The following is a 56,510-nucleotide window of genomic DNA, read 5'->3' on the forward strand; positions in this document are numbered from 1 at the left end:
ATGGATGCTTGGCCCCGTTGCCTGGAACGTCTGGAAGCCGAATTTCCAGCCGAGGACGTTCACACTTGGTTGAAACCGCTGCAAGCCGAACAGCGCCATGACAACAGCATGGTGCTGTACGCCCCGAACGCCTTCATCGTCGAGCAGGTGCGCGAGCGCTACCTGCCGCGCATCCGCGAACTGCTGACCTACTTCGCCGGCAGCGGCGAGGTGCTGCTGCAGGTCGGCTCGCGCCCGCGTGCGCCGGAACCGGCGGCCGCCCCGCCCAGCGAGACCGCGGCCGCACGCACGCCGGCGCCGCCGTTGCTGGAGCCGTTCGCCGGCAACCTCGATTCGCACTACACCTTCGCCAACTTCGTCGAAGGCCGCAGCAACCAGCTCGGCCTGGCCGCGGCGGTGCAGGCCGCGCAGAAGCCCGGCGACCGCGCACACAACCCGCTGCTGCTGTACGGCGGCACCGGCCTGGGCAAGACCCACCTGATGTTCGCCGCCGGCAACGCCATGCGCGAGCAGAATCCGAACGCGCGGGTGATGTACCTGCGCTCGGAACAGTTCTTCAGCGCGATGATCCGTGCGCTGCAGGACAAGACCATGGACCAGTTCAAGCGCCAGTTCCAGCAGGTGGACGCGCTGCTGATCGACGACATCCAGTTCTTCGCCGGCAAGGACCGCACCCAGGAAGAGTTCTTCCACACCTTCAACGCGCTGTTCGACGGCCGCCAGCAGATCATCCTGACCTGCGACCGCTACCCGCGCGAGGTCGAGGGCCTGGAGCCGCGGCTGAAGTCGCGCCTGGCCTGGGGCCTGTCGGTGGCGATCGATCCGCCCGATTTCGAGACCCGCGCGGCGATCGTGCTGGCCAAGGCGCGCGAGCGCGGCGCGGAGATCCCCGACGACGTGGCGTTCCTGATCGCCAAGAAGATGCGCTCGAACGTGCGCGACCTGGAAGGCGCCCTCAACACGCTGGCCGCGCGCGCCAACTTCACCGGCCGCGCGATCACCACCGAGTTCGCCCAGGAAACCCTGCGCGACCTGCTGCGCGCGCAGCAGCAGGCGATCGGCATCCCCAACATCCAGAAGACCGTGGCCGACTACTACGGCCTGCAGATCAAGGATCTGCTGTCCAAGCGGCGCACGCGCTCGCTGGCGCGGCCGCGGCAGGTGGCGATGGCGCTGACCAAGGAACTGACCGAACACAGCCTGCCGGAGATCGGCGACGCGTTCGCCGGGCGCGACCACACCACCGTGTTGCACGCCTGCCGGCAGATCAAGCACCTGATGGAAACCGACGGCAAGCTCCGCGAAGACTGGGACAAGCTGATCCGCAAGCTCAGCGAGTGAGCCCGGAGAGGACAGGGGCGGCACGCTGATCCACGCGCGCAGCGTGTACGTTCGGCGGCCACCTGGCGCCACGTGATAAATCGGTGCATGACTTCGCGACAAATCCGGGAGAAACTGTGGATAAAGCGCGACGCGGCGGCGACGGCAAAACTATCCACAGGTTTCCCCACCAGTTCCGGGACAGTAGTACACGGGATTGAGGGCGCTAAAAATCTTTTGTTTTCAGTGGTTTGAGCTACATTTGCACCGAATTTCGCTCTACCATCACCACCAAGCTTTTGATTTATTCCACATCTTTTAAAGCATAGGGGCACGGAACCACATGCGTTTCACACTGCAGCGCGAAGCCTTCCTCAAGCCATTGGCGCAAGTCGTCAATGTGGTCGAACGCCGCCAGACCTTGCCGGTTCTGGCCAACTTCCTGGTGCAGGTGCAGGGTGGCCAGCTGTCGCTGACCGGTACCGATCTGGAAGTGGAAATGGTCTCGCGCATTGCGGTCGACGATGCCCAGGACGGCGAAACCACGATCCCGGCGCGCAAGCTGTTCGAGATCGTGCGAGCCCTCCCCGACGGCAGCAAGGTCACCGTCTCGCAGTCCGGGGACAAGATCACCGTGCAGGCCGGGCGTAGCCGCTTCACCCTGGCCACGCTGCCCGCTAACGACTTCCCGTCGGTCGACGAAGTGGAAGCCACTGAGCGCGTGGTCGTGCCGGAAGCCGCGCTGAAGGAACTGATCGAGCGCACCGCGTTCGCGATGGCGCAGCAGGACGTGCGCTACTACCTCAACGGCCTGCTGTTCGACCTGCGCGACCAGACGCTGCGCTGCGTGGCCACCGATGGCCACCGCCTGGCGCTGTGCGAGACCGAGCTGGAGAACGCCGGCGGCGCCAAGCGCCAGATCATCGTGCCGCGCAAGGGCGTGACCGAGCTGCAGCGCCTGCTGGAAGGCGGCGAGCGCGAAGTCGAGCTGGAAGTCGGCCGCGCGCACGTGCGGGTCAAGCGCGACGATGTCACGTTCACGTCCAAGCTGATCGACGGCCGCTTCCCCGATTACGAAGCGGTGATCCCGATCGGTGCCGACCGCGAGGTCAAGCTGGATCGCGAGATCCTGCGCGCAGCACTGCAGCGTGCGGCGATCCTGTCCAACGAAAAGTACCGCGGCGTGCGCGTGGAAGTCTCGCCGGGCCAGCTGAAGATCAGCGCGCATAACCCGGAGCAGGAAGAAGCACAGGAAGAAGTGGAAGCGGACACCAAGGTCAGCGACCTGGCGATCGGCTTCAACGTGAACTACCTGCTCGACGCCCTGTCCGCGCTGCGCGAGGAGTTCGTGGTGATCCAGCTGCGCGACGCCAATTCCTCGGCGCTGGTCCGGGAGGCCAGCAGCGCTCGCTCGCGTCATGTGGTGATGCCGCTGCGTCTCTGACGGTTCCCGTTCGTGTTCCACGTGGAACACGTGCGAAAGCGACCCGGCCTTCGTGCCGGGTTTTCTTTTTGTTGGGCTCCAAGATCAGCGCTCCCGCACTGAGAGGGATCCGTTGCCACGGGAGGCCCGCGCAGCTGGCACCCTTGCATTACCCGGCCAAAACGCATCGGCCGTGACTGTGTCTGCAAAGAGACGGGCTCCGGCACCTCGGCGGGATCACCCCATTATCGAAGCGCCAGGGAACCGTGCGGCAAGACAACGTGCCTTTAATCGCCTGGCCGACCCTCTTACCCACGCCGCCAACCGTCCCGCGGGAGTCCGTCCTCCCAATAGGTTGCTGGCACGCAGCTCTGCCAGTTTCCCGAGCGCGGCCGTCCTGACAGCGCCCGTCAGCCGTTTTGGGTATGCTGCCGCCCTACCCCAAGCCCCGATCTGCGTGCGCCCGGTGCGAGCGCCTTCGCCTCTATCCCCGCATGCACGTTTCCCGCCTCGACTTCCATCACCTGCGCCGGTTCGCGGCGCTCGAGCTGGCGCCCGCGCCCGGACTGAACCTGATCACCGGCGACAACGGTGCCGGCAAGACCACGGTGCTCGAGGCGATGCACCTGATGGCGTATGGCCGCAGCTTTCGTGGGCGCGTGCGCGACGGGCTGGTCAGCCAGGGGCAGGACGCGCTGGACGTCTTCGTCGAATGGCAGGAGCAGTCGGCCGAAGCCGGCGCGACACGTCGACGCCGCGCTGGGCTGCGCCACAGCGGCCAGGAATGGCGTGGCCGCCTCGACGGCCAGGACGTCGCCCATCTCGGCACCTTGTGTGCGGCGCTGGCGGTGGTGACCTTCGAGCCGGGCAGCCACCTGCTGGTCAGCGGCGGCGGCGAGCCACGGCGTCGCTTCGTCGATTGGGGCTTGTTCCACGTGGAACCTGACTTCCTGTCCCTGTGGCGGCGCTACGCCCGCGCGCTCAAGCAGCGCAACGCCCTACTCAAGAGCGGCGGCAGCGGCGCGGCACTCGATGCCTGGGACCACGAACTCGCCGAGTCGGGCGAGCCGCTGACCTCGCGCCGCCAGGACTACCTGGACAGGCTGCTGCAGCGCCTGCTCGCCCTTGCCCCGGATCTCGCTCCGGCGCTGGGCATCGCGCATCTGCAGTTCGCGCCCGGCTGGCGCCGTCAGGAGGTCTCGCTGGCCGATGCACTGCTGCTCAACCGGGAGCGCGACCGGCAACTCGGCTATACCTCCGCCGGTCCGCACCGGGCGGACTGGAGCCTCAGCTTCGCCGAGATCCCTGGCCGTGACGCGCTCTCCCGTGGCCAGGCCAAGCTCACCGCCCTGGCCTGCCTGCTGGCGCAGGCCGAGGACTACGCCGAGCAGCGCGGCGAATGGCCGGTGATTGCCCTGGACGATCTGGGCTCGGAGTTGGACCGTCACCACCAGGCCCGGGTGCTGGAGCGCCTGCGTGCCGCGCCGGCACAGGTGTTCGTCACTGCTACCGAAACCCCGCAGGCGCTGGCCGACGCCGCCCTGCCGATCGCTCGGTTCCACGTGGAACATGGACAGATTCTGGCGGTTTCCTAGGCCGCCGCGGGTCCGGCGGCCCGGGCTGCTATAATTTCCGCCAATCCCCTATCCAGCGGCGCGAACCGGCCCCGGCCTGTCTTCGCCGCCTCGTGGAGCCTACGGCACCCGCATGACCGACGAACAGAACACCCCGCCCAGCAACGGCAACTACGACGCCAACAGCATCACCGCCCTGGAAGGCCTGGAGGCGGTCCGCAAGCGGCCCGGCATGTACATCGGCGACGTCCATGACGGCACCGGTCTGCATCACATGGTGTTCGAGGTCGTTGATAACTCCATCGACGAAGCCCTGGCCGGGCATGCCGACCACGTCGCCGTGACGATCCACGCCGATGGTTCGGTGTCGGTGTCGGACAACGGCCGCGGTATCCCGGTCGGCAAGCACGCGCAGATGAGCGCCAAGCTCGGCCGCGAGGTCTCCGCCGCCGAAGTGGTGATGACCGTCCTGCACGCCGGCGGCAAGTTCGACGACAACAGCTACAAGGTGTCCGGCGGCCTGCACGGCGTGGGCGTCAGCGTGGTCAACGCGCTGTCGGAGAAGCTGCTGCTGGACGTGTTCCAGGGCGGCTCGCACTACCAGCAGGAATTCAGCAACGGCGCGGCCGTCGCGCCGCTGGTTCGGCTCGGCGAGACCACCCAGCGCGGCACCACCGTGCGCTTCTGGCCGTCGGTGGTGGCCTTCCACAACAACGTGGAGTTCCACTACGACATCCTGGCCCGGCGCCTGCGCGAGCTGTCCTTCCTCAATTCCGGGGTCAAGATCGTGCTCGCCGACGAGCGCGGCGAGGGCCGCCGCGACGACTTCCACTACGAAGGCGGCATCCGCAGCTTCGTCGAGCACCTGGCGCAGCTGAAGACCCCGCTGCATCCGAACGTGATCTCGGTCACCGGCGAACACAACGGCATCACCGTGGACGTGGCGCTGCAGTGGACCGACTCCTACCAGGAGACGATGTACTGCTTCACCAACAACATCCCGCAGAAGGACGGCGGCACCCACCTGGCCGGCTTCCGCGGCGCGCTGACCCGCGTGCTCAACACCTACATCGAGCAGAACGGCATCGCCAAGCAGGCCAAGATCAACCTGACCGGCGACGACATGCGCGAAGGCATGATCGCGGTGCTGTCGGTGAAGGTGCCCGACCCGAGCTTCTCCAGCCAGACCAAGGAGAAGCTGGTCAGTTCCGACGTGCGTCCGGCGGTGGAGAACGCGTTCGGCGCGCGCCTGGAGGAGTTCCTGCAGGAGAACCCCAACGAGGCCAAGGCCATCGCCGGCAAGATCGTCGATGCCGCCCGCGCCCGCGAGGCCGCGCGCAAGGCAAGAGACCTGACCCGCCGCAAGGGCGCGCTGGACATCGCCGGCCTGCCCGGCAAGCTGGCCGACTGCCAGGAAAAGGATCCGGCGCTGTCGGAGCTGTTCATCGTCGAGGGCGACTCGGCAGGTGGCTCGGCCAAGCAGGGCCGCAACCGCAAGAACCAGGCAGTGCTGCCGCTGCGCGGCAAGATCCTCAACGTCGAGCGCGCGCGCTTCGACCGCATGCTGTCCTCCGACCAGGTCGGCACGCTGATCACCGCGCTGGGCACCGGCATCGGCCGCGACGAGTACAACCCGGACAAGCTGCGCTACCACCGCATCATCATCATGACCGACGCCGACGTCGACGGCGCGCACATCCGCACCCTGCTGCTGACCTTCTTCTACCGGCAGATGCCGGAGCTGATCGAGCGCGGCTACGTCTACATCGGCCTGCCGCCGCTGTACCGGCTCAAGCAGGGCAAGCAGGAGCTGTACCTGAAGGACGACAACGCGCTCAATGCCTACCTGGCCAGCAGCGCGGTCGAAGGCGCGGCGCTGGTACCGGCCAGCAACGAGCCGCCGATCACCGGTGCGGCGCTGGAGAAGCTGCTGCTGCTGTTCGCCAGCGCCAACGAGGCGGTGGCGCGCAATGCGCACCGCTACGACCCGGCGCTGCTGAGCGCGCTGATCGACCTGCCGCCGCTGGACGTGGCCCAGCTCGAGAGCGAGGGCGAGACGCATCCGAGCCTGGACGCCCTGCAGGCGGTGCTCAACCGCGGCAGCCTGGGCTCGGCGCGCTACAGCCTGCGTTTCCAGGCGTCCAACGCGCAGCGCCCCGCCACCCTGCTGGTGGAGCGCCGGCACATGGGCGAGGAGACCACCTACGTGGTGCCGATGGCGGTGTTCGAGAGCGGCGAGCTGCGGCCGCTGCGCGAGATCGCGCGGGAGTTGCATGGGCTGGTGCGCGAGGGTGCGCAGATCGTGCGTGGCAACAAGACCCAGGCCATCACCAGCTTCGCCCAGGCCTACGCCTGGCTGTTCGAGGAGGCCAAGAAGGGCCGCCAGATCCAGCGCTTCAAGGGCCTGGGCGAAATGAACGCCGAGCAGCTGTGGGAGACCACGGTGAACCCGGACACGCGCCGCCTGCTGCAGGTGCGCATCGAGGACGCGGTCGCCGCCGACCAGATCTTCAGCACGCTGATGGGCGACGTGGTCGAACCGCGCCGCGACTTCATCGAAGAAAACGCGCTGAAGGTCGCCAACCTCGACATCTGACCCTGGCGGTCCCCGCCCTGGCGTGCGCCGGGGCGGGCGTCCCGCTGCCTTCCGCCCGCTTCCGCACAGGATCGCGATGACCGCACCGCCGCTGCCCGCCACCCCGCTGCCGTTGCCTTCCGCGCCGGCGGCCCGCCCGCGCCGGCCGATCCTCGGTTTCTTCCTCGACGTGCTGCTGGCGGCGGTGGTGCTGCTGGCGGTGAGCGTGCTGTGCGGCCTGATCTGGGGCGTGATCCGCGGCTTCCAGCTGGCGATGGAACTGAAGGCGCAGGGCGTGCCTGCCGATCGCCTGGCCGCGCTGGTCGCCCAGCAGGTCGGCCAGCCGGGGGCGCTGGCGCAGTTGCTGATCGCCTTGGTCAGCACCCTGTCCGCGGCGCTGCTGCTGTACTTCCTGCGGCGTCCGGCCAGCGCCGCCGAGCGCCGCGCCTCGTGGCAGGCAGCGCGCACACCCTCGACCTGGGGCTGGGTGCTGCTGGTCGCGGTCGGGGTGTTCGTCGGCAGCGCGGCGATCTCCGCGCTGGCGGCGCAGATCGGCATCAAGCCGGTGCCGACCAACCTGCCGCTGATGCAGGACGCGATGGCGCAGATGCCGCTGTTCCTGTGCGTGTTCGCGATCGTGATCGCGCCGGCCTACGAGGAACTGCTGTTCCGCCGCGTGCTGTTCGGGCGGCTGTGGGATGCGGGCCGGCCGCGGCTGGGCATGCTGCTCAGCGGTGCCGCCTTCGCCCTGGTGCACGAGGTGCCCGGGACCACCGGCAACGGGCTGGCCGAGACCGCGCAGCTGTGGCTGGTCTATGGCGGCATGGGTGCCGCGTTCGCCTGGCTGTACAAACGCACCGGCACCCTGTGGGCGCCGATCGCCGCGCATGGGCTCAACAACGCCATTGCGGTCGCCGGACTCTACTGGTTTGGCGCAACCTGAAGGTTTGTTTGACGAAATGTTAAGACGCGGCCCTCCACACTGCGACGCGTGTTAGGAGGGGGGACCGTATGAAGCAAGTGGTACTTGGCGCATCGCTCGCGATGCTGCTGGCAGCGTGCGCGACGACGACATCGCCAACCGGGCGCACCCAGGTCGTGGGCGGCATCTCGCAACAACAACTCGACCAGATGGGCGCGCAGGCGTTCGCCGAAGCCAAGGCCAAGGAACAGCTGGACACCGATCCCAAGCGCAACGCCTACGTGCGCTGCGTGGTCAACACGCTGGTCGCGCAGCTGCCCGAGCAATGGCGCGGCACCGGCTGGGAAACCGCGCTGTTCAACGACAAGGAACCCAACGCGTTCGCCCTGCCCGGCGGCAAGGTCGGGGTCAACAGCGGCATCTTCAGCGTGGCCAAGAACCAGGACCAGCTCGCCGCCGTGCTCGGCCACGAGATCGGCCACGTCATCTCGCGTCATCACGAAGAACGCATCACCCGCCAGCTCGGTGCGCAGGCAGGGCTGAGCGTGATTGGGGCGTTGGCCGGTGCCCGCTACGGCCAGGGCGCGGCCGACACCGTCGGCCAGGTCGGCGGCATGACCGCGCAGACCCTGTTCCTGCTGCCCGGTTCGCGCCAGCAGGAAACCGAAGCGGACGTCGTCGGCCAGCGCCTGATGGCGCAGGCCGGATTCGATCCCGCGCAGGCGGTGGATCTGTGGAAGAACATGATGGCCGCCGGTGGCGAACGTCCGCCGCAATGGCTGTCCACCCACCCCGATCCCAGTGCCCGCATCGGCGAGCTGCAGCGCGACGTCGCCGCGCTGGAACCGGTGTATGCGCAGGCGCGCAGCGCCGGCAGGACGCCCAAGTGCGGCTGAGTCGTTCGTCGTCCCTGTGCCCGTCGCCGGCACTGTCACAGAAAACGCATCCAAAAACGTTTTCACGGCGTACAGGTTTCTGATAGGTTTGCTGGCTCGGCCGAGGAATGGCCGCTCCGTCTTCCGTGCCGCTCCGGGCGGTTTCCACCGAGGTGACCCATGAAATTCCGCATTCGCAAGCAAGCGTTGTTGTCCCTGGTGATCGCCGCCGCCCTCGGTGGCGCGGTGGTGACCGATGCCGCTGCGCAGAGCGATCGCACCGACCACCGCTCCTCGCGCAATGCGAAGAGCGAGAAGGCGGCGGTGCTGTTCCCCAATGCCGAGCGCAAGGAGCCGACCGGCAAGCCGTCGTCCAAGCTCGGCAGCAAGCTGCAGAAGCTGATCGACACCTACAACAAGGGCGAGGACTACGCGTCGGTGCGTGCCCAGGCCGATGAGATCCTGGCCAACAGCGGCGCCAACGAGTACGACAAGTCGGTCGCCGCGCAGCTGGCCGCGCAGGCCGCCTACAACCTCGACGACAGCAAGGCCGCGCAGGCCTATCTGAAGCAGGCGATCCAGTTCAACGGCCTGGACAACAACGGCCACTACCAGTCGATGCTGATGCTGGCGCAGCTGCAGCTGCAGGACGAGCAGACCGCCGAAGGCCTGGCCACCCTCGACAAGTTCCTCGCCGAAACCAAGTCGACCCGCCCGGAAGACCTGATCCTCAAGGGCCAGGCCCTGTACCAGGCGCAGCGCTACCAGGAAGCGATCCCGGCGCTGAAGCAGGCGATCGCCGCGTCGCCGGAGCCGAAGGACAGCTGGAACCAGCTGCTGATGGCGTCCTACGCCGAAGCCGGCCAGACCGGTGAAGCGGTCAAGGCCGCCGAGGCGCTGGCCGCCAAGTCGCCCAACGACAAGAAGGCCCAGCTCAACCTGGCCAGCATGTACATGCAGGCCGACCAGATGGACAAGGCCGCGGCGGTGATGGACAAGCTGCGTGCCGCCGGTCAGCTGACCGACGAGAAGGAATACAAGCAGCTGTACTCGATCTACGCCAACACCGACGGTCACGAAAAGGACGTCATCGCGGTCATCAACGAAGGCATGCAGAAGGGCATTCTGAAGCCGGACTACCAGACCTACCTGGCGCTGGCGCAGTCGTACTACTACACCGACCAGCTGCCGCAGGCGATCGAGAACTGGCAAAAGGCGGCGCCGCTGTCCAAGGACGGCGAAACCTATCTCAACCTGGCCAAGGTGCTGCATTCGGAAGGCCGCGTTGCCGAGGCCAAGCAGGCCGCGCAGCAGGCACTGGCCAAGGGCGTCAAAAAGCCGGAAGACGCCAAGAAGATCATCAACCTGAAGTAGCACGCAAAAAAAGCCCCCGATGACCAGTGCTGAAAGTAGTGCAGGTAACAGGGATTGGTATAAGCTTGGAGGTTCCTGCGGTGTCATCCCCGCGTGAACTTGGGTTCCGCTCCACAGCGGAATCCGCCCCCCTTTAATCGAGTCATTGGCGCATGACGGAACAACTGGTCATCCATCGGCAGTACGACAAAGATGACGCCTACGGCCTCAGCTGGCCGCGCATCATCGGTATTGCCTTCGTAATCGCGCTGCACCTTGCAGCGCTGATGTTGCTGCTGATTCCGGCCGTTGCGCCCAAGGCGGTGGCGGAGAAGGAACGCAACATCATGGTCACCCTGGTGGACGCACCGCCGCCGCCTCCCCCGCCGCCGCCGCCGCCGCCGAAGCCGCCGGAAACTCCGCCGCCGCCGGTGAAGAACCTCGCGCCGCCGAAGCCGACCCCGCTGCCGCCGCCGCCGGAAGCCCCGGTGATCGACGTGCCGGAGCCGCGCCCGAACGACGTGGCCACCCCGCCGTCGCCGCCTGCGCCGCCGGCCGCACCCTCCGACATCAGCGCTAGCGTCGATATTTCGTCGAAGAACATGAACCCGCCGAAGTACCCGCCGGCTGCATTCCGGTCGGGCGCGCAGGGCGAGGTGATCCTGATCATCGATGTCGATGCCAGTGGTAACGTCACGAACGTTGCCGTCGAGAAATCCAGCCGCAACCGCGACCTGGACCGCGCCGCCATGGAAGCAGCGCGCAAGTGGCGGTTCAATGCCGCTGTCGTCAATGGACAGAAGACCGCCGGCCGCGTCCGCGTCCCGGTCAACTTCGCGCTGAACTGATACAAAGGTTGCGCGGACCGGCGCACCGCCGGTCCGCAAACCCTGTCTACTCTTTGCACCACCCTCATCACCACCACACACAACAAAGGTAAGCGTCATGCTGCAGGAAATTTTCATCGCCGCTGCTGCGGGGGGCAACAACGCATCGAACGCCCTGTCGCAGATGGGCTTCGAGCACCTGATCACCGAAATGACCTCCAAGCCGGGTGACTTCGCCGTCTCCTGGGTGGTGCTCATCACCCTGATCATCATGTCCGCCTCGTCCTGGTACTGGACGATCATCAACATCTTCCGCGCCACCCGTCTGAAGAGCCAGGCCGACCGCGTCACCAGCCTGTTCTGGGATACCCCGAACGCCCAGGACGCCATCCGTGCGATGGAAGAGCAGCCGGCCTCCGAGCCGTTCTCGAAGATCGCCCTGGACGCTGCGCAGGCCGCCGCGCACCACCAGCGCGCCGAAGCCGGCACCGGCACCGGCCTGGGCGAGACCCTGAGCCGTTCGGAGTTCGTCGACCGCGCCCTGCGTCAGGCCGTGACCCGCGAAAGCACCAAGCTGCAGTCGGGCATGACCCTGCTGGCGACCGTCGGTGCGACCGCGCCGTTCGTCGGTCTGCTGGGTACGGTGTGGGGCATCTACGGTGCGCTGATCAAGATCGGTGCCACCGGCTCCGCCTCGATCGACGCCGTGGCCGGCCCGGTCGGTGAAGCGCTGATCATGACCGCGATCGGTCTGTTCGTCGCGATCCCGGCCGTGTTCGCCTTCAACTTCTTCAGCAAGGTCAACAGCTCGGTGATCGCCAAGTTCGACACCTTCGCTCACGACCTGCACGACTTCTTCGCCACCGGTTCGCGCGTTCGCTGATCCCGGCTAAGTCGTCCACGCAACGTTAACGGAGCCCGTTATGGCTTTCAGTAGTGGTAACAGCGGCGGCCCCATGGCCGACATCAACGTCACGCCCCTCGTGGACGTGATGCTGGTGCTGCTGATCATCTTCATCATCACGGCACCGCTGATGTCCCACAAGGTCAAGGTGGAACTGCCCCAAGCCAACTTGAAGCAGGATCCGGACAAGGACGACAAGCGTTCGAATCCGATCACCCTGGCGGTCAAGGAGGACGGGTCGCTGTACTGGAACGATGAGCCGATTTCCAAGGAAGCCCTGGAGTCGCGCTTCTCGACCGCCGCACAGCAGACCCCGCAGCCGCCGCTCAACCTGCGTGGCGACCGCACCACCAAGATGCGCACGATCAACGAGATCACCAAGATCGCGCAGAGTCAGGGCATGCTGGACGTCGGCTTCGTTGCGACCAAAGAGAAGGGGAACTGAGCCATGGCGTTCAGCTCAGGAGGCGGCCGTGGTCCCATGGCCGACATCAACGTCACGCCGCTGGTCGACGTGATGCTGGTGCTGTTGATCATCTTCATCGTGACCGCGCCGATCATGACCTATCCGATCGACGTGGATCTGCCGCAGCGGGTCATCAACCCGCCGCCGCAGTTGCGCGATCCGCCGCCGCCGATCGATCTGCGGATCGATGCGTCGAACCAGGTGTTCTGGAACAACAGCCCGGTGGCGGTGACTGCGCTCCCGCAGATGATGGAAAACGAAGTACAGCGCGATCCGACCAACCAGCCGGAACTGCGCATCGATGCCAATCCGGATTCCGAGTACGAAGTGATGGCCAAGGTGCTGGCCGCCGCCAAGAACTCGGACATGAAGAAGATCGGCTTCGTGCAGCAATAAGCTTCACCGCAATTCGCTTCACCGCTACACCTCAGTCATGACGCGACTGCAAACGCCACCGGCAACGGTGGCGTTTTTTTATGCGCGCACGCTGGCTGCCCTGCCCGTTCCGACAATGTCCGCCGTCGGCCTGGCGTGTGGCGTGACGTGCCGTCCAGCGTCGCTGGAGGCCCCGCGCGTTCGCTCCCCTCCCGACCTGAGCGACTGGACGCTCCGCCGTGCCAAACCGAAGCACGTCTGTCCGTCGCCCCCTCGCGCACCGCCGCGACACGGGTGTAGGCTGGTGACGCGACACCACACCCACAGGAGGCTGGCCATGGCGTTCAGTGCTGCAGGGAATCGGGGACCGCTGGCGGAGATCAATGTCACTCCGCTGGTCGATGTGATGCTGGTGCTGTTGATCATCTTCATCGTCACCGCGCCGATGCTGACGCGGACGATCACCATGGACCTGCCGCAGCGGACCCACGCGCCGCTACGCCTGTTGCCGCCCCCTGAGCCAATCCAGTTGCGCCTGGACGCCAGCGGCCAGTTGTTCTGGAACGCGGCGCCGCTGTCCTTTCGCGATCTGCAGCCGCGGCTGCAGCAGGCGATGGCGCAGGCCAGCGACAACCCGCCCGAGCTGCGTGTCGACGCCAGCCCGGATGCCGACTACGAGGCTATGGCCAAGGTGCTGGCCGCGGCCAAGAACGCCGACGTCCAGCGCATCGGCTTCGTGCAGTAACAGGCAGCCTGCGGCGCGACGCCACCGTTCCCGGTGGCGTCGCGCACGCCGGGAAGCCCCGAGGTCCCGCTTGCGGGAGACAGCGAACGCCCAGGTTGATCGGACTGCGCCGATCGCGAGGGCCTTGTTGCACGCGATCGCCGCGCCCGCGACGCGGGCAAGTTCCAGGGAGCCAGGCCGCGTTGTCGGCCTCGCTCAGCGTGCCCCGGCCAGCAGCGCCAGATAGGCCTTCACCGTGGCGTCGAGCCCGGCGTACAGCGCCTCGCCGATCAGGGCGTGGCCGATCGACACTTCCAGCACGTCCGGCACCGCCGCCAGGAACGCGCCGAGGTTGGCCTGGGCCAGATCGTGGCCGGCGTTGACGCCCAGCCCGGCGGCCTGTGCGCGACGTGCGGCGGCGGCGAACGGCGCGGCCGCGGCGCTGTCGCCCTGCTCCCACGCGGCGGCATAGGGACCGGTGTACAGCTCGATGCGGTCGGCGCCCAGTTCGGCCGCCACCGCCAGGTCGGGATTGTCGGCATCGACGAACAGGCTGACCCGGCAGCCCAGGGCCTTCAGTTCGGCGATCAGCGGGCGCAGGCGGTCGCTGTCGCGGCCGAAGTCGAAGCCATGGTCGGAGGTGAGCTGGCCGTCGCCGTCGGGCACCAGGGTGGCCTGCGCCGGGCGGGTCTGCGCGCACAGGGCGATCAGTCCCGGGTAGCCGGGACGCGGCGGCGCGAACGGGTTGCCCTCGATGTTGAATTCGACGCCGCGCTCGCGGGTCAGTTCGGCCAGCGCCAGCACGTCTTCGGCATGGATGTGGCGCCGGTCCGGGCGCGGGTGCACGGTGATGCCGTGCGCGCCGGCGTCCAGGCAGGCGCGCGCCGCCTCGAGCACGCTGGGCAGATCGCCGCCGCGCGAGTTGCGCAGCACCGCGATCTTGTTGACGTTGACGCTGAGCTTGGTCATCGCCGGTGCGCCGCTTAGGGCGCCGTGGCGTCGTCGCTGGCGGCGGCCGCGGCGCGGCGCGCCTCGGCCTGCTCGCGCAGGCGGCGCAATTCGGCCGGGTCGATCATCGGCATCGCGTCGCGCTGGCTGGCGTCGCCGATCTTGGCCACGTACCAGCCGCGCGCCCAGGCCAGCAGGAACGCCAGCGCGGCGAGCAGGCTCACCACCAGCAACCACATGTGCGGCGTCGTGAACGCCAGAACGAAAGCACCCAGTGCGAGCGGCAGAAAGAGCCAGTACATGACGATCTCCCCAAGGATGGCGCAGTGTAGCGCCGCCGGGCGTGCCGGTTCCACGTGGCACCGCGGCCGGCGCGCGGCGGTTCGGGCGCCGGGGTGCCTTGGCGCCCGCCGCTACAGCAGCGGCGAGGTCAGCCGCGCCACCGCCTCCGGCAGCCGGTAGCGCCACAGCGAGCGCTTGCGGTCGTCGCGCACGCGCACCGCGTCGGCCATCTCCCCTTCCAGCAGCTCGGCCAGCTGCCGGGTCAGCCCGCGGTCGCGGAACAGCGTGGCGACCTCGAAATTGAGCCGGAAACTGCGGTTGTCGAAGTTGGCGCTGCCGACCAGGCACAGGTCCTCGTCGGTGATCAGCGCCTTGGTGTGCAGCATGCGCGGGCCGTACTCGTAGATCCGCACGCCGGCCTGCAGCAGCTCGTCGAAGTACGAGCGCGCGGCCAAGGTCACCAGTCGCGAGTCGCTGCGCTTGGGCACCAGCAGGCGCACGTCCAGGCCACCCAGCGCCGCCGAGGTCAGCGCCATGCGCGCGGCCTCGCCCGGCACGAAATACGGCGTGACCAGCCACACCCGCCGCTGCGCCTCGTAGATCGATGCCACCTGCAGGCGATGGATGCTCTCCCACGACGAATCCGGCCCCGACACCAGCACCTGCGCCTGGATGCTGCCGGCGTCGCGGCTGGGCATGTCGTTGGGCCAGATCCGCGCCATGTCGAAGGTGTCGCGGCCCTGGCGGGTGGCGTACAGCCAGTCCTCCACGAACACCAGTTGCAGGCTGCGCACCACGTGGCCTTCGCAGCGCAGGTGCAGGTCGCGGTAGGCGTCGGCGCGCAGCGCCTCGTTCTCCTCGTCGGTGACGTTGATGCCGCCGGTGAAGGCGATGCGGCCGTCGATCACCACGATCTTGCGGTGGGTACGCAGGTTGACCCAGGGCCGCTTGAACTTGAACGGCCGCAGCAACTGGGTGGGATGGAACCAGGCCACCTCGGCGCCGGCCTCCAGCAGCGGCCGCAGGAAGCGCTTGCGCACCTGCGAGGAGCCGACCGCATCCAGCAGCAGCCGCACCCGCACGCCGGCGCGGGCGCGCTCGACCAGCGCGTCGCGGATGCGCGTGCCGGTGCGGTCGGGATTGAAGATGTAGTACTCCAGGTGCACGTGGTGCTGCGCGGCGCCGATGTCGCGCAGGATCGCCTCATAGGTCGCCGCGCCGTCGACCAGCCACTGCACCGCGGTGGCCGAGCTCGGCGCCAGCCCGGTGGTGGCCTGGGCGATCTTGGCCAGCTCGGTGCAGTCGGCATCCGGCGGACAGACGCTGCTGTAGTGCTCCATGCCCGAGCGCGAACGGCCGCGGCGCAGGCGCTGCCGCTTCACCTTCTGCGGGCCGAGCAGGTAGTAGATGACGAAGCCCAGGTAGGGCAAGGCGGCCAGCGACAGCACCCAGCTCAGCGTCGCCGCCGGCTCGCGCTTCTGCAGCACGATCCAGCCGCTCAGCCACAGGATGTACAGCAGGTAGGCGGCGGTCAGGTAGGCGCCGATATGCGGAATACCGGTCAGCCGGTCCCAGGTGTTCTGCAGAGTCGCGATCACGAGCATCGGCGGATTCTAGAGGGTGACGCGGAGCTTGCGGCGAAGGCGGTGCCGGCCCGGCACCGCGGCGACCGCCCGGATCGCGTGGGTTTGCTGTCTGGCGCGCTGGCAGCCATCCGCTCTGCGAACCTGCGCTGCACTACGGGTGCATGACAGCAGGCGTTCGCAGCAACCGAGTGACGCCAAGGCGACGGCGTTCGCGTGCGCCCGCGACGAGGGCCCGGTTCGGCGAATAGCAGCGTCATCGCCGAAGAGCGACAGGCCGCCGGCCCGCCGTGGAACGTCGATCTGCTGCGCCGCCGTGGGCAACGGGCGGAGGTGAGCCACGCTGACTGCGTGGCCTGAAAGATTCAGCGCCGCCGTCGGTGCAGTCGCATCCGCCGAGACGGTGGCCGCGTAGCCTATGCCGATGAGCACTGCCATCAAGGGCCGCGGAGCCGGCAGCCACCTGCCGGGCCGCTTCGAACGCACGGTCAGCGAGGCCGAGGACGACGGCTGGCACCCCGACGACAGCGAGGAATTCGCCGCCCCACGCCTGCGCACGCAGGTGAGCGAGGAGACCGCACGCAGCATCATCAGCCGCAACCAGTCGCCGGACGTGGGGTTCGCGCAATCGGTGAACCCGTACCGCGGCTGCGAGCACGGCTGCAGCTACTGCTTCGCCCGCCCCAGCCACGCCTATCTGAACCTGTCGCCGGGGCTGGATTTCGAGACGCGCCTGTTCGCCAAGACCAATGCCCCGGAGCTGCTGCGCCGCGAGCTGGCCAAGCCCGGTTACGTGCCCAGCCCGATCGCGCTGGGCATCAATACCGACGCCTATCAGCCGATCGAGCGCAAGCTGCAGCTGACCCGCCGCCTGATCGAGGTCTTCGCCGAGACCCGCCACCCGTTCTCGCTGATCACCAAGAACGCGCTGGTCGAGCGCGACCTGGATCTGCTGGCCCCGCTGGCCCGCGACAACCTGGTCAGCGTGCACTTCTCGGTGACCTCGCTGGATCCGCGGCTGTCGGCCAAGCTGGAGCCGCGCGCCTCGGCGCCGCACGCGCGGCTGCGGGCGATGCGTACGCTGCACGAGGCCGGCGTGCCGGTCGGGGTGATGGTGGCGCCGGTGATCCCATGGATCAACGACCACGCGCTGGAAGCAGTGCTGGAGGCGGCCCGCGAGTCCGGCGCCGAGTCCGCCGGCTACGTGCTGCTGCGCCTGCCGCACGAGGTGGCGCCGTTGTTCCGCGACTGGCTGCAGGCGCACCATCCCGACCGCGCCGCGCACGTGATGAGCACGGTGCAGCAGTTGCGCGGCGGCAAGGACTACGACAGCACCTTCGGCAAGCGGATGCGCGGCGAAGGGGTCTACGCCGACCTGCTGTCGCGGCGCTTCGCGCTGGCGCACAAGCGGCTGGGCTATGCCGAGTCCCCGCGCCGGCGCCTGGACTGCAGCCACTTCGTCAAACCACTGCCGCCGCGCCCGCCGTCGCCGCAGGGCGTGTTGTTTTGAGCGGGGATTCGGGATTGGGGATTCGGGATTAGCAAGAGCGGCGCGTCGCGGCGGCCCGACGTAGCCACTGCAATTCAGCCACCAAGAAAGCAGCTTTTACGAATCCCCAATCCCCACTCCCGAATCCCTGCTTTTGACGAATCCCCAATCCCCAATCCCTACTCCCGGCCGTACAACGCCTGCGCCGACTGAAACAGGATCCAGCTCGTCGCGATGAACTTGTCGCCGCGTTGCGGGCGGTTGCCGCGGTGGGTGTGGGTGAAGGCGGTCGGGGCGATCAGCAGGCTGCCGGCGCGCGGGACGATCTTGCGCTGCTGGAACAGGAACTCGGTCTCGCCCTCGTCGAAATCGTCGTTGAGGTACAGGGTCCACAGCAGGTGCCGGTGCAGGGTCTCGGCGCTCGGATCGCGCGGGTACAGTTCGCAGTGCCAGTACGGATAGCCGCCCTCGCCCGCTTCGTACCACTGCAGGTTGATCGCGCCCGGGCGCAGGCAGGTGCGCGCCAGGTTGGACAGCGCGGCGTCGTCGAGCAGGGCGAAGTCGTCGGCGCCGAGCCGGTGCGGCTGGCCGTCGGCGCCGGGCACCTGCAGCATCAGCGGCGAGATCAGGGTCTGCGGGTACTTGCGCAGGTAGCCGAGCAGCCCGCCGAACACGGCCTGCTGCAGCCGCTGTTCCACATCGCGCCATGGCTCCAGGCCGCTGATGCGCAGGTCGCGGCTGCGCTTGAGCTCGGGGAACACGCCGCTGCCGACCTCGCCGGGCCGCAACTGGGTGCTGCCGCGCAGGCGGCGCAGGATGGCGGCGCAGTCCTCGCGGGACATGGCGCCATCGAACACTTCGATGAAATCGGGATGCAGGTCGGACATCGCGCGACCTTACCAGCGATTTCGCAGGGTTGCAGCCGCAGCACGGCGGCTCCGTGCCACTGGCGCTCCGACGCGGTGGAACGCTCAGGCCAGCGGCGGTGGGTACGGATTGGCCTTGAGCAGGCGCGCCAGGTGCGCGGCGTTGCTGGCGGCGGTCTTGATGGTGTCGGCCAGCACCTTCGGCGTCTGTTTCAGGTCCTGGTAGTCGGTGCTGCCCATCGCTTCGCCGACCCAGTACGGCGGGCTGCCGGCGGCGACGCTGAAACCGAAGTCGGTCAGCCCCTGGTAGAGATCGGCGCTGACCTTGTGCGCGCCATCCTCATTGCCCACCACCGCGACCATGGCCACGCGGTTGAAGGTCGGATACACGCCGTCGTCGCCGATTTCGCCGAGGAACGCATCCATGCGCTCCAGCACGCGCTGCGCCAGGCTCGACGGATGGCCGACCCAGATCGGCGTGGCCAGCACGAAGATGTCTGTATCCAGCACGCGCTGACGCAGCTGCGGCCAGGCATCGCCGTCGCCTTCGTCGGCACGTACGCCGGGGCGCACGTCGAAGTCGGCCACACGCGCCGAATCGCCCTGCACGCCGTGCGCGGCCAGTGCCTGCAGGATCTGATCCAGCAGGCGTTGGGTGGACGAGGGCGCAGTGCCGCGCTTGAGCGAGCAGTTCAGGCCGAAGGCGCGCAGGGACATGGTCCGACTCCGTCAGTAAAACCCCACTGTGGATCGGGCGCGATGGGCACGACGTCGCGATGGCGTGCAAGGGTCGTGAGCGCTGCGGCACCGCAAACGCGCAGCGAGCGTGTCGAGATCAGGCATGTGTCGATAGCGATCCGCCGCCGCGCCCGCCCATCGCGCACCGAACTGGCGTACGGGCGTTGTCGGTGGCTAGGAGCGCCTGGATGACCCGGGCGTGCCGCGGATCGCGATGCCCAGCAGGGCCAGCCATACCGCCAGCGCCAGCAGGGTCGGCAGCTCGAAGCGGCTCGAGTTGTACAGGGTGAAGCTGCGGGCGGCGAAGAACAGCAGCGTCCACAGCGCCAGGTTGACCAGCACGATCCGCCGCCGCCAGCGGTGGCGGGTGAACAGCGCGATGACGGTGGGCATCAGCGCGACCGGTGCGGTGGCGAAGAAGAACAACACGACGAGGGTCTGGTTCATGGGTTCCTCCCGCCCGGGACGACCAGGTGCATGCGACGACCGCCGGCGGTCAACGCGCTCCGCGCAGGCCGCCGGGTGCCGCTACCCTACCCTAGTGTGGCCAGCCTGCCACCGCCGCCTTGCTGGCGGAGGAAAAAACGACGCATTGGCATGAACCCTGCGGCTTTGCGTCGTACCTGGTTGCCACGACGCGACTCGGCTTCCCCCGCCCAAGCTTCGCGGATCAGTACGAAAGATCGACGTACTGAACCCTTTTCGCACCAAATGCGCTGCATCCTTCGCTGCTGGCATAGTGCAGCACCACCGGTGTCCTGGTACTCGCTGCGGCGAGAATGGCGGAGTACTTTTCTTTCGCGATCGAGTCCGCCGCAAAATCGATGACCCATCTTCCGTCAGATGGGCATTCGTTGTTGGTCGGTTGGTTTTCCAGCCAGATGGATGCGTAATTGGATTCAACCACGAATCGGAGAATCTTCCCCTGCTGCGCGGTATCGGCAAGCGCGCCCCCGCAGACCAGCAACAGCGCCACGCCGAGCATGAGTTTCATTGCATTTCCCCTGAGTTAATCGTTGTTTCTCGATCCATTGCCAATTTGGCAACAGCTCGGGATGTCTTGCACACGAAATGCCGCTATCGGCATGCCGTGTCGACACGGCGACACCATGCCAATGCGGGCAGCATGAAAAATCCCCGTTTATGGTGCGGCGCCTGCAAAAACACCCCTGTGCAAGCGACCGGCCGCCGACGTACGCGCGCGACCACGCTGACTATACGGCATCGTCAGCGGCAGCCGCTATCGGCGGATCGCTGTCGGGCGATCCGCTCTTGGATCAAACTCACCGAGGATTCGCGTCGTGCTCCAGGTGATACCGCACCGCCTCGGCGACCTCGTTCTTTGAGCCGAGGAACACCGGCACGCGCTGGTGCAGCTGTTCCGGCTGCAGGCCGAGGATGCGTGCGCGGCCGGTGCTGGCGGCGCCGCCGGCCTGCTCCACCAGCATGCCCATGGGGTTGGCTTCGTACATCAGCCGCAGTTTGCCGGCCTTGCCCGGGTCTTTCTTGTCCCAGGGATAGATGAAGATGCCGCCGCGGGTGAGGATGCGGTGCACGTCGGCGACCATGCTGGCGATCCAGCGCATGTTGAAGTTCTTGCCGCGCACGCCCTCGCTGCCGGCTAGCAGGTCGGCCACGTACTGCTGCATCGGCGCTTCCCAGTGGCGCTGGTTGGACATGTTGATCGCGAACTCGGCGGTGTCCTCGGGGATGCGCATGTCGGCCTGGGTCAGCAGGAAGCTGCCCTCCTCGCGCTCCAGGGTGAAGGCGTGGGTGCCGTGGCCGAGGGTCAGCACCAGCATCGTGCTGGGGCCGTAGATGCAGTAGCCGGCGGCGACCTGCGCGGTGCCCGGCTGCAGGAAGTGCTCGTCGCCGGGCTTGTCGGTCCCCGGCGGCGCGCGCAGCACCGAGAAGATGGTGCCGACCGAGACGTTGACGTCGATGTTGGAGCTGCCGTCCAGCGGATCGAACAGCAGCAGGAAATCGCCGCTGGGATACTTGTCCGGCACCGGCTGGCAGTGGTCCATCTCTTCGGAGGCGCAGGCGGCGAGGTGGCCGCCCCAGGCGTTGGCTTCGAGCAGGATGTCGTTGCTGAGCACGTCCAGCTTCTTCTGCGCTTCGCCCTGCACGTTGCCGGTGCCGGCATCGCCGAGCACGCCGCCGAGGGCGCCCTTGCTGACCGCGATGGAGATGCGCTTGCAGGCGCGGGACACGATCGTGATGAGCTGGCGCAGTTCCGGGCCGATACGCCCGGCATGCTGTTCTTCGATCAGGAAGCGGGTCAGCGACGTTCGCGACATGGGCAGGACGGCCTTGCGTGAGAAGGGGGCCGCCATTGTCGCGGGTTGCGCCGCAGATTTCGATCAACGGTGTTCCGCGACCACGCTGGCGCGGGCCGACACGGCCGCCATGCAGGTACAAAAAAGCCGGAAGCGCAGGCGCTTCCGGCTTCGTGGCGGGACCGCCGGGCTCAGCCCTTGTGCACGGTCGCCACGGCCTGGGTCACGTAGTCCAGGTTCTTCTGGCTCAGCGCGGCCACGCAGATGCGGCCGGTGCCGACCGCGTAGATGCCGAACTCCTCGCGCAGCCGGTCGACCTGCGCCTTGCTCAGGCCCGAGTAGGAGAACATGCCGGCCTGCTGCTGGATGAAGCCGAACTCCGGCGCGCCGAGGGCGGCCAGCTTCTGCACCATGCCGGCACGCAGGGCGTGGATGCGCTCGCGCATCTCGGTCAGCTCCTGCTCCCACATCGCGCGCAGTTCCGGGCTGTTGAGCACCCCGGCGACCAGCGCGGCGCCGTGCGTGGACGGGCTGGAGTAGATGGTGCGGATGATGCGCTTGACCTGCGACTGCACCGCCTTGCTCTCGGCGGCATTGGCCGAGACCACCGACAGCGCGCCGACGCGCTCGCCGTACAGCGAGAACGACTTGGAGTAGGAACTGGCGACCACGTAGTTGTCGATGCCGACCTCGGCCAGCAGGCGCACCGCGTAGGCGTCGGCGTCGATGCCCTTGTCGAAGCCCTGGTAGGCGATGTCCACGAACGGAAACAGGTTGCGTTCCTTCAGCAGCTCGGCCACGGTGCGCCACTGCGCCTGGCTCAGGTCGGCGCCGGTCGGGTTGTGGCAGCACGCGTGCAGCAGCACCACGCTGCCAGGGGCGAGCTGGCGCAGGTCGGCGAGCATGCCGTCGAAATTCAGGCCGTGGCTGGCCGGATCGAAGTAGGTGTACTCGACCACGTCGAAGCCGGCGGCACCGAACACGGCGCGGTGGTTCTCCCAGCTCGGGTTGCTGATGGCGATGGTGGAGGTGGACAGCAGCTTCTTCAGCAGGTCCGCGCCCACGCGCAGCGCACCGCTGCCGCCGATGGTCTGCGAGGTGGCGACGCGGCCGGCGGCCAGCAGCGGCGACTCGGCGCCGAACAGCAGCTTCTGCGTGGCCAGGTCGTAGGCCGGCAGGCCGTCGATCGGCAGGTAGCCGCGCGGCCTGGCGTCCTGCGCCAGCTGCTGTTCGATCTGCTGCACCGCGCGCAGCAGCGGGATGCGGCCGTTTTCGTCGTAGTAGATGCCCACGCCCAGGTTGACCTTGGTCGGGCGGGAATCGGCGTTGTAGGCCTCGGTCAGGCCCAGGATCGGGTCGCCTGGGACCTGTTCCACGTTTGCAAAGAAGGACACGGCGGTACTCGTTCGGTGGCGGAGGTGGGGGCCGGAAGGACCGGAGCCGGCGCGGTCAAACACCTCATCCTAACAAACGCTGCCGCGCTTGGCCGGGTGCGGCCGGGCGGCAGTTGGGCGATGATGGGCCATGTCATCTTCCCTGCCCTCCGCCCTGCTCTGCGGGGCCTGCGCCCTGGCGCTGTCGCCCCTGGTCCACGCCGCTCCCGACGAGGATCCGGCCACCACCTTGCCAGTGCTCCAGGTCCAGGCCGCCCGCGTCGGCGGCGTGGCCGATTTCGACCTGCCGGCGTCGCTGACCACCACCGGCCTGGGCGACAGCGACCGCCTCGGCGTGCAGGCCTCCGAGGCCCTGGCCGGGATACCCGGCCTGCTCGCGCGCGACCGCCAGAACTACGCGCAGGACACCCAGCTGTCGATCCGCGGCTTCGGCGCGCGCTCGGCGTTCGGCGTGCGCGGCGTGCGCCTGCTGCTGGACGGCATCCCGGCGACGATGCCGGATGGCCAGGGCCAGCTGTCCAACTTCAACCTGTTCGGCAGCGAGCGCGTCGAGGTGCTGCGCGGGCCGTTCTCGGCGCTGTACGGCAACTCCTCCGGCGGCGTGGTGCAGCTGTGGAGCGCCGACGGCCAGCCGGACGATCCGTGGCGGCTGCGCAGCGCGATCGGCAGCCACGGCACCGCCGCCCTCAGCGCGCAGGCGCTCGGCCAGCAGGGCGACGTCCACTACAACCTGGCGGCCACCCATTTCAGCACCGACGGCTACCGCGACCACAGCCACGCCCAGCGCACCACCTTCAACGCCAAGATCGGCATCGACCTGGCGCCCGGGCGGCGCCTGGACCTGCTGCTCAACGCGCTGGAGGCACCCGACGCGCAGGATCCGCTGGGCCTGAGCCGGGCCCAGGTCGCCGCCGACCCGCGCCAGGCCACCGCCGCCGCCGACCAGTTCGACACCCGCAAGTCCACCCGCCAGGTGCAGGCGGGCGCGATCTTCACCGAGCAGGTGGACCAGCAGACCTGGCGGCTGATGGGCTACGCCGGGCGCCGCGACGTCACGCAGTACCTCTCGGTGCCGGTGGGCGCGCAGAGCAACCCGCTCAATGCCGGCGGCGTGATCGACCTGGACGGCGACTACGGCGGCCTCGACGCGCGCTGGGCGTGGCAGGGCGAACTGGGCGGCCGCCCGTTCCAGTTCACTGTCGGCGCCAATGCCGACCGCCAGCAACAGCACCGCACCGGCTACGAGAACTTCGTCGGCAGCACGCTCGGGGTAAAGGGCCGGCTGCGCCGCGACCAGCAGGACCGGGTGGAGAACGTGGACCAGTTCGCCCAGGCCTGGTGGCAGTTCGCCGAGCGCTGGTCGCTGCTGGCCGGGCTGCGCCACAGCCAGGTCCGGTTCCGCTCGAACGATGCCTACATCGTCGGCCGCAATCCCGACGACAGCGGCCGCACCGACTATGCGGCGACCACGCCGGTGGCCGGACTGGTGTTCCGCGTCACCGACGACCTGCGGCTCTACGCCTCGGCCGGGCGCGGGTTCGAGACCCCGACCTTCAACGAGCTGGGCTACCGACGCGACGGCGGCGCCGGCCTGGCGCTGGACCTGGCCGCCGCGCGCAGCCAGAACCTGGAACTGGGCGCGAAGTGGCGCAACGCCGCCGGTGCCAGTTGGGACGCGGCGCTGTTCCGCGCCACCACCGAGGACGAGCTGGCGGTGGCCAGCAACATCAACGGCCGCAGCACCTACCGCAACATCGGCCGCACCCGCCGCCAGGGCGCCGAGACCAGCCTGACCCTGCCGCTGGGCGCCAGCGCGCAACTGCAGGTGGCCTACACCTGGCTGCAGGCGACGGTGCGCCAGGCCTACCTGACCTGCGCCAGCAGCGGCTGCGCGACGCCGACCGCCGTGGTGGCCGCCGGCACGCGCCTGCCCGGCGTGCCGCAGCAGCAACTGTTCGCGCGCTGGCAGTGGCAGCCGCGCGCCTGGCAATTCGCGGTGGAGGGCGTGGCCGCCGGCGACACCGTGGTCAACGACCTGGCCAGCGAGGCCGCGCCCGGCTACGCCCTGCTCAACCTGGAAGCGGCGCGGCGCTGGCCGACCGCGCACGGCACCCTGCGCACCTTCGCGCGCATCGACAACGCGTTCGATCGCCGCTACATCGGCTCGGTCATCGTCAACGACGGCAACGGCCGTTACTACGAGCCGGGTCCCGACCGCAGCTACACGGTCGGCTTGCAGTGGGACTTGCCGCACTAGCCGCGAACGCCTGCCGGTCTGGCTAGGCTTTCGCTCGCGGCTGCGCACCTGCTTGGTTCCGGCGACCACTCGGCGACAGCCTGCCGCAGCTGTACGCCGACGACGGTCGATGCGTCCATCAGCATCTGCACTTGTCGAACTACGGCAAGTTCGAGGCGCAGATGCAGCGCGAGGCGGACGCGATAGCGGCACTGCGGGAGAAGGCGCCTGGCGGCCTCGCGTGAATGATCGGAGGCGGTGCCCCTCCTGCCTTGAGCGAACGCCAGGTGCCGCGTGTCTACACGCTGCGCCGCGCACGCAAGTCGTCTACCAAACGCACTGCACCTGTCTACGCGAACCGGCGGCGGACGCTGGCGGCGTTCTTCGCGGCGGCGCTAGCGTAATGCCACCCCCGCAGACCGCCACGCCCCTCCAGGAGACGCACCATGAGCACTTCCGACGACAGCCGCGACAACGCCGGCACCAAGAGCAAACCCGCGTTGGCCGAAGGCGTCAGCGCCACGCCGTACCAAGGCACCTTCACGGTGGTCAATTGCACCGGCCAGACGATCAACAACGTCAGCGTCAAGCACACCTGCGGCAACTACATGGATCCGGCCGCTTCGGCGTCGCTGCCGGCGGGCGGTACGATCGCCTCCGTGCCGCTGCGGGCGCAGACCGGCTCCAGCGACTACTGGAACCTGTCGTTCCAGATGAGCGACGGCAGCTCGCGTAGCCGCAACAGCAAGCAATGCAACTACGTGCAGAGCGATGCGCCGGGGACCTGCATCATCGCGCTGTACGCCAGCAGCTTCAGTGTGCTGACGCCGGTCAGCTCACCGTGCATGAACAACAGCTACGACTGAGCGATGCATGCCCCGCCGCTGCTGTCGCGACGCCGGCAGCGGCAGGGCATCGCCCGCGGTGGCGAGCGTGCGCCTCGCCACGCAGCTTGCGGGCGCGGCGACATCGCGACCGCCGTCTGGGTCAACTGCGCATGATCGATACGCCGCCGTCGACCAGCATCGCGCTGCCGGTGACGAACGCCGCCTCGTCCGAGGCCAGGAACAGTGCGGCCCGCGCCAGTTCGTCCGGCTGCGCCAGGCGTTTGAGCGCATGCAGCTGCGCGACCTGCGCCAGCGCTTCCGGCGTGCCGTTCATCGCCTCCGCCATCGGCGTGTGCGTGCCGCCGGGCAGCAAGGCGTTGACCCGGATCGCCTGCGGTCCGAACTCCGCTGCCAGCGCCTGGGTCAGGCCGATCAGGCCGGCCTTGCTGGCGGCATAGGAGGCGGTGCACGGGAAGCCGACGGTGTGGCCGACGAAGGTCGAGGTGAAGATCAGCGATCCGCCGCCGCGTGCCAGCATCGCCGGAATCTGATGCTTGGCGCCGAAGAATGCGCCGCTGAGATTGATATCGAGCGCGTCGCGCCAGGCCTGCGCCTGCAGCTGCGTGGTCGGCACCAAGGTGCCCAGGGTGCCGGCATTGTTGAAGCCGATGTCCAGTCCGCCGAAGCGTGTGTTCGCCAGCGCCACCAACGCCTGCGCGTATGCCTCCTCGCGGACGTCGCCGGCCAGCCACGCGGCCTGGCCGCCGGCGTCCTCGATCTCCGCGGTGAGCGTCTGCAGCAGCGCACCGCGGCGCGCGCCCAGCACGACGCAGGCGCCTTCGCGCGCGAACAGATGCGCGGCGGCGTGGCCGATGCCGGAACTGGCGCCGGTGATGAGCGCGATCTTGCCGTGCAAGCGTTGCATGTGAAGCTCCATGGTGGCGAAGGAGCCTGAAGCATCGCCGGCAGCACCGCGCGCTGCTCGCCGTGTTCGGACGCGGCAGTCGCGGGCCGATGTGTACCGCCTGAAAGACACGTTGGATGTGAGAGCGACGGTCAACCGTGACGCGGCGTTCTGCGGGGGCTGTCGCGGCTCGGCAAGAAACGCGGTTGTCCTGTAGGAGCGCCTTTTAGCCGCGACTGGCATGCCCGATCAGGTCACGTCGCGGCTGAAGCCGCTCCTACGAGACATGTGGCGTCGACGACCGCGCGACGCAGCCGGAGACAGCGAAACGCGATCTCAGTGCGTCCCCAACTGCAGCCGTCGGTACAGCGTGCTGCGGCTGATGCCGAGCCGGCGTGCGGCCTGCGAGACGTTGCCGTCGCAGGCGTCCAGCGCCTGGCGCATGGCCTGCAACGCCAGGCTATCGAGGTCGGCGGACGGCAGCGGCGGCGGTGCGACGTGGGCACCGCCCTGCTTCGCCGCGTGCACGCCAGGCAGGTAGGCCGGCAAGGCGTCGGTATCGACCAACGCATCCGCTTCGCTCAACGCCACCAGGGTGCGCAGGCACGCCACCAACTGGCGCAGATTGCCCGGCCACGCGTAGGCGCCCAGCGTCGCCAGGGCCGCCTCGGTCAGGCGCCTGCCCTGCCCCAGCCGCGCCCACAACTCGGCGACGAGCGCGCGTCGGTCCGGATGCGCACGCAGCGCGGGAATCTGCACGCAGTGGTGGGCGATGCGGTAGTACAGATCGGGTCGGAAGCGCTGCTCGGCCATCGCCGTGTCCAGGTCGCGGTGGGTGGCGCAGACCAGGGCGAAATCCAGCTTCACCGGCTTGCCGCCGCCCAGCGGCAACAGTTCGCGTTCCTGCAGCACGCGCAGCAGCCGCGGCTGCAGGGCCAGCGGCATGTCGCCGATCTCGTCCAGGAACAGCACGCCACCATCGGCCTGGCGCAACAGCCCCGGATTGCCGTGCTTGCGCGCGCCGGTGAAGGCGCCGTCCTCGTAGCCGAACAGTTCCGCTTCGATCAGCCCCTCGGGCAGCGCCGCGCAATTGACCGCCACGAACGGGCGCCCGGCGCGGGCGCTGCGCCGGTGCAGCTCGCGCGCGAACACTTCCTTGCCGGTGCCGGTCTCGCCCTGCACCAGCACCGGCAAGTGCGCGTCGAGCACGCGCCGCGCGCGCTCCAGCGCCAGCTCCTGCGCGGAGTCGAACAGCGGCGCGTCGGACGCCGCCGCCGCCGAAGGCCGCGATGACGCGGTCACGGTGATCGGCGCCTGCTGCGGGCGCCGCCGCGGACGATCGTCGGCCGGGCTGTCGATGCGTCCGTGCAGCGCCCGCCCCTGCAGGTCGAACACGCTGCCCTGCTGGCGCAGCCGCGACAGCGGCTCCTCGAACAGCGCTTCGTAGGGCGCGCGGCCGAGCTCGTGGCGCTCCAGCCCGAACAGCCGCAACCCGGCCTGGTTGGCGGCCACCAGGCGGCCGTTGCGGAACGCCAGCAGCGCTTCGCGCGCCGTGCCGAGCAGCGCCGGGTCGTGGTGCACGCGCAGCAGTTCGCAGCCGGGAATGCCGTCGTCGAAATAGCGGTGTTCGATGTTGGCCACCGCCATCCGCGCCAGTGCCAGCGCATGCATGTGCTGCACGCTGGCGTCGCCGGAGATGTCGAGCACGCCGGCCAGGGTGCCGTACGGATCGAAGATCGGCACCGCGGCGCAGCTGAGGATCTGGTGCGGGGCGAAATAGTGCTCACCGCCACGCACTTCCACCGAGCGACTCTCGACGATGGCGGTGCCGATCGCATTGGTGCCGACCTGGGTTTCGCTCCAGCACGCGCCGGGCATCAGCGCCACCCTGCCCGCCTTGTCGAGGAAGCGCGGGCTGCCTTCGGCGTCGAGGATCCAGCCGGCCTCGTCGGTGAGCAGCACGATGCTGCCGGTGGCCGCGGCGTCGCCGGCCAGGCCTTCCAGTTCGGCGCGGGCCAGCCGCCACAGGCGCTCGTGCGCCTCGCGCAGGGCGCGCAGGCGCGAGGCTTCCAGCGGTTCGATCGCCGGTTTCGCGTCCGCAGCCAGGCCCAGGCGCTGGCAGCGCTGCCACGACTGCAGGATGGTGTCGGGCACCTGCCCGACCGGAGCGCCGCCGCGTTCGAAGAAGGCCCGGCGGGCCTGGCCGAGTTGGTGTTGCGAGGGATGCTGCGCCATGTCCGGCTCCGCTGTCGCAGATTGCGACACCTGGTGATACGGGTGTTCCGATAAACAGCACATCCGCCGGCGCGGCGCAATCGACAGACGTGACGCGACGCAGCAAAACCGCACGGGGTGCCTCGGTATGTCGCGGTGCGACCGCGTGACGCGGCGCAGCACGCAAAACCTGGCATCGGACTTGCGCACATGCCGCTACCGGACGGCCCTGCCCGTCCTTTCCGACCGCCGAAGGAGAACACCATGAACGCCGTCAGCACCGCCAAGCCGCATGCCACCGATCCGCAGTCCATCTTCAAGTCGCGCTACGGCAACTTCATCGGCGGCAAGTGGGTGGAGCCGAAGAGCGGGCAGTACTTCGACAACAGCACGCCGATCACCGGCAAGGTGTTCACCGCGGTGGCGCGCTCCAACGCCGAGGACATCGAGGCGGCGCTGGACGCCGCGCACGCCGCCAAGGACGCCTGGGGCAAGAGCTCCAGCACCGAGCGCAGCAACGTGCTGCTGAAGATCGCCGACCGCATCGAGCAGAACCTGGAGCTGCTGGCCTATGCCGAGACCTGGGACAACGGCAAGCCGGTGCGCGAAACCCTCAATGCCGACGTGCCGTTGTGCGTGGACCACTTCCGCTACTTCGCCGGCGCGGTGCGCGCGCAGGAAGGCGGCATCTCCGAGATCGATCACGACACCATCGCCTACCACTTCCACGAACCGCTCGGCGTAGTCGGGCAGATCATCCCGTGGAACTTCCCGCTGCTGATGGCGTGCTGGAAGCTGGCGCCGGCGCTGGCCGCGGGCAATTGCGTGGTGATGAAGCCGGCCGAGCAGACCCCGGCCTCGATCCTGGTGCTGATGGAGGTGATCGGCGACCTGCTGCCGCCGGGCGTGCTCAACGTGGTCAACGGGTTCGGCCTGGAAGCGGGCAAGCCGCTGGCCAGCAACCCGCGCATTGCCAAGATCGCTTTCACCGGCGAGACCACCACCGGCCGGCTGATCATGCAGTACGCCAGCCAGAACCTGATCCCGGTGACGCTGGAGCTGGGCGGCAAGTCGCCCAACATCTTCTTCGCCGACGTGATGGCCGAGGACGACGACTTCCTCGACAAGGCGGTGGAAGGCTTCGTGCTGTTCGCCTTCAACCAGGGCGAGGTGTGCACCTGTCCGTCGCGCGCGCTGATCCAGGAATCGATCTACGAGCGCTTCATGGAGAAGGTGCTCAAGCGGGTGGCGGCGATCAAGCAGGGCAATCCGCTCGATCCCAACACCATGGTCGGCGCGCAGGCCTCCAGCGAGCAGTTGGAGAAGATCCTGTCCTACATCGATATCGGCAAGCAGGAAGGTGCCGAGGTGCTGATTGGCGGCGAACGCAACGCGCTGGACGGCGAACTGGCCGGCGGCTTCTACGTCAAGCCGACGGTGTTCAAGGGCCACAACAAGATGCGCGTGTTCCAGGAGGAGATCTTCGGCCCGGTGGTGTCGGTGACCACCTTCAAGGACGAAGCGGACGCGCTGGCGATCGCCAACGACACGCTGTACGGACTCGGCGCCGGCGTGTGGAGCCGCGATGCCGCGCGGCTGTACCGCATGGGCCGCGCGATCCAGGCCGGCCGGGTGTGGACCAACTGCTACCACGCCTATCCGGCGCATGCCGCGTTCGGCGGCTACAAGCAGTCGGGCATCGGCCGCGAGAACCACAAGATGATGCTCGACCACTACCAGCAGACCAAGAACCTGCTGGTCAGCTACTCGCCGAAGGCGCTGGGCTTCTTCTGAACCGCCGGGCAGGGCGGCGGCACGCTGCCGGCGTGCGTCGCCCGCTCGCGAACTGATCTGGATCAAGGCACTCCGTCGCCGGTCGCGCGATGGTGACAGGACCCGTTTTTCTCAGGAGCGTTGCGATGGACAAGACGATGAAAGCCGCCGTGGTGCGTGAGTTCGGCAAGCCATTGGTGATCGAGGAAGTGACGGTGCCGCGGCCGCAGGCCGGCGACATCCTGGTCAAGATCGAAGCCTGCGGCGTGTGCCATACCGACCTGCATGCGGCCGAGGGCGACTGGCCGGTGAAGCCGAACCCGCCGTTCATCCCCGGCCACGAGGGCGTGGGCCATGTGGTGGCGGTCGGCGCCGGCGTGGACCACGTCAGGGAAGGCGACCGTGTCGGCATTCCGTGGCTGTACTCGGCCTGCGGCCATTGCGAGCATTGCCTGGGCGGCTGGGAAACCCTGTGCGAGGCGCAGCAGAACACCGGCTACTCGGTCAACGGCGGCTTCGCCGAATATGCGCTGGCCAATGCCAACTACGTCGGCCACCTGCCGAAGAACATCGGCTTCGTCGAGGTCGCGCCGATCCTGTGCGCCGGCGTCACCGTGTACAAGGGCCTGAAGGTCACCGACACCCGGCCCGGCAACTGGGTGGTGATCTCCGGCATCGGCGGTCTCGGCCACATGGCGGTGCAGTACGCCAAGGCGATGGGCCTGAACGTGGCCGCGGTGGACGTGGACGACGCCAAGCTGGCGCTGGCCACGCGCCTGGGCGCGACGGTGACGGTGAATGCGCGCACCACCGATCCGGTGGCGTACCTGAAAAAGGAAATCGGTGGCGCGCATGGTGCGCTGGTCACCGCGGTCTCGCCGAAGGCGTTCGAGCAGGCGATCGGCATGGTCCGCCGCGGCGGTACCGTCTCGCTCAACGGCTTGCCGCCTGGCCAGTTCCCGCTGGACATCTTCGGCATGGTGCTCAACGGCGTGACGGTACGCGGCTCGATCGTCGGCACCCGCCTGGACCTGCAGGAATCGCTGGAATTCGCCGAGCAGGGCAAGGTCGCCGCGACCGTGGCCACCGACACCCTGGACAACGTCAACGACGTGTTCGCGCGCATGCATGCCGGCAAGATCGAAGGCCGCATCGTGCTGGACATGGCCGCCTGATGGACGCGCCCGCGCCCGATGCCGCGCCGCCGCTGCAGGTGCTGGCCACGCTGCCGGCCCTGCAGTTGATCGCGAAGCTGCGGGCGCGGCACGGCGCGCTGCTGTTCCACCAGTCCGGCGGCTGCTGCGACGGGTCCTCGCCGATGTGCTATCCGCAGGACGACTTCATCGTCGGCGACCGCGACGTGCTGCTTGGCGAAATCGGCGAGGCGCCGTTCTACATCAGCCCGTCGCAGTTCGCCTACTGGAAGCACACCCAGCTGATCATCGACGTCGTACCCGGCCGTGGCGGCATGTTCTCGCTGGAGAACGGCGAGGGCGTGCGCTTCCTGGTGCGCTCGCGGCTGTTCAGCGACAGCGAGTACGCCGCGCTGGAGGCGGCGGGGAAGGTGTAGTGGACTGTAGGAGCGGCTTCAGCCGCGATGGGCGTTCACGGGAACGCCTGTCGCGGCTGAAGCCGCTCCTACATACATGGTCAGGCATTGGGGATGCCCTGCGCCGCAAGGCCGCATTGACGACGGTGTTGGCGGCTACGACGCCTTCGGCGCCTTCGCCGGCACGAACGGCGACACCGGGTCGCTGGCGGGAAAGGTTTCTTCCAGGGCTTCGTCCTGGTTGGCGTCGGCATGCCGTCCGTGCGCCGTGTCGGGCGTCGAATGCGCCGGCGTGTCCTGCGGGGCAGGGCGGTTCTCGCCGGTGCGCGGTTCGTGTTCGACGATGGTCTCGGGTCGGTCGCCGGCGCCGCGGTCTTCGCGGTCCTGCGTCTGACGCTTGCCGCGCTGTTCGCCGGGGACGGGCGCGGCCTGGCGCAGCGGATCGGTGGGCGTGGACATGTCCGGTTCCTCCAGGGAATGGCGGAGGTCCAGTTCACCGCCGGCGCGGTGAAGCCATTGCGAATCGCGCATCCTCCACGGATCGGTCACGGGTCGCTAACGGCTACAGCGCTACTGCTGCGCGTCCCCCCGCCGCCGTTGCCGCCCGGAGCCCTGCCATGCGCCCCAGCGACCGCCCCGACCCGCTGCTGTTCAACGCCCATCTGGATCCCTTGCCGAGCGTTCCGCCGCCGCGCCGCCGTGGTGCGGCACTGCGCCCGCACGACGCACCGGACTACCGCCGCTACAGCCTGGCCGACTACCGCCAGCGCCGCGCCCGCCACCGCACGCCGTGGCGCGACCTGTGCCCGGCCTACGCCTTCGCCCTGCAGACCCATGCCCGCGGCTGGCCGCGCGGGCCCGGCGCCGAGACAGAGGACGAACTGGCCGCGCACTGGGATCTGATGCGCGGCGACTCGCGGCTGGACTGGACCCAGGCGCGGCAGGTGATCGAGGATGCCTGGCAGGCGCTGGATCACCTGCCGGCGCAGGCCGCCGGCGTGGAGGCGCACTGATGCCGCGCCCGATCTGGACCGGCACGCTGTCCTTCGGCCTGCTCAACGTGCCGGTGTCGCTGATGTCCGGCGAACGCCGGATCGACCTGCACTTCCGCATGCTCGATGCGCGCGACAAGCGCCCGATCCGCTTCGAGCGGGTCAATGCCGACACCGGCGAGGAAGTGCCGTGGAAGGACATCGTCAAGGCCTACGAGTACAGCAAGGGCAATTACGTGGTGGTCGAGCAGCAGGACATCGCCTCGGCCGCACCGGAAAGCCACGAGACGGTGGAAGTGGAGGCCTTCGTCGACGCCGCCGAGATCGACCTGCGCTACTTCGAGAAACCCTATGTGCTGGTGCCGGGCAAGAAGGCCGAGAAGGGCTACGTGCTGCTGCGCGAGACCCTGCGCAATACCGGCAAGGTCGGCATCGCGCGGGTGGTGATCCGCACCCGCGAGTATCTGTCGGCGGTGATGCCGCTGCAGGATGCGCTGGTGCTGATCCTGCTGCGCTACCCGCAGGAACTGGTCGACCTGGACGACTACACGTTGCCCAGCGGCAAGGCCGCCGACTACCGGATCAGCGCCAAGGAAACCGAGATGGCGGCGCAGCTGATCGACTCGATGTCCGGGCGCTGGGACCCCGACTCCTACCACGACGAATTCCGCGAGCGGCTGCACGCGGTGATCCAGAAACGGATCAAGGCGCAGGAGGGCACCACCCAGGTCGACGAGGACGCCGAGGCGCCGCAGCGCGAGGACGCCACCACCAACGTGGTCGACTTCATGTCGCTGCTGCAGAAGAGCCTGGACGCCAAGAAGCGCACGCCGGCCAGGCAGGAGGAGCGCGTGCCGGTACGCAAGACCGCGAAGAAGGCGGCCAAGCCGGCCAAGGCCGCGGCCGGCAAGGCGAAGAAAGCCACACGCGCCAAACCGGCGGCGGCCAAGGCCAAGCCGGCCGCACGCAAGGCGCCGGCGCGGCGCAAGGCGGGCTAGGGCAGGCGGGGTGCGGCGGCGCGAGGGCGTGCCGCCGCACCCGAGGACGCCGCACCATGACCGGCAGATGCGCCGCTGGCGGTGCAGTGCGGGCGGTTGACCGGTGTCCAGCTCATGCCGCCTGGCCTCGGTGGTGCGCCTGCCCAGTCAACGCGAACGACCGCGGTTGCGAGGGTGTCTTGCTCGGTCGTCTTTGCCGTCCACGTCCTCGCTTCCTCGCGACAGGCATGTGCGAGGAAGCGCAGCGTGCGTGCGGATGGCCGACCCGTCCTACGGCGAGACCATCCCCTCGCGCGTCACCTGCGCCAACGACTCGCGCGAAATCGCCGCGATCGACTTGGCGCCGGTCAGGGTCATCGCCACCTGCATCTCCTTCTCGATCAGGGTCAGCAGATGCTCCACGCCGGCCTGGCCGGCGGCGGCCAGCGCGTAGACGAAGGCGCGGCCGAGCAGCACGGTGTCGGCGCCCAGCGCCAGCATGCGCACCACGTCCAGGCCGTTGCGCACGCCGGAGTCGGCCAGGATCTTCAGCTCGCCCTTCACCGCATCGGCGATCGCCGGCAACGCCCGCGCGCTGGACAGCACGCCGTCGAGCTGGCGCCCGCCATGGTTGGAAACGACGATGCCGTCGGCGCCGAACCGCACCGCATCGCGCGCATCATCCGGATCGAGGATGCCCTTGATCACCATCGGCCCGGTCCAGAACTCGCGGATCCACTCCAGGTCCTTCCACGAAATCGACGGATCGAAGTTGGCGCCGAGCCAGCCGATGTAGTCGGCCAGTCCGGTGGGATGGCCGCGGTAGGTGGAGATGTTGCCCAGGTCGTGCGGGCGCCCGCGCAGGCCCACGTCCCAGGCCCAGCGCGGATGGGTGACGGCCTGCAGCATGCGCCGCAGCGGCGCGTTGGGGCCGCTCATGCCCGAATGCGCGTCGCGGTAGCGCGCGCCCGGCACCGGCATGTCCACGGTGAACACCAGGGTGGTGACGCCCGCGGCCTTGGCCCGCTCCAGCGCGTTGCGCATGAAGCCGCGGTCCTTGAGCACGTACAGCTGGAACCACATCGGCCGGTCGATCGCCGGCGCCACTTCCTCGATCGGGCACACCGACACCGTGGACAGGGTGAACGGCACGCCCTTGGCCGCCGCCGCCCTGGCCGCCTGCACCTCGCCGCGGCGCGCGTACATGCCGGTCAGGCCCACCGGCCCCAGTGCCACCGGCAAGGCCAGGCGTTCGCCGAACAGCTCGGTGTGCAGGTCCAGCGCCGACATGTCGCGCAGCACGCGCTGGCGCAGGGCGATGTCGCTCAGGTCGGACACGTTGCGGCGCAGGGTGTGCTCGGCATAGGCGCCGCCGTCGATGTAGTGGAACAGGAACGGCGGCAGCTGGCGCTGCGCGGCGGCACGGTAGTCGGTGGAGGCGGAAATGATCATGGGGGCAGGGCGGTCAGGGAGAGGAGGGGAGGCGCGAGGCACGGGCGCGGCGCGCATCGTCCTCGTCGAGGGTGCGCAGCGCGCTGTGCACGAATTCCAGGTGGGCGTGCGCGGCGGCGCGGGCGCGTTCGGGGTCGCCGGCCAGGATCGCGTCGCGCAGGGCGCGGTGCTGGGCGAGCAGGGCGGAGAAGATGCGCGGCGATTCGAACAGCTGTTGCCGGCTCTGCGAGATGTTGGCCTGCAGCAGGTCGAACAGGCCGCGCATCACCTGCAGCAGCACCCGGTTGTGGGTGGCCTCGGCGATGGCCAGGTGGAAATCGGCATCGGCGTGCGCCTGCGCCGCCGCATCGGCCTGCGCATGGGTCTGCAGCAGCGCCTCGTAGGCCGCCTCGATGCGGGCGCGATCGTCGTCGGTGGCGCGCAGCGCCGCATGCCAGGCGGTGGCGCCTTCCAGCGCATGGCGCGCTTCCAGCACGTCGAAGCGGTACTCCGGGTCGGCGTGCAGCAACGGCAGGAACGGCTGCAGCGGCGCCACCACCTGGTCTTCCGGGGTCGGTGGCCGTTGCACGTAGGTGCCGCCGCCCACCCGGGCCCGCAGCAGCCCCTGGCTGGCGAGCTGGGCGATGGCCTCGCGCAGCACCGGGCGCGAGACGCCCAGCTCCGCGGCCAGGGCGCGCTCGGCGGGCAGGCGCGCGTCGACCGCCAGGCCGCGTTGCGCGATCAGCGTGCGCAGCTGCGCGGCGACCCGGTCGCTGAGGCGGGCAGGGGACTCGCCGGCAGTGGTAGCGGCAGCTTTAAGACTATTGGTCATACCAATAAACTGGCGGGGCGCGAATGGTGTGGCCATTAGGCGCCTGGTAGCACGCCACGTCAATGGTTACAGCGATGCACGCCACCAGAATTGGTAATACCAATCAGATCATGCCGTAACGTGCCATCGCCGCAGCCAGTACCACCAGCACCGCCAACAGGCCCAGTTCCACCCCGATCAACCGCTGCAGCGTGCGCACCTGTGCCGCGTTCGGCGACCAGGTCGGCTGCAGCCGCGCCTGCCGGCGCCAGCGCAGCAGGCGCAGCGTCGGCACCAGCGAGATCAGGCCGATCGTCGCGAAGGCGCCGAGCTTGGCCCAGAACCAGGGGTTGTGCAGGTAGTAGTCCGCGCCCTTGAGTCCGTAGCGCACGCGCAGGGCACCGACCACCAGGATCAGCAGCGCGGCCAGCCCGTAGCCGGCGTCGGCGCGGACCAGCCGCGCCAGTTGGCGTTGGTCCGGCGGCGCACGCAGCAGGGCCCATTCCGCCACCAGCGTGGCGATCAGCAGCAGCATCGCCAGGTGGTGCAGGCTGGCCAGGATCAGGTCGCGCAGCGCCATCGCGGCGGCCTCACCACACCCACGGCAGCAGCCGCCAGCTGTGCGCGGCGTAGTCGGGATACTCCTCGGGGAAGGCCTGGGTCAGCATCGCTTCCTCGACCCGGATGCGGCGCAGGAACGCCCAGGTCACCGGCAGCACGATCGCCAGCAGCGACAGCACGTTGCCCATGCCCAGCGCCAGCCCGTAGAACGCCAGCAACGCGCCGGTGTAGGAGGGATGCCGCAGATAGCGGTACGGCCCGTGGCGGACCAGGCGGTGGCCTTCCTGGATGGTCACGTCGACGGTGAACCAGCGCGCCAGCACCCGGATCGACCACACGCGCAGCGCCAGCCCGCTGGCCAGCAACGCACAGGCCGTCCAGCGCAGCGGTTCGCGCAGGTGCGGCGCATAGCGCCACACGCCGAGCAGCGACAGCAGCACGCCCAGCGCCACCGCGGCGTACAGCACGCGCCACAGCAGGCGCAGCGTGCCCTGGTCGCGCGCACCGCCATCGGCGCCGCGACGGCGGCGGCTGAGCAGCATCTCGTACGCGCCCCAGCCCAGGCCGAGCAGCATGAACAGCAGATCCGGATGGCGCAGGGTCAGGAGCATGACGGTGTTCCTCGTGGCGGCGTGCACCACGCATTGCGTGGCAGGGTGGATGAACCGGGCCCGTCCTGCGTGCCGATCGTCCGGCACCCGGCAGGGCATGGACGCAGTGTGGCGCCATCGGGGTGGCGCGGCAGTGGCCGCTGGTCATGCCGTCCGCCTGCCGGAAGTCACTTTCTGCGCCTGCCCCATTGCCGCGGCGTCGGCACGCGGTCAGCATCCGTGCCATGCAACGATTCCTGCACGACCTGATCGAACCCAAGCGCCTGGCCGGGCTGCTGACCGTGGCCACCGTGCTGTGGTCGTTCCAGTTCGCGCCGCATGCGTTGGCCGTCTGGCGCTGGATCGCGGCGACGCTGTTCCTGCTGCCGCTGCTCGGCGCGCACTATCTGCCCGGTCGCTGGCGCGATGCCGCGCTGTGGGTCGAGGCAGCCGCGGCGATGGCCCTGGTCTGGCTGGAGCCGCATGTCGGCACGGCGCCGGTGCTGCTGGTGGTGGTGGTCGCACAGGTGGCGCTGCAGTGGCCGCCGCGGCCCGTGCTGGTGCTGGCGCTGCTGGCCAACCTGGGCACCTTCCTGTCGCTGTCCGCCGCCGGGATCAGGCATCCGCTGCTGACCACGCTGATCTACGCCGGCTTCCACGCCTTCGCCGGCCTCAGCGCGCACTACGCGCGCACTGCCGAGCTGTCGCGCGAGGCGCTGGCGCGGGTCAATGCCGACCTGCTGGCCACCCGCGCGCTGCTCGCCGACAGTACCCGCGATGCCGAGCGCCTGCGCCTGGCGCGCGAACTGCACGACGTGGCCGGGCACAAGCTCACCGCCATGCGCATCCAGTTGCGCCTGCTGCTGGCCGATCCGGCGCTGGCGCAACGCGCGGAGGTGGCGACGGTGGAGCGACTGTCCGGCGAACTGCTGGCCGACATCCGCGCAGTGGTGCAGTCGCTGCGCGACGACCGCGGCGTGGACCTGGAGACCGCGCTGTGTGCCCTGGCCGCACCGTTCCCGCGGCCGCAACTGCAGTTGCAGATCGACCCGGCGCTGCGCATCACCGATCCGCATCTGGCCGAGACCCTGCTGCGGCTGGTGCAGGAAGCACTGACCAACGCCGCCCGGCATGCCGACGCGGCACATGTGCGGGTGCGCCTGGGCCAGGATCGGCAGCAGCTGTGCCTGGACATCGAGGACGACGGCCACCGCGCCGAGCGCATCCGCGAGGGCAACGGCATTGCCGGCATGCGCGAGCGCCTGGCCGCGCTGCACGGGCGCCTGGAACTGGGCCGCACGCCGCTCGGCGGCATGCAACTGAGCGCGAGGCTGCCGCTGTGAGCGCGCTGCGGATCGCCCTGGCCGACGACCAGGTGCTGGTGCGTGCGGGCCTGCGCGCGCTGCTGCAGACCCAGGGCATCGTCGTCGCCTGCGAGGCCGACGACGGCCAGGCATTGCTCGACGTGGTGGCGGCCACGCCGGTGGACGTGGTGCTCAGCGACATTCGCATGCCCGGCATGGACGGCATCCAGGCGCTGCAGCAGTTGCGCGCGCGCGGCGACCGCACGCCGGTGCTGCTGCTCACCACCTTCGACGAATCCGATTTGCTGCTGCGCGCCACCGCGGCCGGCGCGCAGGGCTTCCTGCTCAAGGATGCCGCGCCCGAGGACCTGCGCGAGGCGATCGCGCGCGTGGCCGCCGGCGAGACCCTGCTGCAGCCGGTCAGCACCGACCCGGTGCGCGCGCGCTACCGCTACCGCGACGAGGACGCCCCGCGCGACACCTTCAACGAACGCGAAGTGGCGATCCTGCGCCTGCTTGCCGGCGGCTACTCCAACAAGGAGATCGCGCGCAGCCTGTTCCTGGCCGAGGGCACGGTGAAGAACTACGTCTCCACCATCCTCGACAAGCTCGGCACCCGCGACCGCACCCGCGCCGTGCTCAAGGCGATCACCTTGCGCATCATCTGAGCGCGCACAAGCGGCAGCGCCGCGGCGGCCACCGGCAGCGCGTCGGGACTGAAGTCCCTCCCACACCATCGATCCGACACGGCGGCGGATTGCTGAATGCCGTAGGAGCGGCTTCAGGGCACCTCCAACAACGACGAAGGCTACTTTTAGGAGCGGCTTGAGCCGCGACGGGTGTTACCGGGAATGCCCATCGCGGCTGAAGCCGCTCCTACAATCGAGACAAGACATCATGCAGAGCCGCCCAATAACGCGTTATTCGAGGTGCCCTTCAGCCGCGACAACCGACGCCGTGATGCAAGGGGTGCCCATGAGTCCGGTTCCCATAGCGCCAGCACAACATCCACCGCCACGCCGCCGCCCCATGTGGGAGTGGCTTCAGCCGCGACGCGACACCACCCGAACACGCGCGCCCACCCACACCGAACTCCATACCCCGCCGTGTGCTGCCGCCGGGACTTCTGCATGCCCGCCGCAGACATTAAGATGCCGCGGGCATTGTGCCGACGAGGAATTCACGTTGATCATCCATCCGAAAGTCCGCGGTTTCATCTGCACCACCACGCATCCGCTCGGCTGCGAGCGCAACGTGCTCGAGCAGATCGCCGCCACGCGCGCGCGCGGCGTGCGCCACGATGGGCCAAAGAACGTGCTGGTGATCGGCGCGTCCAGCGGCTACGGCCTGGCCTCGCGCATCACCGCCGCATTCGGCTTCGGCGCCGCCACCCTCGGCGTGTTCTTCGAAAAGCCCGGCAGCGAGAAGAAGGCCGGCACCGCCGGCTGGTACAACGCCGCCGCCTTCGACAAGCAGGCCAAGGCCGACGGCCTGTACAGCAAGTCGATCAACGGCGACGCCTTCTCCGACCAGGCGCGCGAGAAGGTGATCGAGCTGATCCAGCAGGACATGGGCGGCCAGGTCGACCTGGTGGTGTATTCGCTGGCTTCGCCGGTGCGCAAGCTGCCGAGCACCGGCGAAGTGAAGCGCTCGGCGCTCAAGCCGATCGGCCAGACCTACACCGCCACCGCCATCGACACCAACAAGGACGCCATCATCGAGGCCTCGATCGAGCCGGCCACCGAGCAGGAGATCGAGGACACCGTCACCGTGATGGGCGGCCAGGACTGGGAACTGTGGATCGATGCGCTGGATGCCGCCGGCGTGCTCGCCCCGGGCGCGCGCACCGTCGCCTTCAGCTACATCGGCACCGAGATCACCTGGCCGATCTACTGGCACGGCGCGCTGGGCAAGGCCAAGGTCGACCTCGACCAGACCGCGCAGCGCCTGCACGCGCGCCTGCAGCTGCAGGGCGGCACGGCCAACGTAGCGGTGCTGAAATCGGTGGTGACCCAGGCCAGCGCGGCGATCCCGGTGATGCCGCTGTACATCTCCATGGTCTACAAGATCATGAAGGAAAAGGGCCTGCACGAAGGCACCATCGAGCAGGCCGACCGCCTGTTCCGCGAACGCCTGTACCGCGAAGACGGCCAGCCGGCCGCCACCGACGACGAGAACCGCCTGCGCCTGGACGACTGGGAACTGCGCGACGACGTGCAGGACGCCTGCAAGGCGCTGTGGCCGCAGGTGACCACCGAGAACCTGTTCCAGCTCACCGACTACGCCGGCTACAAGCACGAGTTCCTCAAGCTGTTCGGCTTCGAGCGCAAGGACGTGGACTACGACGCCGAGGTCGATCCGGACGTCAAGTTCGATTGCGTGGAGCTCTGAGGAGCCGGGATTGGGGAGTGGGGATTCGGGAGTCGTGTTGATCCTGAATCCCGAAAAGAACATGCGGCCGGCAGCGATGTCGGCCGTTTTCTTTTGCACCGCGCATCGCCAACCTGCGATTGCGTGTCGCGGCTGAAGCCGCTCCTACGAGAGCACGCGCTGCACCCGTAGGAGCGGCTTCAGCCGCGACAAGCGAAGCCGTGGTGCCGGAATAACCAGCACACCCCCAAGACTAAAACCCCGCCACACCGCAACGCCAATCCGCACGCAAACCCCGCAGCGCCAGCGCCTTCACGATTCCCCACTCTCCACTCCCGGCCTCACCGCCTCACATCGAACCGCGTCGCCCCCACGCACGCCTGCACCTCGGCCTCGCTCAGCGCCAGCACGTCGCCCGGCAGCGTGTGCTTGAGGCAGCCGGCGGCCAGGCCGAAGCGGATCGTGGCGGTGTCGTCCCAACCCTGGCTCAAGCCGTGCAGCACCCCGGCGGCGAAGGCGTCGCCGCCGCCGATGCGGTCGACGATGCCGCTCAGCTCCTCGGCCGGCGCCTGCGCGACGCCGCCGTCGCGGCGCAGCAGCATCGCCCCCAGGCTGTGCCGGTCGACGCTGTGCGCCACGCGCTGGGTGCAGGCCATCGCCTGCAGCTGCGGGAATGCGGCGAAGGCGTCGCGCGCGCCGGCGTCCACCCGCGCCTGCACGCTGTCCTGCGGGTAGCGGTGGCCCAGCACCACCTCCAGGTCGCGGTAGTCGGCGAACAGCACGTCCGCCTGGGCCAGCAACTGGCGCAGGATGCCCGGCGCATCGCCGTTCCAGGCCTCCCATAGCTTGGGGCGGTAGTTGCCGTCGAACGACACCCGCACCCCGGCCGCGCGTGCCGCCTGTGCCGCCGCCAGCGCCGCGGCCGCGCCGCGTTCGCCCAGCGCCGGGGTCACTCCGGACAGGTGCAGCCACTGCGCGCCGTGCAGCAGCGCCGGCCAGTCGTGCCGGTCGCCCGCGTCCAGCGCGAAGGCCGAGCCGGCGCGGTCGTAGGTGACCTCGCTGGGGCGGTGCCCGGCGCCGGTGCTGAGGAAGTACAGGCCCATGCGCCCGGGCACGAAGCGCACCCCGCTGGTGTCCACGCCATGCCGGCGCAGTTCGCCGGCCGCGGCCTGGCCCAGCGGGTTGTCCGGCAGCACGCTGACCACCGAGACGGCGTGGCCGAAATGCGCCAGCGCCACGCCCACGTTGGCCTCGGCACCGCCCACCTGCACCTCCAGCCGCGGCGTCTGCAGCAGCCGCTCGTGGCCGGGCGCGCCCAGGCGCAGCAACAGTTCGCCGAAGCAGACGATGCGGGAAACGGTCATGGCAGGCGGGTCCGGCAGCCGAAGGGACGCCAAGCATGCCGCGAAATGCGAACGCCGACCAGAAAAAGTGACTAGCGGTGTCATTTCTGTGCGGCAGCAGGCGTTTCGGCACTGGCCGGCGTCGCGATCCTGCGCTATCTCATTGACTGCAAAGACCCTTGGGTCGCCGGGCGCTCTGTTGCGCTGCAAGATGCCGCAATGTTTCGCAACTGTTAACGTTGGTTTTGACCAGCGGTGTCATTCGCGACAGCGCCCGCAGTTCCACGCCGTCATGTAACCCTTGGGAGGGGAGGACATGCAATCACGTACCGAACGCCGGAAGACACCGGTTACCTTGCTCGCGCTGTCGATCGGCCTGGCCCTGCAGGCCGGTGCCCTGCAGGCGCAGGAAGCGCCGGCGTCCGCGCCGCCCGCCGCGGCCTCGGCCGATGCCACCACCGAGCTCGACACCGTCGTCGTCACCGGCTACCGCGCCAGCGTGGAGAAGGCGCTGGACATCAAGCGCGCCGAAAAGGGCATGGTCGACGCCATCGTCGCCGAGGACGTGGGCAAGTTCCCGGACACCAACCTGGCCGAATCGCTGCAGCGCATCCCCGGCGTGGTCATCACCCGCGACGCCGGCGAAGGCCGCAACATCTCCGTGCGCGGCCTCGGCCCGGACTTCACCCGCGTGCGCATCAACGGCATGGAAGCGCTGACCACGGTCGGCGCCAGCGACCAGAGCGGCGGCACCAACCGCGGCCGCGGCTTCGACTTCAACGTGTTCGCCTCGGACCTGTTCACCCAGATGGTGGTGCGCAAGACCGCCTCGGCCGACGTCGAGGAAGGCTCGCTGGGCGCCACCGTCGACCTGCGCACCGCGCGGCCGTTCGACTACGACGGCTTCACCTTCGCCGCCAATGGCCAGGCCACCTACAACGGCATGTCGCAGAAGGCCGATCCGCGCATCGCCGCGCTGGTCGCCAACACCTGGGCCGACGGCACCTTCGGCGCGCTGATGTCGGTGGCCTACTCCGAGCGCCAGGTGCTCGAGGAAGGCAGCGGCACCACGCGCTGGGCCAACGGCCCGAGCAACAACGGCTACAGCCCCACCTCGCCGTTCGCCGCCGCCAACAGCGCCAACGTGTTCAGCCCGCGCATCCCGCGCTACACGCAGATGGAGCACGAGCAGAACCGCCTGGGCGTCACCGGCTCGCTGCAGTGGAAGCCCAACGACAGCACCGAGTTCTCGCTGGACGGCCTGTACTCGAAGATCGACGCCAAGCGCGACGAGCACTACATCGAGGCGATCAGCTTCAGCCGCGGCCGCTCGCAGAACGGCAAGCCGGACATGATCGTGCGCGACGGCTACGTCGACCCGGCGTCCGGTGCGCTGCTGTACGGCCGCTTCGACAACACCGACATCCGCTCGGAGAACCGCCACGACGAGTGGAACACGGTCTTCAAGCAGCTCACCCTCAACGGCGAGCACCGCTTCAGCGACACCTTCAAGATCACCGGCGAGATCGGCACCTCCAGTTCCAAGCACCGGAACCCGATCCAGACCACGGTGATCATGGACAAGAACAACGTCGCCGGCTACAGCTACGACTACCGCAACAGCTACACCTCGCCGGTGTTCAACTACGGCATCGACCCGACCGCCGCCAACGGCTGGACCCTGGCCGAAGTGCGCATGCGTCCGCAGTCGGCCAACAACAGCTTCGACACCGGCTCGCTGAACTTCGAGTGGAACCTGGGCACCAACTTCACCCTCAAGGGCGGCGTGCTGGCCAAGAACTACGGTTTCGACACCAAGGAGTTCCGCCGCGCGTCCGAGACCAGCGTGCCGACCTTCGCCACCGGCAACCGCATCGTGCCGACCGACCTGGTCGCGCTCGCGGGGCTCAAGGGCATCGAGGGCACGCCGTCGAACTGGGCGGTGCCCGACCTCAACGGCATCGCCGATGCGCTGGGCATCTACAGCGGCACCGGCACCTGGACGCTGGCCGAGCGCGCGGTCAACACCCGCAGCGTGGAAGAGAAGGACCGCGGCGCCTGGTTGATGGGCGACTTCGCCTTCGACATCGGCGCGATCCCGTTCTCCGGCAACATCGGCGTGCGCTACGTGAAGACCAACCAGTCGTCCACCGGCTACGCCCTGGTCGGCTCCAACCTGATCAACACCACGGTCGAGCGCGACTACCACGACACCCTGCCGTCGTTGAACCTGGTCGCCGAGATAACCCCGGACTTCCTGGTCCGCTTCGGTGCCGCCAAGGTGATGACGCGGCCGGGCCTGGGCAGCCTGACCCCGGGCGTGACCGTCGCCGTGGCCGGCGGCGCACGCACGGTCAGCGGCGGCAATCCGAACCTGGATCCGATCCGCGCCAAGACCGCCGACCTCGGCTTCGAGTGGTACCTGCAGGAAGGCGCGATGCTCGGCCTGGCGCTGTTCTACAAGGACATCGACAGCTTCGTGCAGACCGCGCGCACCATCGCCCCGTACTCCAGCAGCGGCCTGCCGGTCAGCCTGCTCGACGGTACCGGCGCAGCGGCCAGCGACGACTTCGTCTTCAGCGTGCCGCTCAACACCCCGGGCGGCAAGCTGAAGGGCGCCGAGTTCAACTACATCCAGCCCTTCAGCTTCCTGCCGGGCAAGTGGGCCAACTTCGGCACCCAGCTCAACTACACCTACGTGCAGTCGAAGATCCAGTACGTCACCGGCACCGGCGCGCTGTCGTTCAACACCGACCTCACCGGGCTGTCGAAGAACTCGTACAACGCCACGCTGTTCTACGAAGGCGAGCGCTTCAGCGGCCGCGTGTCGCTGACCCACCGCGACGGCTACCTGACCCAGGTGCCGGCCACGGAAACCGGCTTCGACATGCACGGCATGCGCGGCACCAATGTCGTGGACGCCAAGCTGACCTACAAGATCGACGAGAAGATCGACATCAGCCTGGAAGGGTCGAACCTGACCAACGTGCCGTACTACGAGTGGGTGCAGACCAGCGCCACCGGCGCGCAGCTGCCGCTGACCTACAGCGAGACCGGCCGCCAGTACGCGATCGGGGTGCGTTACAAGTTCTGAAGACTGCGTTCGCCGGTGCCGCGCTGCGGCATCGGCAACGCCTCGCTGCCCGCATACTCGCGGGCCGCGGAGGGAGATCGCCGCGCGCCGCCAGGGTGCGCGCCGATCGCAAAGGAGCGAGATGAAACAGGCAATTCGCAGTGGCGCCGTCGCCGACCACATCGTCGCGGCTGAAGCCGCTCCTACGCGCGCACCGGCTCCTCGTAGGAGCGGCTTCAGCCGCGACAGCCGGCCTCGGTCTTCCACGGCACTCCCCGTGCGCCTGCGCGGCATGCTCCACGGTCTCGCGCTGCTGTGCGGACTCGTCTGCCCCACCATCGCCGCCGCCGCCGCCCCGGAACTCCTGTTCCGCGTCTCCGCCGACAAAGGCCTGGACGCCGACGTCGCCCATGGCGACCCCCAACCCAACTTCCGCGACAAGATCGCCCTGGTGCCGACCGGCGTCTCCGGCCAGGCCATCGAATGGGCCGACGACGGCGTGCTGTCCTGGAACGCCCCCGGCAACATCTACACCCAGCGCGGCACGCTGTCGTTCTTCTGGCGTTCGCGCTATCCGGTGGGCGAAGCGCCGTTCGTGATCTTCCGCGTCGGCTACGCCGACCACACCAGCTGGGACATGGCCTGGCTGCGCATCGACTGGAACGGCCACGGCTTCGATGCCTTCGTGACCGACGCCAACCTGGCCCGCACCCGCGTCTCCTTCAAGCTGGACAAGTTCCCCGCGCCCAGCGCCTGGACCCACCTGGCCTTCGCCTGGGACGAGACCCGCGGCGTGCGCCTGTACGTGGACGGCAAGGAAGCCGCGCGCGTGGATTGCACGCAAGCCTGCGCCGACGGCGGCTCGCTCGACTTCGACGCCGCGCTCGACCAGCTCGGCCTGGCCGCGCGCGTGCTTGCCCCGCACCAGGTGCAGAGCCGCTACAACTTCCTGCGCGGCAGCGACTTCGACGAGATCCGCGTCTACGACCGCATGCTCGATGCCGCCGGCGTCGCCGCGCTCGCCCGGCAGCAAGAACCGCGCAGCGCCGAGCCCGTGCCCGACAGCGCCGCGCGCAACGCCTGGCTGCACCGCTTCGGCTGGGACCACGGCCGCGCACCGCCTGCGCTGGATGCCCCGTCCACGCGCATCCGCAAGGTCGAATTCGCCGACGCCAAGGACCTGAAGGAGTGGATGTGGAAGGCGACCGACGGCATCGCCGAGACCACCTGGCCTGGCGTGTACAACCGCTCGCGCCTGCCCGGCCGCAACGACTACTTCCAGTTGCCCGACTGGAACGTCTACGTCGAAGGCGGCAAGGCGCTGGACCTGGCCCTGCCCGACGAACCGTTCAACCGCATCGAACTGCGCGGCGCCGCCTACGGCCAGGCCACCTATGCCGCCGATGGCGCAGAGCCCGCGCCGCTGTTCGCGCGCGCCCAGGGCACGGTGCGCAGCGTCGACCAGTTCGAACGCCGCCGCGGCGGCCATCTGCGCTTCACCAACGTCGCCCAGGAAACCCCGATCCAGGAGATCTGGGCCTACGACGTCGGCGCCGGTGCCGAGCCGGCCAACCCCAGCGCCACGCTGCGCTACACCGTGCGCAGCGACATCGCCCCGGACTACGCCAACCTCGCCGCGCTACGCGCCTACATCGCGGGGCGCTACCCGCCGGACGAGCGCAGCACCGTGGTCGCCCTGCCGACCAAGGCGCCCGCCCGCAAGCGTGCCGACGACAAGAGCGCGGTGCAGCCGCTGCCCATCGTCCACGTGCTCATCCCTTCCAACCTCGGCGACGCGCCGGCCGCGCAGCCGCTGATGCGTAGCTGGTCCTATGGCTGGGAGAACATGCACGACGGCCTGGACGGCATCGCCATCGACCTGCCGGCGCTGCAGCTGCCGGCCACGCACAACGGCCTGATCCCGCTCAACATCCGCGTCAAGGATCCGATCTGGCCCGGCCGCGACATGCTCGACGTGTCGGTCTCGGTCGCGCCCGGACAGGCGCGCACGCTGTGGCTGGACCTGCGCGACCGCATCCTGACCGACGACAGCCTGATGCTCAGCATCGCCTCGGCCGCCCCCGGCTTCGACGCGCGCGCGCTGGACGGCGCGCAACTGCGCCTGCTGTTCAAGCCGCGCGAGCAGGCCAAGATCGAGCACATCGCCGACCGTTTCAACCAGGTCAAGGACAACTGGGGCTTCCTGGTCGAGGAACACACCACCTCCAAGCGCCAGCGCCTGTACGCGCGCCTGGATGCCGACATCCACGACCTGCTGCGGGTGGACCCGGACAACGCACTGGGCCGCCAGTACTGGGCCGACATCAGCTACGGCAACCAGGGCCCGCTGCCGGTGCAGTTGCCGCAGCCGCCCAAGGGCGTGCCCGGCTGGGCGTTCTGGCAACTGGAAGACCTCAAGGCCACGCGCCGCTACATCAACTGGTGGATCGACGAGCGCCAGGTGGATTACGGCGACTTCGGCGGCGGCATCTCCGACGATTCCGACCTCACCCAGCAATGGCCCGGCGTCGCCCTGATGGGCGTGGATCCAGACAAGCTCACCGCCTCGCTCACCGCCCTGTCCGACGCCAACTACCGCAACGGCATGTTCACCGACGGCCTCTCCACCATCGAGACCGACGAACTGCATTCCTACGAGGACGGCATCAACATCAACAGCGAGATGCTCTACCTCAACTGGGGCGACCCGCTGACGGTGGAACGGCTGATGCGCACGGTGAAGGCGTTCGACAACATCATCCAGGTCAACCCGCAGGGCCACCTGCTGTTCGCCAGCAACTGGTTCGGCGGGCGCAAGGTCTACCGCGAACCGAACTGGCAGTGGCAGAAACCCTATTCGTTCCCGATCCTGCACCCGGCGCTGCTGCTGGGCGGCTACAACGCCGACCCCAACAGCCGCCGCATCGTCACCGGCCTGGCCGACGGCTACCTGGCCCACGCCTACACCGACGCCAAGGGCCAGTGGGCGCTGCCCAACGAGATCAACTGGGCCACCGGCAAGACCCGCGGCGGCAGCCTGTTCGACGGCAGCGGCGGCCCCGACACCCTGCACACCTTCTGGGCCGCGTACCGCTGGACCGGCGATGCGCGCTACCTCCAGCCCGTCGACTACCGCGTCGCCAAGGCCGGCCCCGGCGGCCTGTCCCTGCTCAACGAGAACTTCCTCGACGTGCTCGGCAAGCGCGACAGCTGGGGCGCCAGCCTGGCCAAGGCAGCGGCCGACGCCGACCCCGACGACGCCCCGGACTTCGCCCACCACGTCGCCTGGGAACAGACCGGCGACCCGCGCTGGCTGGAAACCCTGTACCGCGCCGAGACCCGCGACAAGCTGCAGACCTTCTACATGAACACCGAAGGCCACTGGTGGAGCGACCGCGTCGAATCGCCCACCGTGAACCTGCAGCGCGCCCGCCTCGGCGGCGTCGCCCTCAAGCGCAACCAGACTTACCCCGGCCACACCGTCAGCTGGCGCTTCGCCGATCCCGAAGGCGCGGTGCAGGTGGCGCTGCTGCTGCCCAAGCCGCGGCAGGACCACTTCACCGTCATCGGCTACAACACCAGCGGCAAGGCGCAGCGGGCGCAGATGACCGGGTGGAATGTCGCCGCCGGGCAGTGGCGGATGCGTGCTGGCGTGGATCGCGATGGCGATGGGAAGATCGATGGCAAGGCCGCTACCCGCGAATTCGCGTTCGAGAAGAGCGGGGCGGTGGACGTGGAGTTCCCCGCCGAGCAGACGGTGGTGATGGAGTTCGAGCTGGTAACGCCTGCCGCGGTGCCGGTCGAGCAGCGACCGGATCTGGGGGTTGGGCGGGGGGATGTGCGGGTGATGGCCGATGCCATCGAAGTCACCGTGCATAGCCTGGGGCATGTGGATGCGCCGGCTGGGTTTGTGGTGTTGGAGGATGCGCGGGGTCGGGAATTGGCGCGGGCGGCGTTTCCTGCGTTGGAGGCGCCGCGGGATCTGGAGCCGAAGACGGGGCAGGTGCGGTTGGCTTTGCCGGATGGTGCAAGTCTCAAGAGCGGACGGTTGCGCCTAGTACTCCAAGGGGAGGTGGCCGAGGTAACCCAACGCAACAATGTGTTGGATCTGCGATGAAACCGAAAGCGGCGCGCCTGGTGTGCTGACATCTCAGCAGGGCCTTCACTACATCCGCAAATAAGCGGCTGTAACGGTTGCACCAGCAAAAGAGTTACGGCATAGCGTCCGGCGGTGAAGGCCGCACAAGGCATGCAGAAGCAGGGATCCACCGATGTTTCGGCCGGATTGACGGCGTTCATCGACTCAGCGAGGATTGCGTTATCCCACGTTCAGGCGGTCCATAAGTGATTAGGCGTCACAAGGCCCAACCGGCGTGCTCTTCGCTCCTTCGATTCGACTGTGATCCAGGCTGACTCAACGGACGAAGTCGCTACTATAGGCGGAGAAACGCCAACTGCGATACTGACGCGCTCCTCCACATGACTACTTCGTACAGCAACGAACTCAGCACTGTAGTGCATGAAGACTGCATGACAGCCCTTGCAGCACTACCAGACGCGAGCATTGATTTAATTTTTGCCGACCCTCCGTACAACATCGGGAAGCAGTTCGGCGAGTTCAAGGACTCCTGGCCATCTGACTTGGACTATGCCGAATGGTGCTACCAATGGCTTGAGACTTGCATCCGCAAGCTCAAACGAACCGGAAGCCTCTATGTCATGACGAGCACGCAGGCAATGCCCTATCTCGACCTATGGCTCCGCGAGCGCATCAACATCCAGTCTCGCATTATTTGGCACTACGACAGTTCGGGCGTGCAGGCGAAGAAGTACTTTGGCTCTCTCTATGAGCCTATCCTCTATTGCACGAAGGATGCGAAGAACTACATCTTCAATGCGACCGACATCGAGGTCGAGGCGCGAACTGGCGCCGTGCGCAAGCTAATCGACTACCGGAAAGCGGTTCCAACCCCATACAAGACGACCAAGGTTCCCGGCAATACCTGGTACCTACCTCGTGTGCGCTACCGGATGCCGGAATACGAAGAGCATCCAAGTCAGAAGCCCGAGGCGCTGCTAGAGCGCATCATCAAAGCCAGCTCGAACCCTGGTGACACGGTTCTTGACCCCTTCAGCGGCACGTTCACAACATGCGCAGTGGCGCAACGTCTCGGTCGTCGCTCGATTGGCATCGAGTCACAAGCCGAGTACGTAAAAATCGGCCTCCGCCGGCTCAGTATCGCTACCCATTTCAACGGGGAGGCGCTGCATGCTCTGGATAAAGCCTACCTTCGCAAGAATGGAAACGGCGTAAAGGGCGTAGTAGTCTCCGAAGAACAAACAGGGTTATTCGATGCCGACGTTTGATAGTGTCCATCACGCCTTTACGCCCAGCATTCTCGATATACTCAAGAAGCACTTCGGGGATTACGCAATTGATGTCTTCACAAGCAGCCCTATTCTTGGCTACTTGAACAACAAGACTAAAGCGGCCAACCGTGGGTCTAAAGCGCGAGGAGCGTTTGCTAACCACTACGCGCTCTATGTCGTGGTTGAGGACTACATCAAGAAAGGCTTCGCTGATGGAAAAGCTGGTGCCCCTTACTCCAAGTACGAAGGGGCTCGCTTCTCCGATTTGTTCCGCCGGCAGCGCGAGTTACCTTTCGGCTCCAAGCTACAAAACCACGCTCTCAACTCGCGCTTGAACGATGAGTTCAAAAAGTTCTATCCATCTGTGGGCAAGCCTCCCATCGTTCGCGATGTGGCGACGCAGCGCTACTGGATACAGGAAGATCTCCTGCAGGTGGTAGTGCGCCATAAAGATGGGAATGACAACACCTACAACATTGCACGCGCTGTCATCGACATCATCGATGCCTACGTAGCCACAAAGCGGGCAGCCTTTGAAGGATTTCTAGAGACTTGCCGACAAATTGCGGAAATTGGTAAGCAAGACCCAAAACAAGCCATGGAGTTTGTGGTTGACCAACTCGCACCAAATGTCGATGCCCGCGTCTTCGAAATAGTCAGCTATGCCGTTCTAAAGGCTAAGTTCGGCCAGGAAACCGTTTGGATTGGCAATACAAAGGAAACGATCGCCGAAGAGTTCTTGGTGCTCTACAAGACGGGTCGAACCAACGCGAACGACGGTGGCATCGACTTTGTGATGAAGCCGCTAGGGCGCTTCTTCCAAGTAACGGAAACCATCGACGTAAACAAGTACTTCCTCGACATCGACAAGGTACAGCGCTTCCCCATCACCTTTGTTGTTAAGTCGGATGAGACGGCTGAACAGATCCGGGCCGCTATACGTGCTCAAGCGGTAGCGAAGTACAAGATTGAGGCTGTTGTCGATACCTATATGAAGGCTGTTGAAGAAGTCATCAACGTGAAAGACTTAGTGTCTGCTTTCGACATCGTGGTCAAGTCCGGTCGGCTGCAAAGCGTCATGGATGAAATCGTCGTCCAAAGCAAGGTTGAATTCAACTACAACGACGATGAAGATGAAGAATCAGCTGATACGGGCTATTTACTGGATCTGTGATTCATCTTCCTTAGTGAGTGTGCCGCGACTCAAGGCTGAGTGATACCCCCCATCGAGGCGCCTTCGGCAAAACTGGGCAAAAACTGGGTCAGAGTGAGCCACCCCTGATAACTCGAAAAACAGGGGTCGGAGTGCTCTTTCTTGTTCGGTACCTTTGAAAGTCGGCTCTGACCGCAATTCTACCTCTGGGGGAGTCCTCTCGCCTTGCGCCATCGAACAGCCATCCGCTTCGTCTTCCGGCTTCGTTGCCCTACCGCGCTCATTGTCTTCGGCCCCGGTCACACATCCATCGGCCACCACTTCCGGCACGCACCCAATCGGGATCTATGCCATGCTCGGCTCTCGGCGGCAATGCTCGGGGGCACGGACCATGCTTCATTGCCGCTAACCGTTCGTTCAAGCCTATGCCGCTTCGCGAGGCGGCTTAAGCCAGGCGTTAGGCAATCTAATGATCGAAGCAGAGCAAGCCAAAGCTTTAGTCCTTCGTCGCTGCGAAGCTTCTCGCGAAGGAAGGGACCATTTTGTTATTCAATCCTGCGCGCTTTCAAAGGGGGGTGACTACTGGATCATTCGCGCAAACAGCGAAGATTTTGTCCTGCGAGGTATTCACGGGCGATGCTATGTTGGCGTAAATGCTCATCTTGTCAGTACTGCATCGGGTGAAATTGAAACCGTCGGTAGTGGTCAGAGTGTTGATGAGTACCTTCAAGATAAATGTGATGCTGCAACGGCTGGTAGCAATCACTACGTGCTAGGCCCGGACTTCGACAAACGCGACAAGGCGGGCGTGATTCGCCTGCGACAAAGACTGGAGTGCTCACTCCAGAGAGCAATGCAACTCGTATCCTCCGAGTTCAATTGTTGGCTCACAGGTGAGAAGCGCTTGCTTAGCGACGCCAAGGCGATCTTGCAGAAAGAAGGAGTTACTACGAGTATTCGACTACTTGAGAACCCGGGATGTGCAGTGAGAATAGACAACTCGGTTTGGCACTGGACTGCACTGAAGTCGGCTTTGAATCGAGTAGAGACAAAATGACACGCGAAGTGGAGCGGGCAGAGTGCACGCGTGGCACTGGGCCATGCTTCGCATCCACGGAGAAGTCTACTGGCTTGCCAATCCTCAGCTTGAGTCTCCTTCGCAGGAATACCTCGATGTAGCATCGTTGCTGGAGCCGAACAGTGGCCCCTAACAATTCACTTGAGCCGATGCCGAAGCCACTGCGCGGGTCCGCTTAGTTCAGGCGCTAGGTGTCACATCACATGCTTAGCCAGCTTTGGGAATCATGGCAGTTCAACCTCGGGCTCGGCTTGGCTAGCCTCGGCGCTGGGCTGCTGGTAGTGTCGCCATGCCTGCTCGTCCCCTCTTGGCGTCGTAAGCTTCTTCGGTCGAACTTAGATATCGAGGGCATCGGCATCATCGCGCTGACAGTCGTGTTGGTTGCCGCCGGTTGTTACAACTACTTCGGTGATGGCAATGGCGGCTGACAACTCATTCAAACCGAACCTGCTCCGCCAGCTGGCACAACTGAAGTGCTGGACCGCATGAACAAGGTCGTCGCAAACCTGGTAATAGCGCTCGGCGCGCTAGTCGCGCTGGTCGGGCTAGCTGGCACGCCGCTCATTCTGCATCAGCTTCCGATCTCCCTGATGTTGCCAAGCGACGGACGGGCTTCCCATCCGTTCCTTCGGGCGGTCCCTACGGAGCTACCCTGGCCGGACCATCTGCCTTATCTTTTTCTCCTCCTGGGGGGCGTCATGCTCATCGCTGGCATACTTTCGCGCAGGAGACCCCGGGGCACTGCGACGTAGCGATTCATGCAAACATAAGCAGCATTGCAGCGACGCTCAAAGTCAGGTGTTAGCCTCCATATGTTGAGTCACACCAACTGCCGGGAGATTTGGGAATCGGCACCAAATGGGGCGTCTCTTTGCGCTCTCATCAATGGCGACATCGGCTGGCTGATGTTCTTGCCCTCGCCTGAAGATCCGGGCTTCAGTTCACGCAATCCGTCCTATTCCGGTCTGCTTGACGCAATGATCGAATACAAACTCTCCAATGGCCAAGTCGACTCATATCCAGCTTCATGGGCGCTGCCGCTCGCAACGATAGAGCGAGCCCTCGCCTGTTTCCGGGACACGGGCAAGCCACCAACATTCATTTGCTGGCACAACGACTCCGATGATGATTCAGAATGTTGAGTTGCCGCCTAGCGATGCGTTCAAGCGAACCTATGCCGGGAAGGCCGAACATTCAATCACGCGTTTCGGGCGCGAAGGCTGCTTAAATTAGCGGTTTTCCCTAACGAATGCCGCCCATGCTGATCCACGCCATTTAAGCCGACATCACCAAGCTCGCGCTCGATGCAATCGTCAACGCCGCGAATTCGTCCTTGCTTGGCGGTGGTGGCGTTGACGGGGCGATCCATCGCGCCGCAGGTCCTGCGCTGGTCCACGAGTGCCGGTTGCTCGGTGGATGTAAGACGGGAGAGGCGAAAACTCACGCGCGGCTACAAGCTGCCGGCACGGCACATCGTCCACACGGTTGTGCCAGTGTGGCAGGGCGGCTCGAACGCGGAGCCCGATCTCCCTGCGTCTTGCTATCGGCGTAGCCTGGAGGTTGCGGCAAGCGCCGGAATCCGATCTATCGCGTTTCCCTCCATCAGAACCGGCATCTATGACTACCCCATCGAAGCCGCCGCAACAGTGGCAACGACGACAGTGAAGGCCACGGCGCCTGACCGGGCTTCGACGAGGTCGTCTTCTGTTGCTTCTCGGATGCGGATCTACGCGTCTACGAGCGTCTCCTTACGCAGGGGGCTGCCTAACAACGCGTTCAACCCCGACGTATCACGGAAACGGGATCCGAGCGCACTTGCCTTGGAAATGCCCACTGCTCCCTGTTCTACTGGACGCAAAGCCGGGAAAAATGGCCCGGTCTGAATGAGGCACGGAAGACGCATACGTGACGACAACGGCTGATGACCTCAAAACCCAACTCGCCCGCTCGGGTGTCATCCTGGAGATCGGGGGATTCCGGCCACCCGACGATCCCCTGGCGAGTTGGTTCGGTCGCGTGAACGTCTGCGCGCCGGGCGAGGCATGGCCGGAGACGGCGGGACGGCCGATGCACGCGCTATGTCAGATCAACGTCAGCGACCTGCCGCTGCGGCCGGCCCGTCTCGCGGATATCGCACTGAATGCGGTGTTCATCGGTCCCGATACGCTCCCGGTCGATACGCCCAACGGGGAAGGGTGGTGTCTGCGGGCCTACGAGCGGCTCGATGGACTGGTCCCGCTGGCGCCACGGAATACCGATTCGCCTATCAGCGCATTTCCGATGCGGCCGCATGTCTTTCATGACGACTACCCGCGCTGGGAGGATGCGCCGATGGATCTGCCGGCAGACATCGAAGCGCGCTACCACGATCTCTTCCGGAACCTGGATGGCTTCAAGCTGGGAGGATGGCCGACGCTGATCCAGGCCGAGATCTTCTGGGCGCCTTTCAAGCGCCATCCCGCGTCGCCGGAATTCGTCTTCCAGATCGACTCCACGGACAAGGGCCACTGGATGTGGGGCGACGGCGGCGTCGGCTACTTCGGACGCGGAACGGCGCCCTGCAAGGAGGACGAGTGGGCGCTTGCGTGGCAGTGCTACTAGCGACGCCCAGCGGAGAAGGCAGCGGCAACAAGTACGCAGTTCAGCGGGAAAACAGGGGTCAAAGTACACTTTGCATGCGCGACGATTTTAAAGTTCGTTCTGACCCCAGCTATACTCAATGGCGTAGCGCTTGTCCTTCAAGATTTTCCAAATGCGGACAATGGTGGCGGGATTAGCAGGGGCTAGACGAGTCATTGGCGATGTACAATGCTGGTAACGCCTACGGCGGTGCACATCGTCTGCAAGACTTCCAAGATCTCATTTTCAGAGCTGCAGCATGACTCCGGCGCCTAACAACTCATTCAAACCGACGCCACTTCGCGGCGTGGCTTAATCTAGATACCAAGCAAATCTCATGGCACGCGTTCCTGTGATTCGAATTGAGCTTGGAAACGTAACGTCCGCGAAGGATCTGCATGCCCTTCTCATGGAGTCG

The 56,510-nt window shown here is 67.4% G+C and carries 50 protein-coding genes and 1 pseudogene (1 of these 51 running past the window's edge); 33 read left to right on the forward strand and 18 right to left on the reverse strand.

The genetic code is table 11. The annotated features are described in order from the left end of the window. From dnaA to AC1PMG_RS00060, 12 genes are all read left to right on the forward strand, one after another. Window positions 1-1,341, forward strand: a complete 1,341-nt coding sequence (gene dnaA / locus AC1PMG_RS00005) for a chromosomal replication initiator protein DnaA (RefSeq protein WP_026144198.1) — start codon at window positions 1-3, stop codon at window positions 1,339-1,341. A gap of 322 nt (window positions 1,342-1,663) precedes the next feature. Beyond that, entirely contained in the window at window positions 1,664-2,764 is a 1,101-nt protein-coding gene (gene dnaN / locus AC1PMG_RS00010; RefSeq protein ID WP_017911750.1) for a DNA polymerase III subunit beta, read from the forward strand. A gap of 473 nt (window positions 2,765-3,237) precedes the next feature. Continuing rightward, window positions 3,238-4,338 carry a DNA replication/repair protein RecF gene (recF, locus tag AC1PMG_RS00015; protein WP_481110191.1) on the forward strand — a complete coding sequence of 367 codons (1,101 nt, stop codon included), beginning with the start codon at window positions 3,238-3,240 and terminating at the stop codon, window positions 4,336-4,338. A gap of 112 nt (window positions 4,339-4,450) precedes the next feature. Further along, entirely contained in the window at window positions 4,451-6,913 is a 2,463-nt protein-coding gene (gene gyrB / locus AC1PMG_RS00020) for a DNA topoisomerase (ATP-hydrolyzing) subunit B (RefSeq protein WP_153751409.1), read from the forward strand. A 76-nt stretch (window positions 6,914-6,989) separates the two neighbouring features. Beyond that, window positions 6,990-7,835 carry a CPBP family intramembrane glutamic endopeptidase gene (locus AC1PMG_RS00025; protein WP_481110192.1) on the forward strand — a complete coding sequence of 282 codons (846 nt, stop codon included), beginning with the start codon at window positions 6,990-6,992 and terminating at the stop codon, window positions 7,833-7,835. 68 nt (window positions 7,836-7,903) lie between these two features. After that, on the forward strand, window positions 7,904-8,710 hold the full coding sequence (locus AC1PMG_RS00030; protein ID WP_342074378.1) for a M48 family metallopeptidase: 807 nt from the start codon (window positions 7,904-7,906) through the stop codon (window positions 8,708-8,710). Between the two features lie 159 nt (window positions 8,711-8,869). Next, window positions 8,870-10,063, forward strand: a complete 1,194-nt coding sequence (locus AC1PMG_RS00035) for a tetratricopeptide repeat protein (RefSeq protein WP_481110193.1) — start codon at window positions 8,870-8,872, stop codon at window positions 10,061-10,063. A 152-nt stretch (window positions 10,064-10,215) separates the two neighbouring features. Then, complete coding sequence (locus AC1PMG_RS00040) at window positions 10,216-10,890, forward strand: energy transducer TonB (RefSeq protein WP_481110194.1); 675 nt, start codon at window positions 10,216-10,218, stop codon at window positions 10,888-10,890. Window positions 10,891-10,987: 97 nt separating this feature from the next. Next, window positions 10,988-11,752 (forward strand): TonB-system energizer ExbB, encoded by a 765-nt coding sequence (exbB, locus tag AC1PMG_RS00045; protein WP_010340667.1) that lies wholly within the window; start codon window positions 10,988-10,990, stop codon window positions 11,750-11,752. Between the two features lie 40 nt (window positions 11,753-11,792). Next, window positions 11,793-12,218, forward strand: coding sequence for an ExbD/TolR family protein (locus AC1PMG_RS00050; RefSeq protein ID WP_010340666.1), 426 nt, complete (start codon window positions 11,793-11,795; stop codon window positions 12,216-12,218). A 3-nt stretch (window positions 12,219-12,221) separates the two neighbouring features. Continuing rightward, window positions 12,222-12,635, forward strand: a complete 414-nt coding sequence (locus tag AC1PMG_RS00055) for an ExbD/TolR family protein (RefSeq protein ID WP_026143210.1) — start codon at window positions 12,222-12,224, stop codon at window positions 12,633-12,635. A 316-nt stretch (window positions 12,636-12,951) separates the two neighbouring features. Then, the gene (locus tag AC1PMG_RS00060; RefSeq protein WP_481110195.1) at window positions 12,952-13,359 is read left to right on the forward strand and encodes an ExbD/TolR family protein; all 408 of its coding nucleotides are present in this window, start codon (window positions 12,952-12,954) and stop codon (window positions 13,357-13,359) included. Window positions 13,360-13,554: 195 nt separating this feature from the next. Here the strand turns inward: AC1PMG_RS00060 and AC1PMG_RS00065 are convergent, their stop codons facing one another. From AC1PMG_RS00065 to cls, 3 genes are all read right to left on the reverse strand, one after another. Then, on the reverse strand, window positions 13,555-14,307 hold the full coding sequence (locus tag AC1PMG_RS00065) for a pyridoxine 5'-phosphate synthase (protein WP_481110196.1): 753 nt from the start codon (window positions 14,305-14,307) through the stop codon (window positions 13,555-13,557). 14 nt (window positions 14,308-14,321) lie between these two features. Next, window positions 14,322-14,588, reverse strand: a complete 267-nt coding sequence (locus tag AC1PMG_RS00070; protein ID WP_267098921.1) for a hypothetical protein — start codon at window positions 14,586-14,588, stop codon at window positions 14,322-14,324. 111 nt (window positions 14,589-14,699) lie between these two features. Then, window positions 14,700-16,172, reverse strand: coding sequence for a cardiolipin synthase (cls, locus tag AC1PMG_RS00075; protein ID WP_481110197.1), 1,473 nt, complete (start codon window positions 16,170-16,172; stop codon window positions 14,700-14,702). Window positions 16,173-16,575: 403 nt separating this feature from the next. On the opposite strand from cls, the gene AC1PMG_RS00080 reads away from it, so the two are divergent. Next, window positions 16,576-17,661 carry a PA0069 family radical SAM protein gene (locus AC1PMG_RS00080; protein WP_481110198.1) on the forward strand — a complete coding sequence of 362 codons (1,086 nt, stop codon included), beginning with the start codon at window positions 16,576-16,578 and terminating at the stop codon, window positions 17,659-17,661. Between the two features lie 158 nt (window positions 17,662-17,819). Here the strand turns inward: AC1PMG_RS00080 and AC1PMG_RS00085 are convergent, their stop codons facing one another. The 6 genes from AC1PMG_RS00085 to AC1PMG_RS00110 form a co-directional block, all read right to left on the reverse strand. Then, the gene (locus AC1PMG_RS00085) at window positions 17,820-18,527 is read right to left on the reverse strand and encodes a 2OG-Fe(II) oxygenase (RefSeq protein ID WP_017911286.1); all 708 of its coding nucleotides are present in this window, start codon (window positions 18,525-18,527) and stop codon (window positions 17,820-17,822) included. Window positions 18,528-18,611: 84 nt separating this feature from the next. After that, the gene (locus AC1PMG_RS00090) at window positions 18,612-19,223 is read right to left on the reverse strand and encodes a flavodoxin family protein (protein ID WP_481110199.1); all 612 of its coding nucleotides are present in this window, start codon (window positions 19,221-19,223) and stop codon (window positions 18,612-18,614) included. A 195-nt stretch (window positions 19,224-19,418) separates the two neighbouring features. Then, entirely contained in the window at window positions 19,419-19,691 is a 273-nt protein-coding gene (locus AC1PMG_RS00095) for a hypothetical protein (protein ID WP_150410045.1), read from the reverse strand. 223 nt (window positions 19,692-19,914) lie between these two features. Continuing rightward, on the reverse strand, window positions 19,915-20,238 hold the full coding sequence (locus AC1PMG_RS00100) for a hypothetical protein (RefSeq protein ID WP_481110200.1): 324 nt from the start codon (window positions 20,236-20,238) through the stop codon (window positions 19,915-19,917). Between the two features lie 289 nt (window positions 20,239-20,527). Beyond that, window positions 20,528-21,544 (reverse strand): class 1 fructose-bisphosphatase, encoded by a 1,017-nt coding sequence (locus AC1PMG_RS00105; protein WP_481110201.1) that lies wholly within the window; start codon window positions 21,542-21,544, stop codon window positions 20,528-20,530. Window positions 21,545-21,714: 170 nt separating this feature from the next. Beyond that, the gene (locus AC1PMG_RS00110; protein WP_026144580.1) at window positions 21,715-22,917 is read right to left on the reverse strand and encodes an amino acid aminotransferase; all 1,203 of its coding nucleotides are present in this window, start codon (window positions 22,915-22,917) and stop codon (window positions 21,715-21,717) included. 130 nt (window positions 22,918-23,047) lie between these two features. On the opposite strand from AC1PMG_RS00110, the gene AC1PMG_RS00115 reads away from it, so the two are divergent. Together AC1PMG_RS00115 and AC1PMG_RS00120 are read left to right on the forward strand one after the other, a co-directional pair. Further along, the gene (locus tag AC1PMG_RS00115; RefSeq protein ID WP_481110202.1) at window positions 23,048-25,174 is read left to right on the forward strand and encodes a TonB-dependent receptor family protein; all 2,127 of its coding nucleotides are present in this window, start codon (window positions 23,048-23,050) and stop codon (window positions 25,172-25,174) included. Window positions 25,175-25,599: 425 nt separating this feature from the next. Beyond that, on the forward strand, window positions 25,600-26,019 hold the full coding sequence (locus tag AC1PMG_RS00120) for a hypothetical protein (RefSeq protein WP_481110203.1): 420 nt from the start codon (window positions 25,600-25,602) through the stop codon (window positions 26,017-26,019). A gap of 121 nt (window positions 26,020-26,140) precedes the next feature. Here the strand turns inward: AC1PMG_RS00120 and AC1PMG_RS00125 are convergent, their stop codons facing one another. Both AC1PMG_RS00125 and AC1PMG_RS00130 read right to left on the reverse strand, forming a co-directional pair. After that, window positions 26,141-26,905, reverse strand: a complete 765-nt coding sequence (locus AC1PMG_RS00125; RefSeq protein WP_481110204.1) for an SDR family oxidoreductase — start codon at window positions 26,903-26,905, stop codon at window positions 26,141-26,143. Window positions 26,906-27,220: 315 nt separating this feature from the next. Continuing rightward, window positions 27,221-29,119 carry a sigma-54-dependent Fis family transcriptional regulator gene (locus AC1PMG_RS00130; protein WP_481110205.1) on the reverse strand — a complete coding sequence of 633 codons (1,899 nt, stop codon included), beginning with the start codon at window positions 29,117-29,119 and terminating at the stop codon, window positions 27,221-27,223. A gap of 243 nt (window positions 29,120-29,362) precedes the next feature. On the opposite strand from AC1PMG_RS00130, the gene adh reads away from it, so the two are divergent. From adh to AC1PMG_RS00145, 3 genes are all read left to right on the forward strand, one after another. Beyond that, window positions 29,363-30,892, forward strand: coding sequence for an aldehyde dehydrogenase (adh, locus tag AC1PMG_RS00135; RefSeq protein ID WP_017914593.1), 1,530 nt, complete (start codon window positions 29,363-29,365; stop codon window positions 30,890-30,892). A gap of 125 nt (window positions 30,893-31,017) precedes the next feature. Further along, window positions 31,018-32,046, forward strand: coding sequence for an alcohol dehydrogenase AdhP (gene adhP / locus AC1PMG_RS00140; protein ID WP_017914594.1), 1,029 nt, complete (start codon window positions 31,018-31,020; stop codon window positions 32,044-32,046). Continuing rightward, complete coding sequence (locus tag AC1PMG_RS00145) at window positions 32,046-32,441, forward strand: DUF779 domain-containing protein (protein ID WP_481110206.1); 396 nt, start codon at window positions 32,046-32,048, stop codon at window positions 32,439-32,441. Before adhP ends, AC1PMG_RS00145 begins: the two co-directional genes overlap by 1 nt. Before the next feature lie 135 nt (window positions 32,442-32,576). Here AC1PMG_RS00145 and AC1PMG_RS00150 read toward each other — a convergent pair whose 3' ends face one another. Further along, the gene (locus AC1PMG_RS00150; protein WP_193313880.1) at window positions 32,577-32,879 is read right to left on the reverse strand and encodes a hypothetical protein; all 303 of its coding nucleotides are present in this window, start codon (window positions 32,877-32,879) and stop codon (window positions 32,577-32,579) included. A 158-nt stretch (window positions 32,880-33,037) separates the two neighbouring features. Between AC1PMG_RS00150 and AC1PMG_RS00155 the strand changes: the two genes are divergently transcribed. Next, window positions 33,038-33,433, forward strand: a complete 396-nt coding sequence (locus AC1PMG_RS00155; protein ID WP_481110207.1) for a hypothetical protein — start codon at window positions 33,038-33,040, stop codon at window positions 33,431-33,433. Beyond that, on the forward strand, window positions 33,433-34,410 hold the full coding sequence (ku, locus tag AC1PMG_RS00160; protein ID WP_481110208.1) for a non-homologous end joining protein Ku: 978 nt from the start codon (window positions 33,433-33,435) through the stop codon (window positions 34,408-34,410). Before AC1PMG_RS00155 ends, ku begins: the two co-directional genes overlap by 1 nt. A gap of 270 nt (window positions 34,411-34,680) precedes the next feature. Here the strand turns inward: ku and lldD are convergent, their stop codons facing one another. From lldD to AC1PMG_RS00180, 4 genes are all read right to left on the reverse strand, one after another. Further along, entirely contained in the window at window positions 34,681-35,841 is a 1,161-nt protein-coding gene (lldD, locus tag AC1PMG_RS00165) for an FMN-dependent L-lactate dehydrogenase LldD (protein ID WP_295948110.1), read from the reverse strand. A 13-nt stretch (window positions 35,842-35,854) separates the two neighbouring features. Further along, a complete protein-coding gene (gene lldR, locus AC1PMG_RS00170; RefSeq protein WP_481110209.1) occupies window positions 35,855-36,652 on the reverse strand; it encodes a transcriptional regulator LldR in 798 nt (265 codons plus the stop codon). Between the two features lie 103 nt (window positions 36,653-36,755). Beyond that, on the reverse strand, window positions 36,756-37,211 hold the full coding sequence (locus AC1PMG_RS00175; RefSeq protein WP_481110210.1) for a DUF2214 family protein: 456 nt from the start codon (window positions 37,209-37,211) through the stop codon (window positions 36,756-36,758). A gap of 10 nt (window positions 37,212-37,221) precedes the next feature. Next, entirely contained in the window at window positions 37,222-37,803 is a 582-nt protein-coding gene (locus AC1PMG_RS00180) for a methyltransferase family protein (protein ID WP_481110211.1), read from the reverse strand. Between the two features lie 224 nt (window positions 37,804-38,027). On the opposite strand from AC1PMG_RS00180, the gene AC1PMG_RS00185 reads away from it, so the two are divergent. From AC1PMG_RS00185 to fabV, 3 genes are all read left to right on the forward strand, one after another. Then, entirely contained in the window at window positions 38,028-39,125 is a 1,098-nt protein-coding gene (locus tag AC1PMG_RS00185; RefSeq protein ID WP_481110212.1) for a sensor histidine kinase, read from the forward strand. Then, window positions 39,122-39,754: a response regulator gene (locus AC1PMG_RS00190; protein WP_017910062.1), complete on the forward strand. Its 633-nt coding sequence runs from the start codon at window positions 39,122-39,124 to the stop codon at window positions 39,752-39,754. The genes AC1PMG_RS00185 and AC1PMG_RS00190 overlap by 4 nt, the downstream gene beginning before the upstream one ends. Window positions 39,755-40,271: 517 nt before the next feature. After that, window positions 40,272-41,477 carry an enoyl-ACP reductase FabV gene (gene fabV / locus AC1PMG_RS00195; RefSeq protein WP_481110213.1) on the forward strand — a complete coding sequence of 402 codons (1,206 nt, stop codon included), beginning with the start codon at window positions 40,272-40,274 and terminating at the stop codon, window positions 41,475-41,477. Between the two features lie 320 nt (window positions 41,478-41,797). On the opposite strand, the gene AC1PMG_RS00200 is transcribed toward fabV, so the two are convergent. Further along, a complete protein-coding gene (locus AC1PMG_RS00200; RefSeq protein ID WP_342074357.1) occupies window positions 41,798-42,820 on the reverse strand; it encodes a PfkB family carbohydrate kinase in 1,023 nt (340 codons plus the stop codon). A 295-nt stretch (window positions 42,821-43,115) separates the two neighbouring features. Here AC1PMG_RS00200 and AC1PMG_RS00205 point away from each other — a divergent pair, with 295 nt between their 5' ends. From AC1PMG_RS00205 to AC1PMG_RS00235, 7 genes are all read left to right on the forward strand, one after another. After that, complete coding sequence (locus AC1PMG_RS00205; protein ID WP_481110214.1) at window positions 43,116-45,893, forward strand: TonB-dependent receptor; 2,778 nt, start codon at window positions 43,116-43,118, stop codon at window positions 45,891-45,893. A gap of 271 nt (window positions 45,894-46,164) precedes the next feature. Then, complete coding sequence (locus AC1PMG_RS00210) at window positions 46,165-49,989, forward strand: LamG-like jellyroll fold domain-containing protein (RefSeq protein ID WP_481110215.1); 3,825 nt, start codon at window positions 46,165-46,167, stop codon at window positions 49,987-49,989. A 362-nt stretch (window positions 49,990-50,351) separates the two neighbouring features. After that, on the forward strand, window positions 50,352-51,239 hold the full coding sequence (gene yhdJ, locus AC1PMG_RS00215; protein ID WP_481110216.1) for an adenine-specific DNA-methyltransferase: 888 nt from the start codon (window positions 50,352-50,354) through the stop codon (window positions 51,237-51,239). Beyond that, window positions 51,226-52,416, forward strand: a complete 1,191-nt coding sequence (locus AC1PMG_RS00220; RefSeq protein ID WP_481110217.1) for a hypothetical protein — start codon at window positions 51,226-51,228, stop codon at window positions 52,414-52,416. Before yhdJ ends, AC1PMG_RS00220 begins: the two co-directional genes overlap by 14 nt. Before the next feature lie 448 nt (window positions 52,417-52,864). Further along, window positions 52,865-53,452 (forward strand): hypothetical protein, encoded by a 588-nt coding sequence (locus AC1PMG_RS00225; RefSeq protein ID WP_481110218.1) that lies wholly within the window; start codon window positions 52,865-52,867, stop codon window positions 53,450-53,452. Window positions 53,453-53,676: 224 nt separating this feature from the next. After that, complete coding sequence (locus AC1PMG_RS00230; RefSeq protein ID WP_481110219.1) at window positions 53,677-53,901, forward strand: hypothetical protein; 225 nt, start codon at window positions 53,677-53,679, stop codon at window positions 53,899-53,901. A 384-nt stretch (window positions 53,902-54,285) separates the two neighbouring features. After that, entirely contained in the window at window positions 54,286-54,615 is a 330-nt protein-coding gene (locus AC1PMG_RS00235; protein ID WP_481110220.1) for a hypothetical protein, read from the forward strand. Between the two features lie 56 nt (window positions 54,616-54,671). Here AC1PMG_RS00235 and AC1PMG_RS00240 read toward each other — a convergent pair whose 3' ends face one another. Then, window positions 54,672-54,842, reverse strand: a complete 171-nt coding sequence (locus tag AC1PMG_RS00240) for a hypothetical protein (protein WP_481110221.1) — start codon at window positions 54,840-54,842, stop codon at window positions 54,672-54,674. Between AC1PMG_RS00240 and AC1PMG_RS00245 the strand changes: the two are divergent. The 3 genes and pseudogenes from AC1PMG_RS00245 to AC1PMG_RS00255 all read left to right on the forward strand — a co-directional run. After that, a pseudogene (locus AC1PMG_RS00245) lies at window positions 54,759-55,241 on the forward strand (O-acetyl-ADP-ribose deacetylase). The gene AC1PMG_RS00240 and the pseudogene AC1PMG_RS00245 overlap by 84 nt on opposite strands. Window positions 55,242-55,378: 137 nt before the next feature. Continuing rightward, window positions 55,379-56,074 carry a DUF1963 domain-containing protein gene (locus tag AC1PMG_RS00250; protein ID WP_481110222.1) on the forward strand — a complete coding sequence of 232 codons (696 nt, stop codon included), beginning with the start codon at window positions 55,379-55,381 and terminating at the stop codon, window positions 56,072-56,074. A 355-nt stretch (window positions 56,075-56,429) separates the two neighbouring features. Next, window positions 56,430-56,510, forward strand: the start of a protein-coding gene (locus AC1PMG_RS00255) for a barstar family protein (protein WP_481110223.1). Its footprint extends 207 nt past the window's final position; 81 of the gene's 288 nt are visible here — the first part of the coding sequence; the start codon lies at window positions 56,430-56,432; its stop codon lies beyond the right edge, outside the window.

This window comes from Xanthomonas sp. NCPPB 2250, from assembly GCF_056725265.1.

Bases quoted from the DNA above. Each gene is read 5' to 3' on its own strand.
- lldD (WP_295948110.1), bottom strand. From the start codon at position 35,841: ATGATCATTTCCGCCTCCACCGACTACCGTGCCGCCGCGCAGCGCCAG.
- AC1PMG_RS00085 (WP_017911286.1), bottom strand. From the start codon at position 18,527: ATGTCCGACCTGCATCCCGATTTCATCGAAGTGTTCGATGGCGCCATG.
- recF (WP_481110191.1), top strand. From the start codon at position 3,238: ATGCACGTTTCCCGCCTCGACTTCCATCACCTGCGCCGGTTCGCGGCG.
- AC1PMG_RS00150 (WP_193313880.1), bottom strand. From the start codon at position 32,879: ATGTCCACGCCCACCGATCCGCTGCGCCAGGCCGCGCCCGTCCCCGGC.
- AC1PMG_RS00065 (WP_481110196.1), bottom strand. From the start codon at position 14,307: ATGACCAAGCTCAGCGTCAACGTCAACAAGATCGCGGTGCTGCGCAAC.
- AC1PMG_RS00035 (WP_481110193.1), top strand. From the start codon at position 8,870: ATGAAATTCCGCATTCGCAAGCAAGCGTTGTTGTCCCTGGTGATCGCC.
- AC1PMG_RS00105 (WP_481110201.1), bottom strand. From the start codon at position 21,544: ATGTCGCGAACGTCGCTGACCCGCTTCCTGATCGAAGAACAGCATGCC.
- AC1PMG_RS00175 (WP_481110210.1), bottom strand. From the start codon at position 37,211: ATGGCGCTGCGCGACCTGATCCTGGCCAGCCTGCACCACCTGGCGATG.
- AC1PMG_RS00115 (WP_481110202.1), top strand. From the start codon at position 23,048: ATGTCATCTTCCCTGCCCTCCGCCCTGCTCTGCGGGGCCTGCGCCCTG.
- AC1PMG_RS00080 (WP_481110198.1), top strand. From the start codon at position 16,576: ATGAGCACTGCCATCAAGGGCCGCGGAGCCGGCAGCCACCTGCCGGGC.
- AC1PMG_RS00235 (WP_481110220.1), top strand. From the start codon at position 54,286: ATGTTGAGTCACACCAACTGCCGGGAGATTTGGGAATCGGCACCAAAT.
- AC1PMG_RS00200 (WP_342074357.1), bottom strand. From the start codon at position 42,820: ATGACCGTTTCCCGCATCGTCTGCTTCGGCGAACTGTTGCTGCGCCTG.
- lldR (WP_481110209.1), bottom strand. From the start codon at position 36,652: ATGACCAATAGTCTTAAAGCTGCCGCTACCACTGCCGGCGAGTCCCCT.
- AC1PMG_RS00055 (WP_026143210.1), top strand. From the start codon at position 12,222: ATGGCGTTCAGCTCAGGAGGCGGCCGTGGTCCCATGGCCGACATCAAC.
- dnaA (WP_026144198.1), top strand. From the start codon at position 1: ATGGATGCTTGGCCCCGTTGCCTGGAACGTCTGGAAGCCGAATTTCCA.
- ku (WP_481110208.1), top strand. From the start codon at position 33,433: ATGCCGCGCCCGATCTGGACCGGCACGCTGTCCTTCGGCCTGCTCAAC.
- AC1PMG_RS00090 (WP_481110199.1), bottom strand. From the start codon at position 19,223: ATGTCCCTGCGCGCCTTCGGCCTGAACTGCTCGCTCAAGCGCGGCACT.
- AC1PMG_RS00225 (WP_481110218.1), top strand. From the start codon at position 52,865: ATGATCGAAGCAGAGCAAGCCAAAGCTTTAGTCCTTCGTCGCTGCGAA.
- gyrB (WP_153751409.1), top strand. From the start codon at position 4,451: ATGACCGACGAACAGAACACCCCGCCCAGCAACGGCAACTACGACGCC.
- cls (WP_481110197.1), bottom strand. From the start codon at position 16,172: ATGCTCGTGATCGCGACTCTGCAGAACACCTGGGACCGGCTGACCGGT.
- AC1PMG_RS00210 (WP_481110215.1), top strand. From the start codon at position 46,165: ATGCTCCACGGTCTCGCGCTGCTGTGCGGACTCGTCTGCCCCACCATC.
- AC1PMG_RS00220 (WP_481110217.1), top strand. From the start codon at position 51,226: ATGCCGACGTTTGATAGTGTCCATCACGCCTTTACGCCCAGCATTCTC.
- AC1PMG_RS00180 (WP_481110211.1), bottom strand. From the start codon at position 37,803: ATGCTCCTGACCCTGCGCCATCCGGATCTGCTGTTCATGCTGCTCGGC.
- AC1PMG_RS00095 (WP_150410045.1), bottom strand. From the start codon at position 19,691: ATGAACCAGACCCTCGTCGTGTTGTTCTTCTTCGCCACCGCACCGGTC.
- dnaN (WP_017911750.1), top strand. From the start codon at position 1,664: ATGCGTTTCACACTGCAGCGCGAAGCCTTCCTCAAGCCATTGGCGCAA.
- AC1PMG_RS00060 (WP_481110195.1), top strand. From the start codon at position 12,952: ATGGCGTTCAGTGCTGCAGGGAATCGGGGACCGCTGGCGGAGATCAAT.
- yhdJ (WP_481110216.1), top strand. From the start codon at position 50,352: ATGACTACTTCGTACAGCAACGAACTCAGCACTGTAGTGCATGAAGAC.
- adh (WP_017914593.1), top strand. From the start codon at position 29,363: ATGAACGCCGTCAGCACCGCCAAGCCGCATGCCACCGATCCGCAGTCC.
- AC1PMG_RS00025 (WP_481110192.1), top strand. From the start codon at position 6,990: ATGACCGCACCGCCGCTGCCCGCCACCCCGCTGCCGTTGCCTTCCGCG.
- AC1PMG_RS00050 (WP_010340666.1), top strand. From the start codon at position 11,793: ATGGCTTTCAGTAGTGGTAACAGCGGCGGCCCCATGGCCGACATCAAC.
- exbB (WP_010340667.1), top strand. From the start codon at position 10,988: ATGCTGCAGGAAATTTTCATCGCCGCTGCTGCGGGGGGCAACAACGCA.
- AC1PMG_RS00120 (WP_481110203.1), top strand. From the start codon at position 25,600: ATGAGCACTTCCGACGACAGCCGCGACAACGCCGGCACCAAGAGCAAA.
- AC1PMG_RS00205 (WP_481110214.1), top strand. From the start codon at position 43,116: ATGCAATCACGTACCGAACGCCGGAAGACACCGGTTACCTTGCTCGCG.
- AC1PMG_RS00070 (WP_267098921.1), bottom strand. From the start codon at position 14,588: ATGTACTGGCTCTTTCTGCCGCTCGCACTGGGTGCTTTCGTTCTGGCG.
- AC1PMG_RS00030 (WP_342074378.1), top strand. From the start codon at position 7,904: ATGAAGCAAGTGGTACTTGGCGCATCGCTCGCGATGCTGCTGGCAGCG.
- AC1PMG_RS00230 (WP_481110219.1), top strand. From the start codon at position 53,677: ATGCTTAGCCAGCTTTGGGAATCATGGCAGTTCAACCTCGGGCTCGGC.
- AC1PMG_RS00185 (WP_481110212.1), top strand. From the start codon at position 38,028: ATGCAACGATTCCTGCACGACCTGATCGAACCCAAGCGCCTGGCCGGG.
- AC1PMG_RS00125 (WP_481110204.1), bottom strand. From the start codon at position 26,905: ATGCAACGCTTGCACGGCAAGATCGCGCTCATCACCGGCGCCAGTTCC.
- AC1PMG_RS00145 (WP_481110206.1), top strand. From the start codon at position 32,046: ATGGACGCGCCCGCGCCCGATGCCGCGCCGCCGCTGCAGGTGCTGGCC.
- AC1PMG_RS00240 (WP_481110221.1), bottom strand. From the start codon at position 54,842: ATGGATCGCCCCGTCAACGCCACCACCGCCAAGCAAGGACGAATTCGC.
- AC1PMG_RS00100 (WP_481110200.1), bottom strand. From the start codon at position 20,238: ATGAAACTCATGCTCGGCGTGGCGCTGTTGCTGGTCTGCGGGGGCGCG.
- AC1PMG_RS00040 (WP_481110194.1), top strand. From the start codon at position 10,216: ATGACGGAACAACTGGTCATCCATCGGCAGTACGACAAAGATGACGCC.
- AC1PMG_RS00155 (WP_481110207.1), top strand. From the start codon at position 33,038: ATGCGCCCCAGCGACCGCCCCGACCCGCTGCTGTTCAACGCCCATCTG.
- adhP (WP_017914594.1), top strand. From the start codon at position 31,018: ATGGACAAGACGATGAAAGCCGCCGTGGTGCGTGAGTTCGGCAAGCCA.
- AC1PMG_RS00130 (WP_481110205.1), bottom strand. From the start codon at position 29,119: ATGGCGCAGCATCCCTCGCAACACCAACTCGGCCAGGCCCGCCGGGCC.